Annotated in this window: 37 protein-coding genes and 1 tRNA gene; 13 read left to right on the plus strand and 25 right to left on the minus strand. The window is 73.4% G+C overall.

The annotated features are described in order from the left end of the window. Positions 1–190: 190 nt before the first annotated feature. Both ACI799_RS19855 and ACI799_RS19860 read left to right on the plus strand, forming a co-directional pair. On the plus strand, positions 191–1,204 hold the full coding sequence (locus tag ACI799_RS19855) for an aldo/keto reductase family protein (RefSeq protein ID WP_456613766.1): 1,014 nt from the start codon (positions 191–193) through the stop codon (positions 1,202–1,204). A 120-nt stretch (positions 1,205–1,324) separates the two neighbouring features. Beyond that, positions 1,325–2,812: a mannitol dehydrogenase family protein gene (locus ACI799_RS19860; protein ID WP_456613767.1), complete on the plus strand. Its 1,488-nt coding sequence runs from the start codon at positions 1,325–1,327 to the stop codon at positions 2,810–2,812. A 66-nt stretch (positions 2,813–2,878) separates the two neighbouring features. On the opposite strand, the gene ACI799_RS19865 is transcribed toward ACI799_RS19860, so the two are convergent. After that, the gene (locus ACI799_RS19865) at positions 2,879–3,034 is read right to left on the minus strand and encodes a hypothetical protein (RefSeq protein ID WP_236829151.1); all 156 of its coding nucleotides are present in this window, start codon (positions 3,032–3,034) and stop codon (positions 2,879–2,881) included. Between the two features lie 222 nt (positions 3,035–3,256). Here ACI799_RS19865 and ACI799_RS19870 point away from each other — a divergent pair, with 222 nt between their 5' ends. From ACI799_RS19870 to ACI799_RS19880, 3 genes are all read left to right on the plus strand, one after another. Next, positions 3,257–4,501: an AI-2E family transporter gene (locus ACI799_RS19870; protein WP_456587545.1), complete on the plus strand. Its 1,245-nt coding sequence runs from the start codon at positions 3,257–3,259 to the stop codon at positions 4,499–4,501. 93 nt (positions 4,502–4,594) lie between these two features. Continuing rightward, positions 4,595–5,032 (plus strand): universal stress protein, encoded by a 438-nt coding sequence (locus ACI799_RS19875; RefSeq protein ID WP_456587544.1) that lies wholly within the window; start codon positions 4,595–4,597, stop codon positions 5,030–5,032. Next, complete coding sequence (locus ACI799_RS19880; protein ID WP_456587543.1) at positions 5,032–6,540, plus strand: alanine/glycine:cation symporter family protein; 1,509 nt, start codon at positions 5,032–5,034, stop codon at positions 6,538–6,540. The genes ACI799_RS19875 and ACI799_RS19880 overlap by 1 nt, the downstream gene beginning before the upstream one ends. 13 nt (positions 6,541–6,553) lie before the next feature. On the opposite strand, the gene ACI799_RS19885 is transcribed toward ACI799_RS19880, so the two are convergent. The 7 genes from ACI799_RS19885 to ACI799_RS19915 form a co-directional block, all read right to left on the minus strand. Beyond that, positions 6,554–6,793 (minus strand): hypothetical protein, encoded by a 240-nt coding sequence (locus ACI799_RS19885; RefSeq protein ID WP_456587542.1) that lies wholly within the window; start codon positions 6,791–6,793, stop codon positions 6,554–6,556. Between the two features lie 204 nt (positions 6,794–6,997). After that, entirely contained in the window at positions 6,998–8,314 is a 1,317-nt protein-coding gene (locus ACI799_RS19890) for a methyl-accepting chemotaxis protein (protein ID WP_456613768.1), read from the minus strand. A gap of 119 nt (positions 8,315–8,433) precedes the next feature. Further along, positions 8,434–9,069 (minus strand): trimeric intracellular cation channel family protein, encoded by a 636-nt coding sequence (locus ACI799_RS19895; protein WP_456598238.1) that lies wholly within the window; start codon positions 9,067–9,069, stop codon positions 8,434–8,436. Positions 9,070–9,155: 86 nt separating this feature from the next. Continuing rightward, complete coding sequence (locus ACI799_RS19900) at positions 9,156–9,776, minus strand: TetR/AcrR family transcriptional regulator (RefSeq protein ID WP_456598237.1); 621 nt, start codon at positions 9,774–9,776, stop codon at positions 9,156–9,158. Positions 9,777–9,870: 94 nt separating this feature from the next. Then, positions 9,871–12,021: a 3-hydroxyacyl-CoA dehydrogenase NAD-binding domain-containing protein gene (locus ACI799_RS19905; RefSeq protein WP_456613769.1), complete on the minus strand. Its 2,151-nt coding sequence runs from the start codon at positions 12,019–12,021 to the stop codon at positions 9,871–9,873. A 13-nt stretch (positions 12,022–12,034) separates the two neighbouring features. Next, entirely contained in the window at positions 12,035–13,249 is a 1,215-nt protein-coding gene (locus tag ACI799_RS19910) for an acetyl-CoA C-acetyltransferase (protein ID WP_456587537.1), read from the minus strand. A gap of 53 nt (positions 13,250–13,302) precedes the next feature. Then, the gene (locus ACI799_RS19915) at positions 13,303–14,445 is read right to left on the minus strand and encodes an acyl-CoA dehydrogenase family protein (protein ID WP_456613770.1); all 1,143 of its coding nucleotides are present in this window, start codon (positions 14,443–14,445) and stop codon (positions 13,303–13,305) included. A gap of 128 nt (positions 14,446–14,573) precedes the next feature. Here ACI799_RS19915 and ACI799_RS19920 point away from each other — a divergent pair, with 128 nt between their 5' ends. Continuing rightward, positions 14,574–16,364, plus strand: a complete 1,791-nt coding sequence (locus ACI799_RS19920) for an AMP-dependent synthetase/ligase (protein ID WP_456613771.1) — start codon at positions 14,574–14,576, stop codon at positions 16,362–16,364. 176 nt (positions 16,365–16,540) lie between these two features. Then, complete coding sequence (locus tag ACI799_RS19925) at positions 16,541–16,783, plus strand: hypothetical protein (protein WP_456587534.1); 243 nt, start codon at positions 16,541–16,543, stop codon at positions 16,781–16,783. Positions 16,784–16,837: 54 nt separating this feature from the next. Here the strand turns inward: ACI799_RS19925 and ACI799_RS19930 are convergent, their stop codons facing one another. From ACI799_RS19930 to ACI799_RS19945, 4 genes are all read right to left on the minus strand, one after another. Then, positions 16,838–17,134, minus strand: coding sequence for a ubiquitin-like small modifier protein 1 (locus tag ACI799_RS19930; RefSeq protein WP_456598999.1), 297 nt, complete (start codon positions 17,132–17,134; stop codon positions 16,838–16,840). An 11-nt stretch (positions 17,135–17,145) separates the two neighbouring features. Continuing rightward, positions 17,146–18,219 carry an exo-alpha-sialidase gene (locus tag ACI799_RS19935; protein ID WP_456587532.1) on the minus strand — a complete coding sequence of 358 codons (1,074 nt, stop codon included), beginning with the start codon at positions 18,217–18,219 and terminating at the stop codon, positions 17,146–17,148. Between the two features lie 69 nt (positions 18,220–18,288). Next, positions 18,289–18,690, minus strand: a complete 402-nt coding sequence (locus ACI799_RS19940; protein WP_456587531.1) for a hypothetical protein — start codon at positions 18,688–18,690, stop codon at positions 18,289–18,291. 66 nt (positions 18,691–18,756) lie between these two features. Continuing rightward, the gene (locus ACI799_RS19945; protein WP_456598997.1) at positions 18,757–19,929 is read right to left on the minus strand and encodes a L,D-transpeptidase; all 1,173 of its coding nucleotides are present in this window, start codon (positions 19,927–19,929) and stop codon (positions 18,757–18,759) included. 184 nt (positions 19,930–20,113) lie between these two features. On the opposite strand from ACI799_RS19945, the gene ACI799_RS19950 reads away from it, so the two are divergent. Then, positions 20,114–20,186: transfer RNA gene (locus ACI799_RS19950), tRNA-Lys, on the plus strand. A gap of 140 nt (positions 20,187–20,326) precedes the next feature. Here the strand turns inward: ACI799_RS19950 and ACI799_RS19955 are convergent. Then, positions 20,327–22,477: an acyltransferase family protein gene (locus ACI799_RS19955; protein WP_456613772.1), complete on the minus strand. Its 2,151-nt coding sequence runs from the start codon at positions 22,475–22,477 to the stop codon at positions 20,327–20,329. Between the two features lie 159 nt (positions 22,478–22,636). Between ACI799_RS19955 and ACI799_RS19960 the strand changes: the two genes are divergently transcribed. After that, positions 22,637–23,794, plus strand: a complete 1,158-nt coding sequence (locus tag ACI799_RS19960) for an MFS transporter (protein ID WP_456613773.1) — start codon at positions 22,637–22,639, stop codon at positions 23,792–23,794. A gap of 56 nt (positions 23,795–23,850) precedes the next feature. Here ACI799_RS19960 and ACI799_RS19965 read toward each other — a convergent pair whose 3' ends face one another. The 6 genes from ACI799_RS19965 to ACI799_RS19990 form a co-directional block, all read right to left on the minus strand. Next, entirely contained in the window at positions 23,851–25,098 is a 1,248-nt protein-coding gene (locus ACI799_RS19965; protein WP_456587527.1) for an ABC transporter substrate-binding protein, read from the minus strand. Beyond that, positions 25,095–26,333: a branched-chain amino acid ABC transporter permease gene (locus ACI799_RS19970; protein WP_456598995.1), complete on the minus strand. Its 1,239-nt coding sequence runs from the start codon at positions 26,331–26,333 to the stop codon at positions 25,095–25,097. Before ACI799_RS19970 ends, ACI799_RS19965 begins: the two co-directional genes overlap by 4 nt. Beyond that, positions 26,326–27,216 (minus strand): branched-chain amino acid ABC transporter permease, encoded by an 891-nt coding sequence (locus tag ACI799_RS19975; RefSeq protein ID WP_456587525.1) that lies wholly within the window; start codon positions 27,214–27,216, stop codon positions 26,326–26,328. The genes ACI799_RS19970 and ACI799_RS19975 overlap by 8 nt, the downstream gene beginning before the upstream one ends. After that, on the minus strand, positions 27,213–28,082 hold the full coding sequence (locus ACI799_RS19980) for an ABC transporter ATP-binding protein (RefSeq protein ID WP_456587566.1): 870 nt from the start codon (positions 28,080–28,082) through the stop codon (positions 27,213–27,215). Before ACI799_RS19980 ends, ACI799_RS19975 begins: the two co-directional genes overlap by 4 nt. Then, entirely contained in the window at positions 28,079–28,873 is a 795-nt protein-coding gene (locus ACI799_RS19985; protein ID WP_456587524.1) for an ABC transporter ATP-binding protein, read from the minus strand. The genes ACI799_RS19980 and ACI799_RS19985 overlap by 4 nt, the downstream gene beginning before the upstream one ends. Positions 28,874–29,207: 334 nt before the next feature. Then, on the minus strand, positions 29,208–30,512 hold the full coding sequence (locus ACI799_RS19990; protein WP_456598994.1) for a hypothetical protein: 1,305 nt from the start codon (positions 30,510–30,512) through the stop codon (positions 29,208–29,210). A gap of 140 nt (positions 30,513–30,652) precedes the next feature. Here ACI799_RS19990 and ACI799_RS19995 point away from each other — a divergent pair, with 140 nt between their 5' ends. The 4 genes from ACI799_RS19995 (at position 30,653) to ACI799_RS20010 (ending at position 34,117) form a co-directional block, all read left to right on the plus strand. Next, the gene (locus ACI799_RS19995; RefSeq protein WP_456587522.1) at positions 30,653–31,762 is read left to right on the plus strand and encodes an NAD(P)-binding domain-containing protein; all 1,110 of its coding nucleotides are present in this window, start codon (positions 30,653–30,655) and stop codon (positions 31,760–31,762) included. Positions 31,763–31,873: 111 nt separating this feature from the next. Then, complete coding sequence (locus tag ACI799_RS20000) at positions 31,874–32,800, plus strand: ABC transporter ATP-binding protein (RefSeq protein WP_456587521.1); 927 nt, start codon at positions 31,874–31,876, stop codon at positions 32,798–32,800. Further along, positions 32,797–33,639, plus strand: coding sequence for an ABC transporter permease (locus ACI799_RS20005; protein ID WP_456613774.1), 843 nt, complete (start codon positions 32,797–32,799; stop codon positions 33,637–33,639). The genes ACI799_RS20000 and ACI799_RS20005 overlap by 4 nt, the downstream gene beginning before the upstream one ends. A gap of 133 nt (positions 33,640–33,772) precedes the next feature. Next, positions 33,773–34,117, plus strand: coding sequence for a hypothetical protein (locus ACI799_RS20010; protein ID WP_456598224.1), 345 nt, complete (start codon positions 33,773–33,775; stop codon positions 34,115–34,117). Positions 34,118–34,222: 105 nt separating this feature from the next. Here the strand turns inward: ACI799_RS20010 and ACI799_RS20015 are convergent, their stop codons facing one another. The 6 genes from ACI799_RS20015 to ACI799_RS20040 all read right to left on the minus strand — a co-directional run. Further along, positions 34,223–35,512, minus strand: a complete 1,290-nt coding sequence (locus ACI799_RS20015) for a TRAP transporter large permease (RefSeq protein ID WP_456598223.1) — start codon at positions 35,510–35,512, stop codon at positions 34,223–34,225. A gap of 31 nt (positions 35,513–35,543) precedes the next feature. Next, positions 35,544–36,116 (minus strand): TRAP transporter small permease, encoded by a 573-nt coding sequence (locus tag ACI799_RS20020; RefSeq protein WP_456613775.1) that lies wholly within the window; start codon positions 36,114–36,116, stop codon positions 35,544–35,546. A 2-nt stretch (positions 36,117–36,118) separates the two neighbouring features. Further along, on the minus strand, positions 36,119–37,177 hold the full coding sequence (locus tag ACI799_RS20025) for a TRAP transporter substrate-binding protein (RefSeq protein WP_456598989.1): 1,059 nt from the start codon (positions 37,175–37,177) through the stop codon (positions 36,119–36,121). Positions 37,178–37,442: 265 nt separating this feature from the next. Beyond that, positions 37,443–37,994, minus strand: a complete 552-nt coding sequence (locus ACI799_RS20030) for an amino acid synthesis family protein (RefSeq protein WP_456598988.1) — start codon at positions 37,992–37,994, stop codon at positions 37,443–37,445. Between the two features lie 68 nt (positions 37,995–38,062). Beyond that, positions 38,063–39,556, minus strand: coding sequence for an NAD-dependent succinate-semialdehyde dehydrogenase (locus ACI799_RS20035; protein ID WP_456598987.1), 1,494 nt, complete (start codon positions 39,554–39,556; stop codon positions 38,063–38,065). Positions 39,557–39,757: 201 nt separating this feature from the next. After that, on the minus strand, positions 39,758–40,676 hold a 919-nt coding region (locus tag ACI799_RS20040), incomplete at its 5' end, for an NAD(P)/FAD-dependent oxidoreductase (RefSeq protein ID WP_456613776.1).

Consider the following 40,676-nt stretch of genomic DNA (forward strand, 5'->3'; position numbering starts at 1 on the left):
GGGGGGCCCCCCGGCCCGGCCCGCCCCGGCGCCACCGCGGCCGGCGGGGGGGGGGGGGGGGGCCCCCCCCCCCCCCCCCCCCCCCCCCCGCGCCGTCGTCCGGCCTCGACAAGGCCCGGTGGGTGGCTGCGCGCCACTGCTCCACACCCCCGCCGGGCCACGGCGCACTCCCGGCACTACGGTCGTCGAGGTGGAATTCCGTCGACTGGGCCGGTCCGGCCTCAACGTCTCGCAGATCGCCTTCGGCAACTGGCTGACGCACGGCAGCCAGGTCGAGGAGGACGCCGCCGTGTCGTGCGTGCACGCCGCGCTCGACGTCGGGATCACCACGTTCGACACCGCTGACGTCTACGCCGGCACCGCCGCCGAGTCGGTGCTGGGCCGCGCCCTGGGCGGTCAGCGCCGCGAGGGCCTGGAGATCGCCACGAAGGTGTACTGGCCGACGGGTCCCGGGCCGAACGACCGCGGGCTCTCCCGCAAGCACGTCGTCGAGAGCTGCCACGCCTCCCTCCGGCGACTCGGCACCGACTACATCGACCTGTACCAGGCGCACCGCTACGACCCGACGGTGCCGCTGGAGGAGACCATGACCGCCTTCGCCGACCTGGTGCGGGCCGGCAAGGTGCTCTACCTGGGCGTCTCCGAGTGGCAGCCCGACCAGATCGCCGCGGCGGCGGCGCTCGCCCGCGAGCTGAACGTCCAGCTGGTCAGCAACCAGCCCCAGTACTCGATGCTCTGGCGGGTCATCGAGGGCGAGGTCATGCCGACGTGCGAGCGGGAGGGCCTGTCGCAGATCGTCTGGTCCCCGCTGGCCCAGGGCGTGCTCACCGGCAAGTACCGGCCCGGCGAGCAGCCGCCGACCGGTAGCCGCGCCGGCCACTCGGCCGTCGGTTTCCAGATCGAGGGGTTCCTCGCCGACGAGGTGCTGGCCAAGGTGCAGGGGCTGCGCCCGGTCGCCGACGACCTCGGGCTGACGATGGCGCAGCTCGCGCTGGCCTGGGTGCTGCAGAACCCGAACGTGGCCGCCGCGATCATCGGCGCCAGCCGACCGGAGCAGGTCCGTGACAACGTCAAGGCGGTCGGCGTGCGGCTCGACGCCGACGTCATGGCCCGTGTCGACGAGGTGCTCGACGGTGTGGTCGAGCGTGATCCCGCCAAGGTCTTCCTGCCCGCGGACAAGGCGGCGAGGGGTACCGCCGCGTAGCGGACCGGCTCCGGCCGCCCGTCACTCCCCCGCGCGCCAGGGTCGGCACGACAGGGCTCTACCCTTACGTTAGGGTAGGGAGTGCTCACTCGCTCCGCCCCGCCCGGAACCGAACGAATCGTGCGCGTCCACGCCGGCGCCCTGCCCCCCCTCGCCGAGCGGGTGGAGGTGCCGCGCTACGACCGCCGGCGGATCCGCACCGGCATCGTGCACATCGGGGTCGGCGGCTTCCACCGTGCGCACCAGGCCATGTACCTCGACCGGCTCATGGACGGCGGGCTGGCTCCGGAGTGGGGGATCTGCGGAGTCGGCGTCCTCCCGTCCGACCACCGCATGCAGGAGGTCATGGCTGCCCAGGACGGCCTGTACACCCTCGTCGTCAAGCACCCGGACGGCGCCTTCGAGCCCCGGGTCGTCGGATCGATCGTCGACTACCTCCTCGCGCCCGACGACCCGGAGGCGGTGGTCGAGCGGATGGCGGACCCCGACACGCGGATCGTGTCGCTGACCATCACCGAGCGCGGGTACAACACCGACCCCGTGACCGGAGCCTTCGACGTCGACGCCCCGGGAATCCGGGACGACCTCCGGCCTGACGCCGCCCTGCGCACCACGTTCGGGCTCGTGACCGAGGCGCTGGCCCGCCGTCGCGAGCGGGGGCTGACACCGTTCACCGTGCTCTCCTGCGACAACCTGCAGAACAACGGCGACGTCGCGAGGCGCGCGTTCAGTGCGTTCGCGACGATGCGGGACGCCGATCTCGGGGACTGGGTCGGCCGCGAGGTGTCGTTCCCCAACAGCATGGTCGACCGGATCACCCCGCTGACCACCGCCGCGGACATCGCGGGTCTCCGTGAGCGCTTCGGGGTGGAGGACGCGTGGCCGGTCGTGTGCGAACCGTTCGCCCAGTGGGTGGTCGAGGATCGCTTCCCCGCCGGCCGCCCACCGTGGGAGGAGGCCGGTGTCCAGTTCGTGCAGGACGTCGCCCCCTACGAGGCGATGAAGCTGCGGTTGCTCAACGGCAGCCACCAGGCGCTGGCCCACTTCGCCCGGCTGGCGGGCTACGAGCACGTCCACGACGCCTGCCGGGACCCGCTTTGGACCGCCTTCCTGCGGGATTACATGGATCGCGAGGTGTCCCCCACGCTCGCGGACGTGCCCGGGATCGACCTGGACGACTACAAGCGGACACTCCTCGCCCGTTTCGCGAGCCCCTCCGTGGGCGACACCGTGGCCCGGCTCTGCGCGCAGACCTCGGCGCTGATCCCCAAGTACGTGCTGCCCGTCGTGCGCGACGGCCTGGCCAGGGGCGGAGACGTGCGCCGCGCAGCCGCTGTCGTCGCCAGCTGGGCCCGGTCCGCGGAGGGCCGGGACGACGCCGGGCGCCCCCTGCCGCTGGTCGACCGGCAGGCCGACCGGGTACGCGCCAACGCGAGCCGGCTCGACGAGGACCCGGTCGCCTTCATCGCGGACCGCAGCATCTTCGGGGACCTGGTGGACGACGAGCGCTTCGTGGCGGCCTACCGCCGGGCCCTCTCCCTCCTGCGCGAGCGCGGCGCCCGCGCCACCTTGGCGGCAGTCGTCGATGCGCCGAACGCATCGGCTTGAGAACCGCCGGCGGGCGGTGACGCCGTCACCGCACACCGGCCGCACCGGGCCGGCCCGCAGGGAACGTCAGACCCGGGTGTTGCGCTTCGTCCAGCCCCAGGCTGCGGTGGCCAGGAAGAGCACCACACCGATGATCAGCAGCCAGAAGAGCCCCTCGACCACCGCGCCGACGACGGCGAGCACCAGCCAGACGACCAGCAGCAGTCCGATGAGTCCGAGCACGGGTTCCTCCTCTGTCCGCGCACGGGCGCTCCGGCCCGCGCGCACCTCGATGTGACCTTGATCGGAATCGCTACCCGATCGCCGGGTCGGTCACGCCTCGACGGGACGGTCGTGCGACCGTTCCACGCACACGGGTGACGGACACGCCAGGATGAGCGCGCGACGAGGAGTCCCGGGCCGGGCGGCAGCGGCCACCGGTGAACGCTGCGAGGGGAGGTGCGCATGACCGAGCCGACGTCGGCCCTCCCCCGGGACCGCCCCTCCCCCGGGCCCGGCCCCGCGCCGGCGACCGCGCCCGGCGCGCACGCCGCGACCCCGCCCCCGGCGGTCGGCCGCGCGTCGCTGCTGCAGCGCGAGGCGGTGATCGCCGGGCGGTTCCTGGTCATCGGGCTGGCCGTGCTGGGCGCCGTCTGGCTGGTGCTGCAGGTCCAGTTCGTCGCGGCCGCGGCGATGCTCGGGCTGGCGCAGGTCGCGATGCTCTGGCCCATCGCCCGGTGGCTGCGGGGGCAAGGGGTCCCGGCCGCGCTGGCCGCGATCCTCTGCGTCGTCGCCTACCTGGCCTTCTTCGTGAGCGTCCTGACCTTCCTCGTGCTCCAGATCATCGGCGCCTGGCCCGGCCTGATCGCCGCGGGCACCGATGCCGTGGAGGCGACCAGCACCTGGGTCCAGGACCGGACCGACGACCTGAACAACGCCGGGCTGAACCAGGTCATCGACCAGCTGGAGACCTCGGTCGGCTCCGCGATGAGCGGGTTGGGCAACGCGGCCGCGCAGGGGCTGAACGCGGCGGGCAACGTCGCCACCGTCCTGATCATCGCCCTGTTCTTCACCCTGTTCGCGCTGACCAGCGGCGACCGGCTGTGGCGGCAGTTCCTCGGGGTCCTGCCCGTGGTGGACCGAGCCCCGACCGACGCCGCCTTCCGCGCCGGGATGCGCACCGCCGGCGCGTGGTTCTACGCGGCCACCGCGACCGGGCTGATCGACGGCATCCTCATCGGTCTCGGGCTGTGGCTGCTCGACGTCCCGCTGGCCCTGCCCATCGGCGCGCTGACCTTCCTGCTCGGCTACGTGCCGCTGGTGGGCGCGACGATCGCGGGAGCGGTCGCGGTCGCGGTCGCCGGCGTCACCAACGGCTGGACCACCGCGCTGTGGGCACTCCTCGTCGTCATCGTGGTGCAGCAGATCGAGGGGAACGTCCTGGCCCCCCTGCTCCTGTCCCGCGCGATCAGCTTCCACCCCCTGGTCATCCTGCTGCTCACGACCGGGGCTGCCTCCGCCTTCGGCCTCCTGGGCCTGTTCGTGGCGGTGCCGGTCGCCGGTGTGCTCGCCGCCGCGGTCCAGGGCTGGCGGCGGGCGGTGCGCCGCTCCGTGGAGGGGCAGGCGGGCAGCCCCGCCACGGAAGACCCGGAGGACGCCGAGGACGACGGCCACGCACCGCGGGCGCACGCCGGCGCCCCTCCGGCCTGACCGGCGCTCCCCCGCCCCGCCACCGCTCGACCTGACGAGCGGTGTGATCCCGGTTACGGTTCGGCCCACATCGTCTCCGCCGGAGGTGTGCCCGTGCCCGAGTCCATCGTCGTGGGTCTCGACGGGAGCGAGTCGAGCAACCGCGCCGCGGACGCAGCCGCCGACGCCGCCCGCCACCACGGTCTGCGCCTGGTCCTCGCCTGCGTCGTCCCCTGGTCGCCCTACTCCTTCACCACCGCGGAGGAGAACGAACGCCGCTCCGTGGAGAAGGCGCGGGAGGCCGCGGCCGCCCGCGAGCGCGTGCTGGACCCGGTCGTCGCGCGGCTCTCCGAGCCCGGGGACCTCGTGGTCGAGGGGGTCGTCCGGCACGGGCACCCCGCCGAGACGCTGGTGCGCCTGGCCCGCGAGCACGATGCCGCCTGGATCACCGTCGGCCGCATCGGGCAGAGCCGGGTGCGCACCCTGCTCTTCGGGTCGACGCCGAGCAGCCTCATCCAGCTCTCCCCCGTCCCTGTCCTGGTGGTGCCGTGATGCCCTCGCCGTCCGACTCCCTGCTGGCCGCCACGTTCGACGAACAGGTCGACGGCTTCTTCGCACCGGTCTCCGAGTGGATCACCACGGTCGTCTTCTTCGCCGTGCCCCTGGACTTCATCGACGAGGGCGTCGAGCTGCCGCTCATCGTCGTCTGGCTCGTCATCGCCGGCGTCTTCTTCACCATCTACCTGCGGGGGTTCCAGTTCCGGGCGTTCAAGCACGCCATCCAGCTGGCGCGCGGGGACTACAACGATCCGCGAGATGCCGGCGAGGTGACCCACTTCCAGGCGCTGGCGACCGCCGTGTCGGGCACGGTCGGACTCGGGAACATCGCCGGGGTCGCGGTGGCGATCTCGCTGGGCGGGCCGGGTGCCACGCTGTGGATGATCATCGCCGGGCTGGTCGGCATGTGCACCAAGGGCGTGGAGTGCACGCTCGGCGTGAAGTACCGCAACGTCTACGCCGACGGCCGGGTCTCGGGCGGCCCGATGTACTACCTGACCAAGGGGCTGAAGGAGAAGAGCCCGAGGCTGGGCACGCTCGGCAAGGTCCTCGCCGTCCTCTTCTGCATCTTCACGCTCGGTGGCGCCGTGGGTGGCGGCAACATGTTCCAGGCCAACCAGGCGTTCAGCCAGGCGCAGTCGGTCACCGGCGGCGCGGACGGGCCCCTCGGCGGCGGCGCCGCGGGCGCGATCTTCGGTCTCGTGCTCGCCCTGTTCGTCGGCGCGGTCATCATCGGCGGGATCCGCAGCATCGCCCGGGTCACCGACAAGCTCGTGCCGTTCATGGCCGTCTTCTACGTCATCGCCTGCCTCACCGTGCTGTTCGCCAACCTCACGGAGATCCCCGAGGCGATGTGGGCGATCGTGTCGCAGGCGTTCAGCCCCGAGGCCGGGTTCGGCGGCATCGTCGGCGTCCTCATCCAGGGCTTCCGGCGAGCGGCCTTCAGCAACGAGGCGGGGCTGGGCTCGGCGGCGATCGCGCACTCGGCGGTCAAGACGAACGAGCCGGCGACCGAGGGGCACGTCGCCGTCCTCGAGCCGTTCATCGACACCGTCGTCATCTGCACCATGACGGCGCTCGCCATCGTCATCACCGGCACCTACGCCGACGACGCCAGCGACGCCGGCGTGCAGACGACGTCGGCCGCCTTCGGGTCGGTGGTCGGCTGGTTCCCGATCGTGCTCGCGGTCGCGGTGGTCCTGTTCGCCTACTCGACGATGCTGGCCTGGAGCTACTACGGGCTGAAGGCGGCGACCTACCTCTTCGGCGAGTCGATGATCGTCGACCGCACCTGGAAGCTCATCTTCTGCATCTTCGTGGTCATCGGCGCCTCGTCGACGCTGGAGGCGGTCATCGGCTTCTCCGACAGCATGATCTTCCTGATGTCCTTGCCCAACATCATCGGCCTCTACGTCCTGTCCCGCGTGGTCAAGGGGGAGATCGAGGGTTACCGCACCCGCCTGGCCAGCGGCGAGATCCGCCCCGTCGCCGACCGCGGCTGAGCCGCCCCGCCGATCAGGTGCGGGGGGCCAGCTCGTAGGTGGGGCCGAGATCGGTGGTGCCGGTGTCGGGTACCTCGTGCACGAGCTTCGGGTCCGCCTGCTGCAGCCGGTGGACCGCGGCCCGGGTCCGCTCGAGGTCCAGCCCGGTCTGCCGCGCCAGGTCCTGCAGGTGCGGCGCGCCGTCGGTCCCCTCCCGCTCGGCCACGGCCCGGTACACCGCTGCGTCGTCCCCGGACAGATCCTCCGCGCGCATGTGCTGTTCCTCCTCGAGGTCGGCACGGACATCGTCGGACGCGACCGGCCGGTGCAGGTCACCCGGTGGCCACGGCGTCCCCCTACCCGCTGGCGCACCGTCCACGCGAGCGGCGGGCGCACCTGTGGGACCACCGGGTACCCAGGGAGGCGGCTCCGGGGGCCGTCCGAGCAGCGCGGGGGGAGGAGCCACCCGGCCGGGCGGCTACATGCCGCTGACGATGCGCCGCAGGTCGTCGGCCACCCGCGTCGCCTCCCGGGAGGCGCCCGCGATGGCGTCCTGGGCCTGGGCCGTCGACGCGTTCTGCTCCTCGACCGCCGCGGCGATCGTGGTCTGCGCCTCCACGACGCCCCGGATGACCTCCTGGACGTTGCCGAGTGCGGCGCCCGCGGCTTCGACGTCACCGCGGACCGCCTCGACCACGCCCCGGATCCGCTCGGTGGCCCTCGCCGTCTCCGAGGCCAGGTCTTTGACCTCCCCGGCGACGACGGCGAACCCCTTGCCCGCCTCCCCGGCGCGGGCCGACTCGATGGTCGCGTTGAGCGCCAGCAGGTTGGTCTGGTCGGCGATGGCCGAGATGCTGCCGGCGATCTGGTCGATCTCGGCCATGGTCGCGGCCAGGCGCGCCACGGTCTCGGCGCTCTCCCGCGACCCGTCGCTGGCCTGGGTGGCCGTGGTGGTGGCGTGGCTGGCCGCCGCCGCGATCTCGGCGATGGCCGAGCGCAGCCCGGTCATGACGTCGGTCGCCGTGCCCACGTTCTCGTCCAGCCGCTGACCCGCCTGCACCAGCTCGGCGAGCTGCTCCTCCAGGCCGCTCGCCCGGAGCTCGCGCTGGGCCAGGGCAGCGGCCGCCTCCTCCGCGGCCCGCGCCCGCTCGGCGGCGAGCTCGGTCCGCGCCTGGGCCTGGGCGACCGCCTGGGCCTCGGCCCGGCGGGTCTCGGCCCGGCGACCGCGCTCGGCCTCCTCGGTGAACTTCCACGTGTAGGCGAGGAAGAACGCCTCGGCCAGCAGGAAGACCGCGTGCAGCAACGCGAACAGGAGCGGGTTCTCCTGCGCCTGCTCGGTCGAGTACACCGCCTCGGGCGCGACGAGGCTGGTCAGCGCGTGGTGGACCGCGACGAAGACGACGGCCAGCAGGAACGGCGTCCACAGCTGGTAGAGCGCGACCAGCGCCAGCAGGACGTAGAACCAGATGTGCAGGTCGGTGAGGCCGCCGCCGACGTGCACCAGCAGGTCGGCGCCGAACATCAGCCCGACGCTGGCCGCGCCGGCCCGCGCGAGCATGCCGCGCAGCACCAGGGCGGCGGCGAGCATGGTGACGAGCGCGGCCAGCTGCCCCCAGAGCGCCCAGCCGGTCACGTCGCGCACGAGCGCGATGGCCACCAGCGCGGGCGGGTGGAGGGCCAGGACCCAGCAGATGATGCGGTGCCGCCGGAGGAAGCCGGCCTCGTCCAGGCGCGCACCGCGCGGGATGGCTGCCCAGAGCCCGTTGCGGCGCGGGACATCGGTGAGGGTGGTCACGACGCGACTATCGGCAGGTGCAGCCACAATATCGAGCACAATAAGAACGGACCCTGCGCTTTTGGCGCCGAGCCGGCTCCACGCCCGGACGCCGGATCGACTGCCCCCGGCGGAGGCGGTCACTCCTCCGCGCTGCCGCGGGTACCCGGGGGGACCGGTGCGTTGACGTCGAAGAGGACACCGACCATGCGGATCGTGAAGCACACCGCGGCGGCGACGATCGAGGCGGCGGCGTTCCGGACGTCGAGCAGCTCGGCGACGACGACCGCGGTGGCGCCGACCAGCGCCGGTACGGCGTAGAGCCCGCTGCTGAGCACCGTGGGCACCTGCCGGACGAGGACGTCGCGAAGCGTGCCGCCCCCCACTCCGGTGAGCACGCCCACGATGACGGCTTGCGCGGGACCGAACCCGAGGTCGACCGCCTTGAGCGCCCCGGTGACGGCGAAGAGGCTCAGCCCGGCAGCGTCCAGGACGTTGATCGTCCCGTTGATCCGATCCAGGTGGGACCAGGAGAAGAAGGCGATCAGTCCGCCCCCGGCCGCCACGGCCAGGTAGCGCCAGTCGAGGAAGGTCGCCGGCGGCAGGGCGTCGAGGAAGACGTCGCGGATGGTGCCGCCACCCAGGGCGGTGATCATGCCGAGGGTCACCACGCCGACGATGTCCAACCGGGTCGCGCGCAGGGCGGTCAGGGCGCCGTTGAGCGCGAAGGCGAACGTGCCGACGAGGTCGAGCACGAGCAGCGCCGTGGTCGCCATGGGATGTCCTGCTCCTCACTGCGGGGCTCACCGACCGGCGTGACCGGGACGGCGGCTCCTGCCCGCCGTCCCGGCACCGTGCCGGGTCAGTCTCCCCGGCGGGTGAAGGCCTCGATGATCGACTGCCAGTGCTCGACGTGCGGGCCGGTGCGCGGCGCGTCGGGCTGCAGCGCGTAGGTGAGCGCCTGCCCGCGCATCGAGGTGAGCAGCACCTGGTAGACGGCCTCGGCCTGGGGGTGCCGCGCCACCCGTTCGCCGAACACCTCCATCGTCAGCGACCGCAGCTGCACGCCCAGCCGCCGCTCGTGCGGGAGCAGCGCGGCCCGCAGCTCGGCGTCCGTGCGGGCGGCGCCCCACAGCTCCATCGCGGCGACGAACAGCTCGCCGTGGAACCGCTCCCAGATCAGCTCCACGCCGAGCCGGGCGCGCGCGGTGGGGTCCGCCGGCAGGTCGGCGGCGGCCTGGCGGACGCTGGCGCTGAACTCCTCGTAGAGGTGGTCGACCGCGGCCAGCACGAGGTCGGCCTTGGCCGTGAACTGGTGGGTCAGGGCCCCTCGGGAGACCCCGGCCCGGCGCTGCACCTCCTGGGTGGTGGTCCGGGCGTAGCCGAGCTCGACCAGCGACTCCACGGTGGCCCGCACCAGCGCCGCGCGGGTGCTGGCCCGCCGTTCGGCCTGGGTGCGTCGCACGCTCGGGGCGGCGGTCACCTCGGCATGCTCGCTCCCCCGCGCCACGCGCTGATCCTAGGAAGGACGCCGGGGAACGGGGCGCCGCCTTGCGGCGACGCCCCGCTACCGGTGCTCAGGCCGCGGCGGCGGCCCGCAGGCTACCCGCCGGGACGGCCCGCTCCAGCAGGATCGCCGGTGGCCGGAACCGCTCGCCGTAGCGGTCGGCCAGCTCGTCGGCCCGGGCCACGAAGCCGGCCACCCCGCCGGCGTACTGGTCGACGTACTGCAGGACGCCGCCGTAGAGCGGCGGGAAGCCGATCCCCATGATCGACCCGATGTTGGCGTCCTCGACGGTGCGCAGCACCTGCTCCTCGAGGCAGCGCGCCGTCTCGACGGTCATGGCGAACAGCAGGCGCTCCTGGGCGTCGCGGAAGGACACCCCGTCGCTCGCCGGGAAGAGCTCGGCCAGCCCGGGCCACACCCGCTTCTCCGGCTGCCAGTCGAAGAACCCGGCGCCCGCGGCCTTGCCCGTGCGGCCGTGCTCGACCATCGTCCGCAGGACGGCCACGCCCGGGTGGTCGTCGGCGGCCCCAGCCTTCGCCGCCTCGTCGCGGATCTTCAGCGGCAGGGTCAGGGTGACCTCGTCGAGCAGGGTGAGCGGCCCGGCGGGGAAGCCGGCCTGCAGGGCGGCGCGCTCGACGCTCATCGGCGCCAGCCCCTCGGCCAGCAGCGCCGCGCCCTCCATGACCAGGGTGCCGAACACCCGGCTGGTGAAGAACCCCCGGCTGTCGGCGACGACGATCGGGGTCTTGCCGATCTGCCGGACGACGTCGTAGGCCCGCGCCAGCGCCTCGTCGGAGGTCCGCTCCCCCACGATCAGCTCGACCAGCGGCATCTTGTCCACCGGCGAGAAGAAGTGCATGCCGACCACGTCGGCCTGCCGCTGCACGCCCTCGGCCAGCCCGGTGATCGGCAGGGTCGAGGTGTTGGAGGCCAGCAGCGCACCCGGCGCGGCGTTCGCCTCCGCCTCGCTCAGCACCCGGTGCTTGAGCGCGGTGTCCTCGAAGACCGCCTCCACGATCACGTCACAGCCGGCCAGGTCCGCCGCGTCGCCGGTCGGGGTGATCCGGGCGAGGAACGCGTCGGCCTTCGCCTGGCTCATGCGCCCGCGCGACACCTGCTTCCCGACCAGCCCGGCGACGTGCGCCTTCCCCTTGTCGGCGGCCTCCGCGCTGACGTCCTTGAGGACGACGTCGACGCCCACCTTGGCGAACGCGTGCGCGATGCCGGCGCCCATCATCCCGGCGCCCAGGACGCCGACCTTCGACGCCGAGAACATCTGCTCGACCGACGGCCGCGAGCCCCCGCCGTTGATCCGGTTCAGGTCGAACCACAGCGCCTGGATCATGTTGGTCGAGATCTGGCCGACGACCAGGTCGACGAAGTACCGGCCCTCCACGGTGAACGCGGTGTCGACGTCCACCTGCAGGCTCTCCACCGCCGCCGACAGGATGGCGTAGGGCGCCGGGTAGGGCGCGCCCTTGAGCTGCTTGGTCAGGTTCGCCGGGAACGCCGGCAAGTTGGCGGCCAGCGACGGCGACGACGGGGTCCCGCCGGGCACCTTGTAGCCCTTGGTGTCCCACGGCTGCGCGGCACCGGGATTCGCCAGCACCCAGGCGCGGGCCTTGGCGAGCAGCTCGTCGCGGTCGGTAGCCGTCTCGTGGACCAGCCCCAGCTCCAGCGCCTTCTGGGGACGGACCTGCTGGCCCTGGAGCAGCAGCTCGAGCAGCGCCGTCGTCAGGCCGAGCAGGCGGACCGAGCGGACGATGCCGCCGCCGCCGGGCAGCAGGCCGAGCGTGACCTCGGGGAAGCCGAGCTTGACCTTCGGGTCGTCGAGGACGACGCGGTGGTGGGTGGCCAGGGCGATCTCCAGCCCGCCACCCAGCGCGGCGCCGTTGATCGCCGACGCGACCGGGATGCCGAGCGTCTCCAGCCGGCGCAGCTGGCCCTTCACCAGCGTCACCTGAGCCAGGACGGCGTCCTTGCTCTCGGGCGTGGCCTGGATCAGGCTGCCCAGGTTGCCGCCGGCGAAGAAGGTCTTCTTCGCGCTGGTCAGGACGACGCCCCGGATCGAGTCCTTCTCGGCCTCGAGCCGGTCGATCGTCTCGCCCATCGAGGCCACGTACGCGTCGTTCATGGTGTTCGCCGACGACGACGGGTCGTCGAGGGTGAGGACGACGACGCCGTCGGCGTCGGACTCCCAGCGGATGGTGCTCTCACTCATCGGGTGTCGCTCCTCAGACTCGCTCGACGACGGTGGCGATGCCCATCCCGCCGCCGACGCACAGGGTGGCCAGGCCGTAGCGCAGGTCGCGCCGCTCGAGCTCGTCGACGAGCGAGCCCAGGATCATCGCGCCGGTCGCGCCCAGCGGGTGCCCCATCGAGATGGCGCCACCGTTGACGTTGACCTGCTCGTGGGCGAAGCCGGTGTCGGCCATGAACCGCAGCACGACGGCGGCGAACGCCTCGTTCATCTCGACCAGATCGATGTCGTCGACGGTGAGACCCGCCTTGGCCAGCGCCTTGTGCGTGGCCGGCGCCGGACCGGTCAGCATGATCACCGGGTCGGCACCGGAGACGGCGGTGCTCACGATGCGGGCGCGCGGGGTCAGCCCGTTGCGGCTGCCCGCCTCCTCGGTGCCGACGACGACCAGCGCGGCGCCGTCGACGATGCCGCTGGAGTTGCCGGCGGTGTGCACGTGGTCGATCCGCTCGACCCAGTGGTACTTGTTCAGCGCGACGGCGTCGAAGCCGCCCAGGTCGCCGATGCCGGCGAACGCCGAGGGCAGCGCGGCCAGCGACTCGACGGTGGTGCCGGGTCGCACCAGCTCGTCGGCGTCGAGGACGACGGTGCCGTTCTTGTCCGTCACCGGGACGACGGACCGCTCGAAGTAGCCGTTGGACCACGCCTTGGCCGCGCGGGCGTGGGACTCGGCGGCGTAGGCGTCGACGTCCTCCCGGCTCCAGCCGGCGAGGGTCGCGATCAGGTCGGCACCGATGCCCTGCGGCACGAAGCCGGTGCGCGCGGCGGTCTCGGGGTCCATGGGCCAGGCGCCGCCGTCGGAGCCCATGGGCACCCGCGACATCGACTCGACACCGCCGGCGAGCACCAGGTCCTCGAAGCCGGACCGGACCTTCTGCGCGGCCAGGTTGACCGCCTCCAGGCCGCTGGCGCAGAACCGGTTGATCTGGACGCCGGCCACGGTGTCGGGCAGCCCGGCCGCCAGCGCCGCCGTCCGGGCGATCACCGCACCCTGCTCCCCCACCGGGGAGACGACGCCGAGGACGATGTCGTCGACCAGCGCCGGGTCGAGCCCGGGGTTGCGGTCGCGGACCGCGTCGATGAGACCGGTGGTCAGGCTGATCGGCTTGACCGAGTGCAGCCCGCCGGTCTTCTTGCCCTTGCCGCGCGGGGTGCGCACGGCGTCGTAGATGAACGCCTCGGTGCTCATGCTCGTGCCTCGGTGGCCATGCGAGTCCTCTCGGGTGCGTACGGGGAACGGGTTCAGACGCCGAGGGAGCGGCCGACGATCTCCTTCATGATCTCGGTCGTCCCGCCGTAGATGGTCTGGATGCGGCTGTCGAGGTAGGCCTTCGCGACCGGGTACTCGAGCATGTAGCCGTAGCCGCCGTGCAGCTGCAGGCACCGGTCGATCACCCGCTTCTGCAGCTCGGTGGTCCACCACTTGGCCATGGCCGCGTCCTCGGCGGTGAACCGGCCGGCGTTGTGCTCGAGGACGGCCTTCTCGAGGTAGGTCTCGGCGACCGAGACCTCGGTGTGCATCTCGGCGAGCTCGAAGCGGGTGTTCTGGAACGCCCCGATCGGTCTGCCGAAGGCGGTGCGGTCCTTGCAGTACTGGACGGTCAGGTCGAGCACGATGCGGGCGGAGGCGACGGCGCCGGCGGCGATCGACAGGCGCTCCTGCGGCAGGTTCGCCATGAGGTGGAAGAAGCCGTGCCCCTCGGTGCCGAGCAGGTTGGCGGCCGGCACCCGCACGTCCTCGAAGAACAGCTCGGCCGTGTCCTGCGCCTTGAGGCCGACCTTGTCCAGGTTCCGCCCGCGCTCGAAGCCCGGCATGCCGCGCTCGACGACCAGCAGCGTGAACCCGCGGGCACCGGCCTCCGGGTCGGTGCGGGCGACCACGATGACCAGGTCGGCGTTGATGCCGTTGGTGATGAACGTCTTGCTCCCGTTGAGCACCCACTCGTCGCCGTCCCGGCGGGCCATGGTCCGCAGGCCCTGCAGGTCGGAGCCGGCGCCCGGCTCGGTCATGGCGATCGCGGTGATGATCTCCCCGCTGACGACACCGGGCAGCCAGCGCCGCTTCTGCTCCTCGGTGGCGAGCCCGGTCAGGTACGGCGCGACGACGTCGTTCTGCAAGGTGAAGCCCAGGCCGCTGGCCCCCACCCGGCTGACCTCGGCGGAGAGGATGGCGTTGTAGCGGAAGTCCCGAACCCCGCCGCCGCCGTACTCCTCGGGCACGTCCATGCCGAGCAGGCCCTGCTCGCCGGCGCGGAGCCACACCGCGCGGTCGACGACGCCGGCCTTCTCCCACTCGTCGTGGTGGGGGACGACCTCCTTGGCCAGGAAGTCCCGCACCATCGCGCGGAACGACTCGTGCTCGGCCTCGTAGAGAGCGGACTGCACAGCAACCTCCGGGACGTTCGCCGACCACCGGCGATCACCGCGCCGGGAACCCGAACATACAGACCACCCGTTCTGTATCTTCGCGGTCCACGTCACAGCGTCGTGTCGTCGTCCCGAGGAGCCCACCCGTGCAGGAGTACGCCAGCCCCAGCACCTTCGAGATCCCCGCCACCGCCGCGCTGCCCGATGCGGTGGCCACCCACGCGCGCGAGAACCCGGACCGCATCGCGCTGAGCCGCAACGTGGGCGGCAGCTGGGTGCCGGTCACCAGCCGCGAGTTCGCCCAGCAGGTGTCTGCCCTGGCGCGCGGCATGATCGCGGCCGGGGTCGGGCCGGGCGACCGGGTCGGGATCCTGGGCCGGACCAGCTACGAGTGGACCCTGGCCGACTACGCCATCTGGACCGCCGGCGGCGTGGGCGTACCCATCTACGAGACCTCGTCGGCCGAGCAGGCGCAGTGGATCCTGGCGGACTCCGGCGCGGTCGCCGTCGTGGTGGAGACCGCCGCGCACCGGACCCTGGTCGAGTCGGTGCGCAGCGACCTGCACGAGCTCCGCGAGGTCTGGACTGTCGAGACCGGGGACCTGGACGCCGTGGCCGCGCGGGCCGGGGAGGTGCCGGAGGAGGAGCTGGCGGCGCGTCGGGCCGGCCTGACCACCGACTCGCTCGCCACGATCATCTACACCTCGGGGACCACCGGGCGCCCCAAGGGCTGCGAGCTGACGCACGGGAACCTGCTCTACGTCGCCGAACTCGCACCGGCGGTCATCCCGGCGATGGCGGCCGAGAACGCCAGCTCGTTGCTCTTCCTGCCGCTGGCGCACGTCTTCGCCCGGATCATCGAGGTCGGCTGCATCCAGCACGGCGCCCGGCTGGGCCACACTCCCGACCTCGCCTCGCTGCTGGCCGACCTCGGCACGTTCCAGCCGACGTTCCTCGTCGCGGTGCCCCGAGTGTTCGAGAAGGTCTACAACGGTGCGCGGCAGAAGGCCCACGCCGGCGGCAAGGGCGCGATCTTCGACCGCGCCGAGCGGGTCGCCGTCGCCTGGTCGAAGGGTCAGGACACCGGGGGCCCCGCCCTCGCGGTCAGGCTCCAGCACGCACTGTTCGACCGGCTGGTCTACGGCAAGCTGCGGGCGGCGATGGGCGGCCAGGTGGAGTACGCCCTCTCCGGCGGCGCCCCGCTGGGCGAACGCCTCGGCCACTTCTTCCGGGGCATCGGCGTCACCATCCTCGAGGGCTACGGCCTCACCGAGACCACCGGCCCGGCGACCGTCAGCGGCCCGGACACCCTCAAGGTCGGCACCGTCGGCCGGCCGGCCCCCGGCACGGCGGTGCGCATCGACGACCTCGGCGAGATCCTCGTCCGCGGGCCGCAGGTGTTCCGCGGCTACTGGCACAACCCGGAGGCGACGGCCGAGGCGATGCGCGACGGCTGGTTCCGCACCGGCGACATCGGGGTGCTCGACCCCGAGGGGTACGTGACGATCACCGGACGGATCAAGGAGCTGATCGTGACCTCGGCCGGGAAGAACGTCTCCCCCGCCGTCCTCGAGGACAAGATCCGCGCGCACCCGCTGGTCAGCCAGTGCATCGTCGTCGGCGACAACCGGCCGTTCATCGGCTGCCTGATCACGCTGGACGCCGAGGCGCTGCCCGGGTGGCTGGAGAGCAAGGGCCGCCCCGGCGGCACCCCGCTGGCCGAGCTGGTCGACGACCCGGAGGTCCGGGCGGAGCTCCAGGCCGCCGTGGACGCCGCCAACAGGCAGGTGTCGAAGGCCGAGTCGATCCGCTCGTTCGCCGTCCTCCCCGTGGAGTGGACGGTGGAGGGCGGCCAGCTGACCCCCTCGCTGAAGCTCAAGCGCTCGGTGGTCATGCAGGAGAACGCCGACGAGATCGAGAGGATCTACGCCTCCTGAGCCGGCCGCCCGCGTGCCCCCGGTCGGGCGGTCCGGGGGCACGCGCGCACCTCCGGCGGGCCGGCCGGACCGGCCGCGCCGCTGAATCCGGAACGGATGGGACCGGTGTGACGCGTGCGGCCGACACGTGCCCGGCGGTGGTGGCGCAACGGGCGGCGGGCTCGGACTCTGGGCGCATGACGAGCGTCTACGCGTACGGCACGGCACACGCGGTCGTCATGGTCGGCTCCTTCGGCGCCGAAGGGCTCACCCCGCGGCAGATCGGCCCGGCGCACGCGACCATCGGCCGGGTCAGCGGGCAGAGCCGCAAGGCCCTCTGCGGCGCCTACGTCTCCATCGACGAGCAGCTGCCCTGGCCACCCGAGGGGTACGAGGAGACGCAGCTCTGCCCGAACTGCGCCGCCCTCGCCGCCCTCTGAGGCCCCCTGCAGGGTCCCGCCACGAGCTTGCGAGTGGTGGGGGCAGGGGGTCCTTCAACAGCCGCCCGCGACCGACGGCAGCACCTGCACGACCGCGCCGTCGCCGACCGCCGCCGCCAGGCCGCCCTGCCAGCGCACGTCCTCGCCGTCGACGTAGACGTTGACGAACCGCCGCAGCGCCCCGGCCTCGTCCCGGATCCGCCGGCCGAGCACCGGGTGACGCGCCGCCAGCGCGTCGAGCACCGCCCGCAGCGTGGTGCCGTCCGCACCGCCACCCGGATCGACCGTCACGTGCCGCGTCCCCCCGGCGAGGTCGGCCAGCGACCCGGGCAGCACCACCTCCACGCGCACGCCGCCTCCCGTCACGGCAGCCGGGCCGCCCGCACGACGAGCACGTCGGGCAGGTGCTCGGCCACCAGGGAGAAGGTGTCCCCCTCGTCGCTGCTGGCGTACACGCAGCCGTCGCGCGTGCCCAGGTAGAGGCCGCCCCGGTCGTCGGTGCAGAAGGCGTCGCGCAGCACCGCGGTCCAGGCGCCCTCGGGGAGCCCGGCGCCGACCTCGGTCCAGCTCGCGCCGGCGTCCCGGGTGCGGTGCACCCGCAGCCGGCCGTCCGGCGGCACGCGCTGCACGTCGGCCACCAGCGGGACGACCCAGGCGGTGCCGGGCACGGTGGGCGAGGCGGCGATCGGGAAGCCGAAGTCGGCCGGCAGGCCCTCGGCGATGGAGGTCCACGACCCGCCGCCGTCGTCGGTGCGGAAGACCCCGAAGTGGTTCTGCGCGTACATCCGCGCCGGGCTCCCGGCGTCGAGCGCCACCTTGTGCACGCACTGGCCGTACTCGGGTGGCTCGGGCAGGAAGACCGCGCTGATCCCCCGGTTGCGCGGCGTCCACCCGGTCGCGCCGTCGTCGCTGACGTACACCCCGCCGGTGCTCATGGCGACGGTCACCCGGTCGGTTCCCGGGTCCGGCAGGACCGTGTGCACCGCGCCGCCGCCCGCCCCGGGTTCCCAGGTGGGCCGGTGCGGGTGGTCCCACAGCCCGCGCACCAGCGAGAAGCTGCAGCCGCCGTCGTCGCTGCGCCACAACGAATGCGGCTCGCAGCCGGCCCAGACGACGTCGGGGCGGGCGGCGGAGTCGGGCCGCAGCTGCCACACCCGGCCGAGCGCGGCGCCGGCGTCGCCCGGGAACCGGATGGCCCCGTGCTCGGTCTCCTGCCAGCTGCCCCCCAGGTCGTCCGACCAGGTGACGGTGGGGCCCCAGTGGCCGTACTGGACCCCCGCCAGCAGCCGCGGCGCCGGGCGGCGGATGTCCACGGACACCGCCGCCACCTCCTGGGCCAGCAGGTGTGGCCCGTCCAGGCTCCACGTCCGCCGGTCGTCGTCACTGCGGGCCAGCCACAGCCCCTTGCGCGTTCCGATGGCCAGCAGGTCGGTCATGGCGCCCCTCCGGTTCGACGGTCCTCGGAGGATGGACCGCCGACGGGGCGGGAACTGAGCGGCCGGCGCTCAGCGGCGCGTGGCGCCGCCCTCGGGGTGTCGCTGCTGCCCGTCGGAGACGACGTCGGGCGAGAGGCGCTGCGCCTGCGCGCGCAGCTGCTCGGCGGCGGCCCGGTCCTCGTCGGCGCGGGCCGCCCGCTGCCGGGCCTCCTGCTCGGCGAGCGCGGCCCGCTCCTGCACCTCGGCGAGCTCCCGGCGGGCGCGGGCCGCCTGCTCCTCGGCCAGCGCCTGCTCCTTCTCGGCGCGGGCGCCGCGGATCTCGGCCTCCCGCAGGTGGTCGCGGGCCTCCTCGCGCTGCTCCGCCCGCTTGCGCGCCCCGGTGGTCCGCGACCGCCGGGTGAACGCGAACGCCACCAGCGCCAGCACCAGCAGCACGACGACGACCAGCACCACGATCTGCCACGGCTCCACGACGATCCCCTCCTCGGACGCGCCGTCCTCGTGCCCCCGGCGGGTGTGGGGGAAACGCGGTGGCCGCTACTTCAGCGCGCTACCGGCCCGCCACTCCTCCCAGGGGATGGCCCAGTCGTAGATGGCGCCGTCGGCGGCCGAGAGCGTGGGGCCGATCGAGTTCCTGATCTCCACGACGTCGCCGGGCTGGGAGAAGTGGAAGAACCACGCGGCGCGCTCGGTGGAGAGGTTGATGCACCCGTGCGAGACGTTCTCCCGCCCCTGCTGGGCCACCGACCAGGGCGCCGCGTGCACGAACTCCCCGTTGTCCGAGAGCCGGACCGCGTACTCCACGGGCGTCCGGTAGCCGTCCGGGCTGTCGACCGGCGTGCCGTACGTGCTGGAGTCCATGACCCGGTTCCGGTTGAGCTCGGTGACCACGTGCGGCCCGTTGCGGCTCGGGAAGCCCGGGCCCCCGGCGCTCATCGGGAAGGTCTGCACCAGCTGGTCGCCGTCGTAGACCTCCATCGTGTGCGTCGCGGCGTCGGCGACCGAGACGTGCCGCTCGCCGATGGAGAAGCTGATGCTGCGGTCCTTCTCCCCCCAGACGCCGTCGCCGAAGTCGACGCCGTACAGGTTCGCGTCGAGGGTGACCTCGATGTTCTCGGGCCAGTAGGTGGACGGGCGGAAGTGCACCTCGCTGTCACCGAACCAGCTCCACACGCCGTCGGTGGGCGTCGTGCTCGTGACCACCAGGTTGCGCTCGACGGCGGCCTTGTCGGTCACCGGCTCGGAGAAGTACACGCGGATCGGCATGCCGACGCCGACGGTCTGGCCGTCCAGCGGGCCGATCCCCGGCGTCACGACCGCCTGCGGGTCCACGGTGGTGAACGTCGACGTCGCCCGCGTCGGTTCCTCGTCGGCGTTGGTGGCCGTCGCGGTCAGCGTGTAGGCGGTGTCGTAGGCCAGCGGCGTCGCCGGCTCCCAGACGGCGGTGCCGTCCTCCTCCTCGGCGACGACGCCCGGCACGGGTGCCCCGGTCGCGTCGGTGACGGCGACCTCGGCGAGCTCGCCACCGCTCACCGAGATCTCGAGCGGGACCACGGGCGAGAGGTCCACGGCCCCGTCGGCGACCGCGAGCTCGACCGTCGCCGGCTCGGCCGCGGCGGTCGGCTCACCGGCAGCGCCGGCGTCCGACCCGCTGCACCCGGCCAGGGCGACCAGCGCCCCAGCGGCGATCATCGTGGCTGTCCGTCGCACCCGTCCCGGCTCCTCTCGCCCTCCCACCCGGTCCGGACGGGAGCAATCCCCTCCAGTGTCCACGGCGGGACGACAGCGGAGCGTGGTGTCGGACACGGGCGTGGCGAAGAGCACCTGCCCCCACCACCGGGCGACCGCCCGGCGCTGGTATCGTTCTCTCTCGTGCCCGCCGGCCGGGCGCACCGCGCCATTAGCTCAATTGGCAGAGCAGCTGACTCTTAATCAGCGGGTTCGGGGTTCGAGTCCCTGATGGCGCACCGCAACCCTCTCCGACCTGTGCCCGTGTCGGAGGGGGTTTCGTGCGTGGTGGCTGATCCACCACGCACTCACTCCGATGCGTCGGTCGGTCACCTGCCTGTCGATCTCGGGCTATCACTCCCGTCCGGCGGCCTCACGATCACGACAGCACCTCGGACGGCACCTGCTCCCGCACGGCGGCGGCCAGCATGTCCGCGGCTGCCGCCGTCAGGTGGGTCTCGTCCGTGCGCAGCAGCACGTCGCCGGCGAAGGCGGGGCAGCGGCCGTCCGCGCAGAACATCTCCTGGGTGTCCACGTAGGTCACGTCCGCGCCGGCCGCCTGCTGCGCGTCGACCGCGGCCCGCTCGGCCTCGGTCTTGTCCAGGAAGCCGCGGCTGATCGGCCTGACGCAGTCCTCGGGACCGCTCAGGCGCCCCCCGCACTCGCGGGGATCGGCGCCCAGCGGCGGGTTGCCCAGGACCACGACGGAGCCGACGAACGGCGCCACCGCCTCGAGGGTCGACTCCAGGCCGCGCTGCCACTCGTCGATGGCGGCGCCGCTGTCGCCCTCGCTGCCGGCCCCGCTGACGAAGTTGCCGAAGTACCCCTGGCCGGCCGAGAGGACCAGCACGTCGGGTGCCGTCTCCTCGATGAACCGCAGCGTGCGCTCGCGCGCGGCCGCGCACTCCTCCGGGAAACCGGGTGGCTCGGCCGGCGGCGCCACGGCGACGTCGACGAACGGGCAGGAGGCGTAACCCAGCGCGAGCACCTGCCAGTCGTCGCCCTCGAAGACCCCGTTGACCGTGGGCCCCCAGCTCATCGCGACCGAATCGCCGACCAGGAGCGCCGTCCTGGGCGCATCCGCGGGCCCGTGCCGGCAGACCAGCGGGTCATCTCCGGCGGCCACCGTGTTGCGGCACCCCGGAGCGGTGGTGCCCATCTCCACCGGCTGGTGCTCGGGCCCGAGCCCGTCGAGGGAGGGCGTCAGGTCGGCCGGCCAGGACTCGGCGGACAGGGCGGCCTTCACCTGGTCCGCGAGCTCGGCCGCCGACGGCCGCTCGTCACCGGTGGATCGTGCCGCGCCCCCGCTGTCCGGGTCGGCGACCCCCCTCCACCCGGGCACCAGGAACTGGGCTGCGCCCACCACGAGCAGCACGGCGGCCACGGTGACGGGGAGCCCGACCCCCTCGCGGCGGCGTCGCTCCCAGCCGGAGACGTAGCGGGGACGGGGACGGATGGCCAGCACGGGTTGCTCGATCCACCGGTACGAGGCGGCCGACAGGAGCACCGTGAGGACCACGAGGGCCAGCTGCACCGCGACGGAGCTCCCGAAGGCGCCGACCCCGAACACCACCACCGGGAAGTGCCACAGGTAGATCGAGTACGACCACTGCCCGAGCCGTCGCGCCACCGGGTTGGTCAGCACGGCGGTGGCCGCGGACGGGGGCGGGTCGGCCAGGAGCACCAGCGCCGCGCCGAGCACCGGCGCCAGCACCCACGGGAAGGGGAACGGCGACGACGGCGAGATGACCACGGCGGAGCCGAGGATGACTCCCAGCCCGCCCAGGCTCAGCGCCGCGCGGAACCGGTCGGCGAGAACCAGCCGACCGCCGACGACGGCGACGAGCGCTCCGGCCAGCAACTCGCACGCACGCGCGAGGGTGTCGAAGTAGGCGGCCGTGGGAGCGGTGCTCGTCCGGTAGGCCGCCCAGGCCAGGGAGAGGGCGATCCCCGCGGTGAGGAACCACACCAGCCGCCCCGGTCGGCGCCGGAGGTCGAACAGCGCGAAGCCACCGAGCAGGAGCAGCGGCCAGAGCGCGTAGAACTGCTCCTCGATCGACAGCGACCAGTAGTGCTGCACCGGCGACACCGGCCCCTGCGCCTGCAGGTAGTCGGCCCCGACGGCCACCAGGTGCCAGTTCTCGACGAAGAAGGCCGCGGCCAACGCGTCGAGCGCGGTCTGGTTCGCCCGCGGCAGGAACCAGACGACGTACCCGACGGCCACGGTCACCGCCAGCACGGCCATGGCCGCCGGCAGGATCCGCTTGGCGCGCCGGAGGTAGAAGGCCCGGAAGGAGACGGTGCCCGTCGAGGCGAGCTCGCGGAGGAGCAGCGCGGTGATCAGGTACCCGGAGATGACGAAGAAGACGTCGACGCCGACGAAGCCACCGTGGGGCCAGCCGAGGATGTGGTCGGCGACGACCAGCGCCACCGCCACGGCGCGCAGACCCTGGATGTCCGCACGGAAGCGCAGCGGACCGCCGGGCGGCCGCGGCGTGGTCCGGATTGCCGCCTGATCTCCCGCGGTCATGGGCACGAACGTACTGGCGCCGCCGGGTTCCTGGCGTCACCACGTTGCGCGACTCCCCCGGTTGGGCAGGTCCCCGGCGGCGTAGCGGCAGCAGACAGCGACCGGTACCCGAGCCGGACGTGGGACGGCGGGGCCTCGAGCGGGTCGTAGGGTCGCCCGGTGATCTGGAAGCGCGCCGTCTTCGCGCTCTTCGCCGTGGCCGCGGGCACGAACGTCCCCACCCCGCTGCTGCTGGTCTACCAGGAGCGGCTCGGCCTCTCGGCCGAGGTCCTCACCGCGCTGTTCGGCTGCTACGCGGCCGGGCTCGTTCCCGCCCTCCTGCTGGCCGGGCCGCTGTCGGACCGGCTGGGCCGCCGCCGGGTCGCGATCCCCGGCATCGTGCTCTCCGCGCTGGCGTCGCTCGCCTTCGCCGCGGCGGGCGACTCGCTGGCGCTGCTGTTCGGCGCCCGCTTCCTCCAGGGCGTCGTCAGCGGCATCGTCTTCAGCGTCGGCAGCGCGTGGGTGGGCGAGCTCTCGCTCGCCTCGGGTGAGGGAGCCGGCGGACGGCGGGCCGCCTTCGCCATGACCGCCGGGTTCTCGCTGGGCCCGCTGACCAGCGGGCTGCTCGGCCAGTACGCCCCGGCGCCGACAGTGCTGCCGTACCTCCTGCACACCGTGCTCGTCGCGGTGGGCCTGGCGTTCGCCCTCCGGCTGCCGGAGACGGTCGAGCTGCACGACGTTCGCCCCACCGGATCCGGTTCGGCGCCGGCCGCGCCGCTGATCCGGCCGGGAGACGGCACCCTGGTGGCGACCGTGCTGGCCCCGGTGGCGGTCTGCGTCTACGCGTTCCCCTCCACGGTCATCAACGCCGTCCCGCTGCTGGTGGAGCTGCCCTACGGCGGCGTCGCGGTCACCGGCGTGCTGGCGGGCGTGACGCTGGGCGCCGGCACGGTCGTCGCCGGGCTGCAGCGCCGGCTGGGGCGGTGGACGGCCGTCGTCGGCACGGCGCTCGGCACGCTCGGGTTCGGCTGCGCCGCGTCGTTCGCCGGGACGGGCGCGCTGCCCTGGCTGGTCGCCGCCGCCCCGCTGCTGGGCGCGGGTGGTGGGCTGTGCCTCGCCGCCGGTCTGACGCTGACCGCGCGGCTGGCCCCACCGGCCCGCCTCGGCGCCTTGACGTCGCTGTTCCTGGCCTGCGCCTACGTCGGGTTCGCCGCGCCGTTCGTCATGGCCGTGGCCGCGCGGGCGACGTCGGCGGTGCTGCCGCTGACCGTGGCGGCCGCGATCACCGCGCTGCTCGCCCTCCGCCTCCTCCCGGTGGCCCGAGCGCGACGGCTGTGAGCGCGCGACGGCGCCCCCCCCCCGCGAGGGAGGGGGCGCCGCCGGGAGTGCGAGGGTCAGCCGGCGATACCCGCCGCGAACTCGCCCTCGAAGGCCTCCTCCAGGACGGTGGCGCCACCCGGCACGTCGGCCGGCTGCAGGATGAAGCTCTGCAGGCTCGGGGACTGGCCGACCTCGAAGCCGCGGATCGGGACGACGAGGCCGCCGGTGTCGACCTCCTCCAGCTCGTTGAACGCGTTGAGCACGCCCTCACGGGTGAGGTCGCCGTCCTCGCAGGCCTGGTCGAGCACCTGCTTCATGATCTCGCTCATGCCGAAGCCGACGACCACACCGAGGCTCGGCACGGCGTCGGGGTAGGCCTCCTGGTACTGCTGGAGCAGCTCCGGGTGGGCGTCGAAGGAGGACACCGGCGAGGCCACGTAGAGGTGGGTCTTCAGCCACTCGGCGGCCGGGCCCTGGAGCAGTCCCGGCGCGAAGACGGGGTTGCTGCCCAGGATCGGGACGTCCAGCCCCTGCGCCGCGGCGACCGTCGCGACCGAGGCCGTCTGCCCCGGGGCCACGGTGAGCGCGATCAGGTCGACCCCGGCGGACCGGAACTGGGTGATCTGTGCGCTCATGTCCTGGTCGGTCGCCTTGATCTGCGCCTCGATCACCTCCAGGCCCTTCTCCTCGGCGACGGCCCGGGTGCCCTCGAGCCCGTTGGCGCCGTACTCGCCCTCGAAGTAGATGTGGCCGACCGTGTCGCCCTCGTTCAGCAGGCCCTCGCGGAACAGGTAGTCGTAGCCGTTGGCGAGCTCGACGTCGTAGGTGGCGCCCACCACGCCGGTGCCCGGGATCTCGGTCAGCGTCTTCGACCAGGCCGAGGGGAAGTTCACGATCTGGTCCGACTCGTACTCCGGTGCCAGCGCGGTGTTGATCGGCGACCCGATCGTCTGCTGCATCGCCAGGATGTTGTCCTGCATCCCGCTGTAGAGCGCGACGCCCTGCTGCGGGACGTACCCGGTGTCCTGGATGTCGAGCTGGACGTCGTAGGTGTCGCAGACCTGGTTGTTCTCCCAGAACAGGGAGTTGGCGTTGGTGATGTCGTTGCCCAGCGCGGCGAAGACACCGGTCAGGTCGGTGAGCACACCGAGGTTGATCGTCTCGCCCTCGATCCCGACGTCGGTGGCGACGTCGCCGGCGGCCGCTCCTCCCCCGCCGCCGCCACCCGAGGCCTCCGGCGCCTTGGTGCTGCAGCCGGTGGCGGCCAGGACGACGGTGGCGGCCAGCATCGTGGCGCCGGTCGAACGCTTGCTGAGTCTCACGTGGTGCTCCCTTGGGCTGGTGGGTCGGAGGGGGTGGGCTCGCTGGAACGGGTGGGCGTGTCGGGTGGGTGCTGGGTGATCCGTCCGCCCGGTCTGCGGCGGGCCCGGCCGGAGATGCGGCGGGCGATACCGGCGAGGCCGGCGGGCTCGAAGAGGATCACCAGGACGATGGCCGCGCCGAACAGGAACCGGGCCGCCTCACCGGCAGCCAGCCCCTCGTCCCGGCCCACGAAGGGGATCAGGTCGGCGTACCGCTGGAAGACCAGCGGCAGCGCGCTCACGAAGATCGCCCCGAGCACGGCTCCGTTCACCGAGCCGAGCCCGCCCAGCACGATCATGGCGAGGTAGAGGATGGACAGCTCCAGGCCGAAGGACTCCGGCGCGATGCTGCCGATGGAGAGCGCGTACATCACCCCAGCGAGGCCGGCGTACATCGAGCTGACCAGGAAGATCCGCGCCTTGTAGCCCTGCACGTTGACGCCCATCACCGACGCGGCGACCTCGCTGTCCCGCAGGGTCTGCAGGGCCCGGCCCGGCCGGCTGCGCAGCAGGTTGCGGGCGAAGAGGTAGGCCCCGAGGGCCAGGACGAGCCCCAGGTACCACAGCCGCTCGGACTCCCGGAACGGCACGCCGAGCACGTACAGCTCCGGGTCCCGGTTGGCGAAGGTGAAGCCGAACAGCGAGAAGTCCGGTGCCGCCCGGCCGTTGAAGCCGCCGGTGACCTCGGTCCAGCTGTTGAGCACGTGGACGCCGATGAACACCAGCGCCAGCGACGCGACCCCGAGGTAGATCCCGCGCAGCCGGGCCGCGAGCGGGCTGAAGATCAGCCCGGCGAGCCCCGCGAGGAGCACGCCCACGATCATCCCGACGATCGGGGGGAGCCCGAGCCCGCCGAGCTCGGCCACCCCGAGCCCGCCCGACTCCCCCGAGACGTAGACGTAGCTGACCGCCCCCACCGCCAGGAAGAAGGCGTGGGCGAGGGAGAGCTGGCCGCTGTTGCCGACGAGCAGGTTCAGGCCGATCGCGCCCACGATCGCGCCGAAGGCGGCGAACCCGGTGCGCAGCCAGAACTCCTCGACGTACAGCGGCAGCGCCAGCATCACCAGCAGGAAGGCGACCAGGAGCAGAGGGCGCAGCCAGGACCGCAGTCCCGACCGGCCGGAACCGGCCCGCTCCGCCGGGCCGGCCCCCGACGGGTGGGCCCCCGTCGCCGCCGTCATCGTCGCCTCAGACACGGGTCAGCTCCTTCGTCCCGAACAGGCCGGACGGACGGAACATGAGGACCGCGATCATCACGATGAAGGGGACGACGGCGCTGAACCCGCGGCCGAGGAAGAGCAGCTGGTCCTGGTAGCCCGCGGCCATCGCCTCGGCGATGCCGATCAGCAGGCCCCCGACGAGGGCGCCGCCGGTCGAGTCCAGGCCGCCGAGGATCGCCGCCGGGAAGGCCCGCAGCGCGACGGCGTAGGCCGTCGGGGTGACGCCCGGCGTCGGTGATCCGACCAGGAACAGCGCCGCGACGGCGGCGAGCACCCCGGCGACCACCCAGGCGAGCGCAGAGACCCGACCCTGCCGGATGCCCATCAGGGCCGCCGTCTCGCCGTCCTCCGCCGAGGCCCGCATCGCGATGCCCCAGTTCGAGTACTTGAACGCAACGAAGAAGAGCGCGATGAGGACGGCGGCCACGAGGAACGCGATCAGCCGGTTCTGCGCGAGCCCGACGTCGCCGATCCGGAACGACTGCCCGCCCCACGGGTGCGGCACGTTGAGGATGTCGGAGCCGAGCCGGCGGATGAGCTCGGTGAGCAGGATGATGTCGACGCCGATCGTCACGATGGCCAGGCTGATCACCGCGGCGCCGCGCAACCGGTTGATGATCAGGCGCTCGATGACGAACGCCGCCGCGGCCGTGATCAGGATTCCCACGAGCACGGCCGGCAGGAAGCCGATCGTGTCCGACAGCCGCGCGATGGAGTAGGCGCCCAGCAGCAGCAGGGACCCGTGGGTGAAGCTCACGACCTCGCTCGCCTTGAAGATGATCACGAAGCCGAGGGCGATGAGGGCGTACAGGGCGCCCAGGGAGATCCCGTTGAGGAGCAGGGAGAGGAACTGGGTCACGAGGTCGCCCCAGGGTTGTCGGAGGAGTGGTGGTGGGCGGCGGCTTCCGAGGGGCTCTCCTCGTCGCCGGAGCCGAGATACGCACGGATGACCTCGGGGTCGGTCTGCACCTGCGCCGGTGTGCCGTCGGCGATGCGCCGGCCGAAGTCGAGCACGGTGACGCGGTCGGCCAGGGACATGACCATCCCCATGTCGTGCTCGACCAGGACGACGGAGATGCCCAGCGCCGACCGGATCTCGAGGATCGCCTCCGCCATGCGGTCGGTCTCCTCGGCGTTCATGCCGGCGACCGGCTCGTCCAGGAGCAGCAGCCGCGGCTCGGTGCACAGGGCCCGGGCCACCTCCACCCGCTTCTGGTCGCCGTAGGAGAGCACCCCGACGGGCGTGTGCAGCTTCTCGCCGAGATCCATGAACTCGGCGATCTCGGCGACGCGCGCGCCGTGCACCTTGCCCTCCCGCGTGGCCCGCGGGAGCCGCAGGCCGGCCGAGAGGAAGCCGGCCTTGGTCAGGTGGTGGCGGCCCAGCATGAGGTTCTCCGCCACCGACTGGGTGCCCGACAGCGCGATGTTCTGGAACGCGCGGGCCACCCCGATGCCGGCGATCTTGTACGGCCGCATCTGGTCCAGCCGGTGCTCACCGAACCGGACCTGGCCCTCGTTGGCCCGGTAGACGCCGGACAGGACGTTGAACATCGTCGACTTGCCCGCACCGTTGGGCCCGATGATCGCGTGGATCGTGCCGGGAGCGACCGTGAACGAGACGTCCGACAGGGCGTTGATCGCCCCGAAGCGGACGCTGACGCCGTCGACCTCGACCGTCGGGATGTCCGACCGCGTCCCCGACCCGACGTCGGGCGCCGCGGTCATGCCGTCCACCGGGAGAGCTTCTTGCCCGAGCTCACGCGCCGGGTCGGGGCCGCGCCGTCGCCGCCCCCGTCGTGGCCGAGGTACAGCCGCTGCACCTCGTCGGTCTGGGCGAGCTGCCGCGCGTCACCGGAGAGCGAGACCTCACCGACGTCGAGCACGTAGGCGAGATCGGCGACCCCGAGCGCCATCGTGGCGTTCTGCTCGACCAGCAGCACGGAGGTCCCCTGGCGGTTGATCTCGCCGATGACCTCGCCGATCTGGCCGATGATGCGCGGCGCCAGCCCGAGCGACGGCTCGTCGAGCAGGAGCAGCTTCGGGCTGGCCATCAACGCGCGCCCGATGGCCAGCATCTGCTGCTCGCCGCCGGAGAGCAGCGCGCCCCGCTGGGAGCTGCGCTCCTTGAGCACCGGGAACAGGTCGTAGACGCGGTCCTGGGCCTGGGCCTTGGCCGCCTTGTCCCGGTTCCCCATGCCGCCGGCACGCAGGTTCTCCTCGACCGTCAGCCGGCCGAAGATGCGCCGCCCCTCGGGCACCTGCACGAGCCCGAGCCGGACGGCCTGGGCCGGGTCCTTCGACACGAGGTCGGTCCCGTCGAAGGTCACCGACCCGGAGTCGACCCGGCCGCGGTGCAGCCGCAGCGTGCCCGAGATGGTCCGCAGCAACGTCGTCTTCCCGGCGCCGTTGCTGCCCAGGACGGCGACGACCCTGCCGTCGGGGACCTCCATGGAGACCCCCCGCACGGCCTGGACGGCTCCGCCGTAGGTGACGTGCAGGGCGTCGATGCTCAGCACGGGCGGCTCCCTGCCGTGGCCCGGCCGGGCGGGATCGGGCGGGGGCGGCCGAGCGGCGGGCGGGTGGCCGTCACCGGGCCGCCTGTTCGGGAGCGCGACCGCAGGAGGTCAGGCGCGGAGAAGTGATCTGGCACACAGGCCGGGACTCTAGGCAGGCAATGGTCTGTGACGGGCGCCACAAAGGTCACGGATTGATCACGTGTTGCCGGGCTCCACCCAGGCATCCGTGCCCCTGATCCACAGCACGCTCCGTACGGGACCGTCCGGAAAGCCGGAGCCCGCCGCCGGAGCCCGCCGACCGGCCGGGCGGGGGCGGTCGATGCGGAGGGCCCGGCTAGACCGGCTGCAGCTCCTCGATCTCCACGCGGATCGCGTCCAGCGCGGCCGCCGCCCGGCGGCGGGACTGCTCGGGGGTGTCCCCGACGGTCACGACGTGGCCGAGGTGCGCCTGGCCGCAGGTCGCGGGCTCCGCCGCGCCACCCACGTCGGCGAACACCTCCGCGACGACGAGCCCCGGGATGCAGCCGACGTCCCGCAGGCCGGACACCGCCCGCACCCGCCCGGTGGCGTGCGAGCCGAGGAAGAACTGGGTGCTGGCCGCGACCGCCCGCCGGCGCCCCGGCCCGGGCCGGCCGAGCAGGCCGGCGACCACGAGGTCCGCGGCGTCGATCCCGCTCACCTGGTCCACGCAGGCGTGGGCCCCCGCGTCGGCGAGCCGCGGGACCAGGCCGGCCAGCCGCGGCCCCGCCGGGCCCAGCACGAACTCCAGGTGGAAGGGGCCGAGGTCGTAACCGGCCGCGGCGAGCACGGCGCCGACGAAGCCGGCGGCCTCCGCCGTCGGCGGCTGCGCGGTCGCGGTGAGCAGCAGGCCGGCGGAGTGCGGCGGGGGCGTGGTGAGCACCTCGCTCCACGCGTGCACGGTCGGGACGCCGCGGTCCACGTGCCCGTCGGCGGCGTACCGGTCCCCCGCCACGTGCTCACCGATCACCAGCCGGGGCGCCGACCGCCCACCGCGCCGGCAGCAGGCGCGGGCGGCGAGCACCCGCAGCTCGCCGTCGTCCTGCACCGGACCGAGCCGCGCACCGGCGCCGTCCACCGGCTCCACCGTGCACGGGTATCCCACCGGTGACGTGAGCTCCGGGTCGCCGGTGCGGACCTCCGCCCACCGCCCGTCGGCGACGCCCGCCGCGGCGAGGGCCGCGCGCAGGGCCACCGCGTCACCGGTCACCACGGGCGACGCGGGGTCCGGACCCCGCAGCCCCAGCGCACGGGCGGCGACGGCCGCCGGCAGGACGGCGCCGGGCGCCGAGCCGGTGACGACGGCGGCCTCTCCGGGCAGCGAGCGCACCGCGGCCGCGACCGCGACTGCGTCACCGGTGTCGCAGTCGATCCAGCGGTCCACCAGCCAGTCGAGCTCCTCCCCGTAGGAGCACCGGTCCGCCGTCAGCACCGCCGTCCGCAGGCCCCGGAACCGCGCCCGCTCGAGCAGGGCCACGCCCGCCGCGTCCAACCGCTCCCCGGCCGCGAACTCCGGCCGGGCGGCCGACGGCCGCACCTGGACCTCGACGGAGACGAACCACGGCTCCGGATCACCGGCCGGTGCACCGGAGGAACGGTCGCCTGCCACGGGCGTGGGCATGTGCACTCTCCCGTCGTGGGTGGGTGTGAGCAGGCGCACCATACCGGCCGGTCGGTTTACGCGGAACGGATACCGGCGGGTGCCGTTGGCCGGTGTGCCGGGGCGGGAAGCAGCAGCGAGGGCGGCCGGTTGCCATGCGTGTGACCACTGCCCACCTCCGGGGCGACGTCGACGTCGTCGTGATCGGCGCGGGGCAGGCCGGGCTCTCCACCGCCTGGGCGCTGGCCCGCCAGGGCTTCGAGCGGCGCACCGGGTTCGTGGTGCTCGACGGCGAGCCGGGCCCCGGCGGCGCCTGGCGGCACCGCTGGCCGTCGCTCACCCTGGGCACGACGCACCGGGTGCACGACCTGCCCGGTCTGGCGTTCCGCCCGGCGGACGAGCGCACCCCCGCCGTCGAGTCGGTGCCCGCCTACTTCGCGGAGTACGAGCGCCGGTTCGACCTGCCCGTGGTGCGGCCGGTCCGGGTGACCGCCGTCCGCCGGAGCGACGACGGCCGTTTCTCCGTGGAGACCGACCGGGGCACCTGGACCGCGCGCGCCGTCGTCAACGCCACCGGCACCTGGACCCGGCCGTTCGTCCCCCGCTACCCGGGGCAGGAGACCTTCCGAGGGCGTCAGCTGCACACCGTCGACTACCGCAGCCCCGAGGAGTTCCGCGGACAGCACGTCGTGGTCGTCGGCGGCGGCGCCTCGGCCACCCAGCTGCTGGTCGAGATCTCCCGGGTCACCTCCACGACCTGGGTCACCCGCCGCCCGCCCGTGTGGCGCGAGGGGCCGTTCGACGAGGACCTGGGCCGCGAAGTGGTCGCGAAGGTCGAGGAGGCGGTGCGCGAGGGACGCCGCCCCGGGAGCGTGGTCGGCCTCACCGGGCTGGTGACCTCCACCCCCTACATCCGCGACGGGCTGGAGCGGGGCGTGCTCGACCGGCTGCCGGTGTTCGACCGGATCACCCCCGACGGGGTGGCCTGGGACCCGGTCGACGGACGACCGGGCCGGCTGGTCCGCGCCGACGTCATCCTGTGGGCCACCGGTTTCCGCGCGGCCGTCGGGCACCTGGCGCCCCTGCAGCTCCGTGGCCCCGGAGAGGGCTTCCGGCTGGACGGCACCCAGGTCGTCGGCGAGCCGCGGGTGCACCTGGTCGGCTACGGCCCCTCGGCGAGCACGATCGGCGCGAACCGCGCGGGCCAGGCCGCCGCCCGGGCCCTGCGCCGCGAGCTGCGCCCCGGGAGCACCCTGTCCCGCTCGGCCTGACCAGCTCGGGGACCGTTCAGGGTCGGATCAGGGCGCTCCCCGATGTTCCCGGGACGGCGCCGCCGACAGGCTCCAGGGCATGACTTCCCGATCGCTCCCCGGAGGCCCGCGATGATCGAGGCGCGGGGTCTGACCAAGAAGTACGGCGACCGCACCGCCGTCGACGGCATCTCCTTCACCGTGCACCCGGGCCGGGTCACCGGCTTCCTGGGCCCCAACGGTGCCGGCAAGTCCACGACCATGCGCATGCTGCTGGGCCTGGACCGGCCCACCGCCGGCAGCATCACCGTGCACGGCCGCAGCTATGCCGACTTCCCCGCGCCCCTGCGCCAGGTCGGCGCGCTGCTGGAGGCCCGCGCGCTGCACCCGGGGCGCTCCGCGCGCGACCACCTGCGCTGGATGGCGGCGAGCAACGGGCTGCCGGTGCGTCGCGTGGACGAGGTGCTCGACCTCGTCGGGCTCGCCGACGTCGCCGGGCAGCGGGTCGGCCGCTTCTCCCTCGGCATGGGCCAGCGCCTCGGCATCGCCGTCGCCCTGCTGGGCGACCCGCCGGTGGTGGTGCTCGACGAGCCGGTCAACGGCCTGGACCCCGAGGGCATCCGCTGGGTGCGCACGCTGACCCGGCAGCTGGCCGCCGAGGGCCGCACCGTCTTCCTCTCCAGCCACCTGATGAGCGAGATGGCGCTGACCGCCGACCACCTCGTGGTCATCGGGCGCGGCCGGGTGCTGGCCGACTGCTCGATGCCCGACTTCATCGCCGAGCACGCGGCCTCCTACGTGCGGGTGCGCACCCCCCAGCGGGCCGAGGTGGCCGAGCTGCTGCGCCGCGACGGCCTGGACGTCGACGTCGTCGACGACGAGCTGCGGGTGCAAGGGCGCGACGCCGCCGCCATCGGGGAGCTGGTCGGCCGGCAGGGGCTCTTCCTGCACGAGCTCACCCTGGTCCGCTCCTCGCTTGAGGACGCGTTCATGACCCTCACCGCCTCGAGCGTGGAGTACTCCGCGCGGGAGCAGACCCCGGCCGGAGCCCCCCGATGACCCAGACCGCGAGCGCCCCGATGACCGACACCGTCGTCCTCGACCCCAACCGGCACGTCCCCGGGGTGCGCCGGCCCGGCTTGGCAGACACCCTGCGGGCGGAGTGGGTCAAGTTCTGGTCGGTGCGCTCGACACCGTGGTCGATCGCCGCGCTGGTCACCCTCGGCGCCGGGCTGACCGTCCTGGTCTGTGCCGTCAGCGCCGCAGACCTCGCCGACGGGACGGCGGGCGAGTCCGCTGGTGCGTTCATCACCTGGGGCATGACCGTCGCCCAGATCACCGCCATCGTGCTCGGCGCGCTGGTGGTGACGAGCGAGTACGGCACCGGGATGATCCGCGCGACGCTGACCGCAACCCCGCGCCGCGGCCGGGTGCTGGCGGCCAAGGCGGTCGTGCTCACCACGACGCTGTTCGTCGTCGGCACCGTCACCGCCGCCCTCGGCTACCTCGGCGGCAACTGGTTCCTCGAGCGCGAGGGCGTGGGCCTGGCGCTCAGCGACGACGGCGTGCTCCGCTCGCTGCTGGGCAGCGGCCTGTACATGGCCGGCATCGGGCTGTTGGCGGCCGCGGTCGGGCTGCTGGTGCGGCACACCGCCGCGGCGCTGTCGATCGTGCTGGCCCTGCTGCTGGTCGTCGGCAACATGGTGGTGCTCCTCCCGGGCGCCTGGGGCGAGTGGGCGACCAAGCTGATGCCGGGCAACGCCGGCTCCGTCGTCGCCACGCCGGTGTCGTTCAACCCGAACCTGCTCGACCCCTGGGTCGGCTTCGGGGTGTTCTGCGCCGAGGTGGCCGCCGTGCTGCTGGCCGGCTACCTGGTGCTGCGCCGCCGCGACGCCTGAGAAAGGGCCCCCTTCCCCCCACCCCTCGCAGGCTCGGGGCGGTACCCGGAAGGGGGCCCCAGGCATCCGGACACGGGGCAGTCGTCCACGCCCCGCTGTGCCCCGGCCCGCCCGGCCGGGGCACAGTGGTGCCGTGACCACGCCCGACCCGGCCGCCGAGGGCCGCCGCCGCGCCGACGAACTGCTGACCGCTCTGACCGCGGGCGACGACGCCGCCGCCGAGCGGCTGCTCGCCGAGCTGACCGAGGTCCGCGACCTGGTCTTCGTGGGGGCGGGGCTCACCGCGGTCGCCCGCGCCGAGGGTCGCGCGCTGCCCACGGCGCAGCGCGCGCAGGCCAGCACCCGCCAGGTGCGGCTCGGCCAGATCCGCGACGCGAACCGCGACGACCCCGATGGTCTGCGCACCTGGCTGCGGCGCTCGGCCGAGGAGATCCTCTTCATCCGCTCGCTGCACGCCGCCGCCGCCCGGCAGCGCTGACCCTCGCAACACGTCACGCCGGGAGCGCCCCACGCAGAGGGCGCCCCGCGCAGATGACTGCGCGGGGCGCCCACGGCGCGGACCAGTGCGAGGCGACGACCCCGCTCAGCCCCCGGTGACGATGATCCCTGGGAACACGATGAACAGCGCGATCGACAACGCGTAGGGCACGTAGTAGACCATCGTGCCCTTGAACGTCTGGACGACGTCGAGGGCGCGGTCCAGGGCGCTCACGATGTACACGTTGACGCCGACGGGAGGTGTCACGGCACCCAGCGTGGTCACGAGCGTGATGATGATCGTGAACCAGACCGGGTCGTACCCGAGAGCCAGGATCAGCGGGAAGAAGATCGGGATGCTGATGACCAGGAACCCGAGCGCGTCCATGAGCGCACCGCCCACGAGGTAGACGAACAGGATCAGCAGCAGGATCACGGTGGTCGGCACCGCCAGTCCGCTGATCGCGTCGGCCAGGTCGAACGGCAGCCGCGTCAGGCTCAGGAAGCGCCCGAACACCACCGCACCGGCGACCAGGAGCACGACCATCGCCGAGATGCGAAGGCTCTCGAGGACGGCCGTCCACAGGCTCGGGAGGGTCAACTGCCTCCGGAGCAACGCGATCACGATGGCACCGAACGCGCCCACCGCGCCCGCCTCGGTCGGCGAGAACCAGCCGACGTACATGCCGCCGATCACGAGCGCGAACAGGACGATCGCCTCGGACACGCCTCCCAGGGCCCGGAACTTCTCCCCCCACGGCACCTTCGGCCCAGGAGGCCCGAGGTCCGGCCGGAGCCGACAGAGGATCAGCACGGTCGCGAGCAGCAGCCCGCCCACGACGAGACCCGGGACGAGCGCCGCGACGAACAGCCGGGTGATCGACTGCTCCGACTGGATCGCGATGATGATCAGCGCGGTCGAGGGCGGGATGAGCACGCCGAGCGTGCCGCCGATGGCGACGCTGCCGCCGGAGAGCGCCGGGTTGTACCCGTACTTCCGCATCTCCGGGAGCGCGACCGCACCCATCGTCGCCGTCGTCGCCGAGTTGGACCCCGACACGGTGGAGAAGCCGATGCTGGCCAGGATGGTCGTCGCCGCCACCCCGCCCGGCAGGGAGCCGATCCACTTGTAGGACGCCGCGTACAGCCGTTCGCTGATCCCCGCCCTGAATGCGACCTGCCCCATGAGGACGAACAGTGGGATGACCGACAGGCCGTACGAGGTGAACTGGCGGAACAGGTCCGCCGACAGCAGCTGGAGCGCGGCCGACGGGGTCAGCATGTACGCGGCGCCCACGAAGCCGGTCAGCATCAGGGCGAACGCCACGGGCATGCGCAGCAGCAGGAGGACGAGCATCGCTGCGATCGCGACCAGCGCGACGGCTACCGGGCTCACGTCCTCGTCCTTCCGACGATCCCGACGGCGCTCACCAGATGCTCTCCGGGACGCTCGACCGGAGGTTCCGGCCTACTTGGACGACATCGCTGACGAGAGCCAGCACCAGTCCCCCGACCCCGACCGCGAGGACGAGCGAGAAGGGCCAGAACGGCAGCCGGAGCGAATCGGTCAGGGCACCCTGGTTCCGCAGGTTCATCCCGTAGGCGACGAGCTGCTGGGCCAGCAGCACGAAGAGGGCGATCGAGACGACGGTGATCAGCCCGCCCACGATCAGCTGCACCCGCACCGGCGTCTTGTTCATGAACAGGTCGATCGCGATGTGCGAGCGGCCCCGCTGCGCATCGGCGAGCGCCAGCCCGTTCACGATCACGGCGAGCAGCGAGACGAGCTCGAACGTGCCGTACCAGGGGGTGGCCACCAGCCGCAGGCCGATGTTGCCCACCGTCAGGATCATCATCACGAGGAGGACCGCCGCAGCGATGACGGCGAGCCCCCTGGAGACCCCGTCCAGCGCCTTCGTGGTCTTGTTGCCGGAACTCTTCCCGCTGTCGGGCCCCTCGTCCACGGGCACCCCGTCGACGGGCTTCTGGGAGCTCGCCACGATCAGCCCTCCGCGCTGTACTGCTCGCGAAGCTCCTGCATCCGGTCGAAGACCTCCTGCGGGTCGAAGTCGCCTCGGGTGTCGGAGATCCACGAGTCGACGAGCTGGGACAGCGTCCGGTCCCACTCCTCCCGCTCCGCCGGCGCGAGCTCGACGGTCTCGAGACCGTGCTCGGCCGCCGCCCACTCCAGCGCGGCCTGGACGTTCTCCTGGTCGTGGTACTGGGAGGCGAACTCGGCCATCTCCGGCCGGAGGTCGCGGATGCACTCCTGCACGTTCTCCGGGAGCTCGGCGAAACGGTCGCTGTCCATCACCGCGACGAAGCTGTTCGAGACGCCGAAGGCGTAGTCGGTCACGTAGCCCACCTGCTCGGCCAGGCCGAAGTCCTGGAGCACCTCGCGCGAGGACATGTAGCCGCTGATGACCCCCGTCTGCAGCCCCTCCGCGACGTTGGGCATCGGCATGCCGACCGGGGAGGCCCCGAGACTCTGCAGCGCCGGGACGCCCGCGCCCGCGGCCCGCAGCTCCCGACCGGAGAGGTCGGACTTGCTGGCGACCGGCTGCTGGGTCTGGAGGTGGGCCGGCTCCGTGGTGAAGGCCGTGACGATCTCGTAGCCGTCGTACTCGGCCGGCTCGTACTCCGTGATGAGGTCCAGGAACGTCTTGCTGGGGGCCTCGGCGTTGGCGAAGCCGACCGGCAGCGCGATCACCGAGCTCAGGGGGAAGCGGCCCACGTCGTAGGCCGGGGAGTCCATGCCGATGTCCACCACGCCCTGGGAGACGCCGTCGAAGATGTCCCCGGAGCCGAGCAGCGTCCCGCCGGGGTAGAAGTCCACCGCGACCTGGCCGTCGGTGCACTCGTCCATGCGCGAGGCCCACTCCTCCATCTGGACCCCGGGGAAGGAAGCCTGGGGAGCGAAGAACGCGTAGCTCAGCGTGATCTGCTCGCCGCCCTCACCGCCCCCGGCGCTGCTACCGGCAGCGCCCCCGCACGCGGCCAGCGCGGTCACCGCCGCGAGAGCACAGCCGGCCTTGAGCCCGTTCCTTGGACGCTGTCCCATGTCCCGTACCTCCGTCGATGCAGTGGTGAGCCGAGCAGTGGTCCCAGACGCTACGAATCACCGGGGGGCCCCGCTGTCACCCAACCGGGGTCAAACACGCATCCCGGGATCACGGTTCGACCACGGGCTCCGACGCACGCAGCGCCGCGCCTGCCGTAGCCGTGATCGACCCCCTCGGCCGGTCGACCGCGCTGATCGGCGCACGCCCCTGGGACGGGTGGCGGGCACGCCCGCCCACCGCGGCCACCTGCCGGGCGACCGGACTTCAGCGCTCGGTCGACAGCGGCGCCAACCGCTGCTGGGGACGGCCCTGGGCGGCCGCAGCGAGGGCGATGACCAGTTCGTCGGGATGCGGCGCGTCGGGGAGGCGTACCTCGACGGTCTGGTGGTGGGACCGGATCGTGGCGTCCCTGAGGTGCTTCAGCGGGATGTCGAACGCGACGCCGGCCGGGCCACGCTTCTCCACCGCGGGCAGCAGCGTCGTCCCGCCCACTGCCGAGCGCAGGTGCTCGCCGAAACGAAGCGTGTGGATCAGTGCCGACCCGTGCTCGATCTCGCCGTCCAGGCCGACGATCGCGGCTTTGCCGTAGGCCTCCACCGGCGCGCCCAGAGCAGCCACGACCCGAGGAGCCAGGAGCGCGCCGAGCCGGGACGCATGAGCCTCGATGCCCGGTCCGAGGTCGTCGACGAACTCCTGTCCCGCCCAGGGGTTCGCCACCACGGCGGCGACCACCGCCGTGCGCGCGGCCGGCGCCACCTCACGGCCCCCTTCCGACAGCACCTCCTCGATCACTGTCACGATCCTGCGCACGGACACGGCTCCTCCTCGGCTCACCTGCTGTCGTCGCCGCCCCGCCGACGGGGACCGCACCCCGCTGCCGGCCGTCACGGCCAACCGACGCTGAAGTACTGCGTCTCCTGGAACTCGCGCAGCCCTTCGCGCGCACCTTCCCGGCCCAGCCCGCTCTGCTTGACACCGCCGAAGGGCGCGGAGGGATCGGAGACGACCCCGCGGTTCACGCCGACCATGCCTGCGTCGAGGACCTCGCTGAACCGCAGGGCCCGCTCGAGGTCGGTGGAGTAGACGTACGCGGCGAGGCCGTACTCGGACTCGTTGAGGCGGTCGAGCAGCAGCCGCTCGTCCGACCACGCGACGATGGTGACCACCGGGCCGAAGATCTCCGTTGCGAGGATGTCCGCTCCGTCGGGCACGTCGGTCAGCACGGTCGGGGGGAAGAAGTAGCCGCCCGGTGATGGGTCGAGCTCCTGCTGGAACGCCACCCGGGCGCCGGCCTGCACCGCGGAGTCGACGAGCGCACGCACGTCGGCGACGGCCCGGGGCGTGATCAGCGGGCCGATCCGGTTCCCCTCGTCCGCCGGCCCGACAGTCAGACCGGCCACCTCGTGCGCGAAGCGGGCGGTGAACTCCTCGACCACCGACGTGTGCACGTAGAAGCGATTCGCCGCCGTGCACGCCTGACCCCCGTTGCGGAATTTCGCCGTCATCGCGCCCTCCACCGCCGCAGGGAGGTGGGCGTCGTCCATGACGACGAAGGGCGCGTTCCCACCGAGTTCCATGGAGGTGTTGAGGACCCGGTCCGCTGCCTGCCGCAGGAGGAGCCTCCCCACCCCCGTCGATCCCGTGAACGACAGCTTCCGCACCCGCGGGTCCTCGAGCCAGGTGGAGACGACGGCCGCAGGGTCCGACGTGGGGACGACGTTGACCACCCCGTCCGGGACGCCGGCGCGGGTGAGGAGGCGGGCGACGGCCAGCGCGGTCAGCGGCGTCTCGGCCGCCGGCTTCAGCACGACCGTGCATCCGGCGGCGAGAGCCGGGGCGATCTTCCGCGTCGCCATGGCGGCCGGGAAGTTCCACGGCGTCACCAGGGCGGCGACGCCCACCGGCCGGTGCGTGACGATGGTCCGGGCGCCGCCCGCCGGGGACGTCCCGTACGCACCCTCGGTGCGCACCGCCTCCTCGGCGAACCACCGGAAGAAGTCGGCGGCGTAGGCCACCTCGCCCTGCGCGTCGGCGGTCGACTTGCCGTTCTCGAGGGAGACCAGGCGAGCGAGTTCGTCGCGCTCCTCCATGATCATCTCGAACGCGCGGCGCAGGATCTCGGACCGCTCGCGCGGCGCGGTGGCCGCCCACCCGGGAAGGGCCGCCGCCGCCGCGTCCACGGCCGACGTCGCCTGGGCGGCACGGGCATCGGCGACGCGGGCCACCACCCGGTCCCTGGCCGGGTCCCGGACCTCGGTGCAGGCACCGTCCGCCGCGGCCCGCCCGGCACCGGCGATCCAGATGCCCTCCCGCGGACGGAGCGCCTCGACGTAGGCGTCGACGTCGGCGCCGGGGGTGCTCGCGGCGGTTTCCTGCATGGTGGTCGGACTCCTCTGGTCGGGACGGCCGGCCCGCCGGAGCCCGCGCCGAGGCCGGCCTCCCGGGCCCGCACCACACCACGAGGCGGTGGTCCGGGCGCCGCCGACCGCCTCAGCGCCTGTCCTCCTCAACCGGATCGGCTCGATCCTCGCCGGATCAGGAGGAGCGGACAGTCCCCGAAGGGGTGGATCCCGGCACCCTCAGTGCGCGACCGCTTCGGAGTACGCGCGGCGCCGCGCGATGGCCGCCCGGTGGTCCGGCAGCCGGGCCGGGGCGTTGATGCACAGCGCGCCCACCTGGACGTCGTGGCGGCCGAATACCGCGACCAGGGAGTCCTCCGAGAGCGACTCCACGTGTACCTGCTCCGCCCCGTTCGTGCGGCCGACGAACCTCATCTTCGCGTCGAACTGGTCGGACCAGAAGTACGGAACGGGTGCGTAGGCGTCGTCCCCCCCGAGCAGCACGCCGGCGGCGTGCCGGCCCTGCTCGACGGCGTTGGTCCACTGCTCCACCCGCATGTCCTCGTCGAACAGTGGGTTGTACCAGCGGGCGACGTCACCGGCGGCCACCACGCCAGGGGCCGACGTGCGCAGGCTGCGGTCGCAGAGCACGCCGTCGGAGAGGGCGATACCGCTGGTGCGCAGCCAGTCGACGTCGGGCGCCGCGCCCAGCGCACCGATCACCAGATCCGCCTGGACTGCCTCGTCTCCCCCGAGATCCACGAGGTAGCCGGACGGCGCCCGTTCGACCGACAGCGCGTACGCGCCGCACCGGATGGAGACGCCCCGGCGGGCGTGGAGCTCCCGGAACCAGGCCCCCATCTCGTCGCCCAGCACCCGGGCCAGCGGCACGGGGGCCACTTCCACGACCGTGACGCGGCGGCCGAGCTCGGCGATCGTCGCGGCCACCTCGAGACCGATGAAGCCCGCGCCGATGATGGCGACGTGCTCGGCGTCGCGGAGCCGTTCGTGCAACGCCACGGCGTCGTCGATGGACCGGAGGAAGGAGACGTGGGGGGGGGGGGGGGGGGGGGGGGGGGGGGGGGGGCGGGGGGGGGGGGGGGCGGGGCGGCGGGGGGGGAGGGGGGGGGCGGGGGGGGGCCGGCGGGCCGGCGGGGGG

It is taken from the genome of Blastococcus sp. SYSU DS0753 (genome assembly GCF_054051175.1).

Bases quoted from the DNA above. Each gene is read 5' to 3' on its own strand.
- ACI799_RS19935 (WP_456587532.1), bottom strand. From the start codon at position 18,219: ATGACCGACCTGCTGGCCATCGGAACGCGCAAGGGGCTGTGGCTGGCC.
- ACI799_RS19980 (WP_456587566.1), bottom strand. From the start codon at position 28,082: ATGACCGCGGCGCCCGACGTCGGGTCGGGGACGCGGTCGGACATCCCG.
- ACI799_RS19925 (WP_456587534.1), top strand. From the start codon at position 16,541: ATGACGAGCGTCTACGCGTACGGCACGGCACACGCGGTCGTCATGGTC.
- ACI799_RS20000 (WP_456587521.1), top strand. From the start codon at position 31,874: ATGATCGAGGCGCGGGGTCTGACCAAGAAGTACGGCGACCGCACCGCC.
- ACI799_RS19990 (WP_456598994.1), bottom strand. From the start codon at position 30,512: ATGCCCACGCCCGTGGCAGGCGACCGTTCCTCCGGTGCACCGGCCGGT.
- ACI799_RS20035 (WP_456598987.1), bottom strand. From the start codon at position 39,556: ATGCAGGAAACCGCCGCGAGCACCCCCGGCGCCGACGTCGACGCCTAC.
- ACI799_RS19895 (WP_456598238.1), bottom strand. From the start codon at position 9,069: ATGGCGACCACGGCGCTGCTCGTGCTCGACCTCGTCGGCACGTTCGCC.
- ACI799_RS20025 (WP_456598989.1), bottom strand. From the start codon at position 37,177: ATGGGACAGCGTCCAAGGAACGGGCTCAAGGCCGGCTGTGCTCTCGCG.
- ACI799_RS19885 (WP_456587542.1), bottom strand. From the start codon at position 6,793: ATGCGCGCGGAGGATCTGTCCGGGGACGACGCAGCGGTGTACCGGGCC.
- ACI799_RS19910 (WP_456587537.1), bottom strand. From the start codon at position 13,249: ATGAGCACCGAGGCGTTCATCTACGACGCCGTGCGCACCCCGCGCGGC.
- ACI799_RS19905 (WP_456613769.1), bottom strand. From the start codon at position 12,021: ATGAGTGAGAGCACCATCCGCTGGGAGTCCGACGCCGACGGCGTCGTC.
- ACI799_RS19880 (WP_456587543.1), top strand. From the start codon at position 5,032: ATGCCCTCGCCGTCCGACTCCCTGCTGGCCGCCACGTTCGACGAACAG.
- ACI799_RS19870 (WP_456587545.1), top strand. From the start codon at position 3,257: ATGACCGAGCCGACGTCGGCCCTCCCCCGGGACCGCCCCTCCCCCGGG.
- ACI799_RS20005 (WP_456613774.1), top strand. From the start codon at position 32,797: ATGACCCAGACCGCGAGCGCCCCGATGACCGACACCGTCGTCCTCGAC.
- ACI799_RS19955 (WP_456613772.1), bottom strand. From the start codon at position 22,477: ATGACCGCGGGAGATCAGGCGGCAATCCGGACCACGCCGCGGCCGCCC.